We start from the raw sequence: 55,069 nt of genomic DNA on the forward strand, positions 1-55,069 counted from the left end.
TCCAGCGCTATGCGCTCGCGCGGCCGAATGCACGATCATCCCATCGCGTCCCGACACCGCAAGGCGGCGGGCTCGCGGTCATCATTGCGACTATTGCTGCCGTTGCATCCGCGATTCCGTTTTCTGGACTGACAACAAGCTCCAGTCTGCTCGCCGTCTTTGCCGCAACCATCCTTCTGGCCCTTGTCGGCGCCTACGATGACTTACGGACAATCCCCGTTCTTCCCCGGCTGCTGGTGCAAGCCGCCGCCGTCGGCATCGTCCTTGCAACCCTCCCCGCGGAGCTTCATCTCGTTTCCGCTTTGCCGCTATGGGCTGAACGGATTCTGCTGCTGATCGGCGGGCTCTGGTTCGTCAATCTGGTCAACTTCATGGACGGTCTGGACTGGATGACCGTCGCTGAGGTTGTCCCTGTCACTGCCGCGCTGGTGCTGTTTGGTGTTTTCGGCGAGATGCCCATGAGCGCAACCATTGTCGCCCTCGCGCTCCTGGGTGCGATGGTCGGCTTCGCGCCGTTCAACAGACCTGTTGCAAAGCTGTTTCTCGGCGATGTCGGCAGCCTGCCGATCGGCCTGCTGATGGGCTGGTGCCTGCTTCAACTCGCTGGCGCCGGGCACCTGATCGCGGCGCTGCTGCTCCCGCTCTACTATCTCGCCGACGCGACGCTCACGCTGTTTCGGCGTTTGATAAAGCACGAGGCCGTCTGGGTCGCGCACCGGTCGCATTTTTACCAGCAGGCGACCAACAACGGTTTCAGCGTGACGCAGGTCGTTAGCGAAGTCTTCATCCTCAATGTCGTTCTCGCGGCATTTGCTGCGGTGACGATCTGGCTGAAATCGCCCTACGTCCAGTGGATGACGCTGGCATTGGGCTTAAGCGCCGTGGCGCTGGTGCTCAGCCGGTTCTCCCGGCAACGAGAACCACTCGGATAGCTTACGCCGCCCCGCTTTTGAACTCCGGGATCGCGTCCTTCAAGACGCCCACAATGACGCTGCGCTGTTCACTGGCCACAGCCTTTTCCAACGTGGACAGCCACCGTTGCAGCGTGTCGAGCGGCGGCTCATTGGGGCGCGCCGCGACAATGCCGGCGATGCCGATATCCGCTGTAGGCTCTTCGTGGGCGAACAGAATTTCATTCAGACGCTCGCCGGGCCGCACGCCGGTAAACACGATGTCGATGTCATAGCCGGGCTGAAGTCCCGACAGGCGAATAATGCGTTCGGCAAGATCGACGATCTTCACCGGCTGGCCCATGTTCAGGACGTAGACCGACACATCCGGCCGAACCGGGCCAAGCGCGTGGGTCGCGGATGTCACCACAAGATCGCACGCTTCACGGATGGTCATGAAGTAACGCACCATATCCGGATGCGTCACCGTGACGGGTCCTCCCGCCTCGATTTGCGCCTTGAATTTCGGCACCACCGAACCGTTCGACGCCAGCACGTTGCCGAAGCGGACCGAGATCAGCCGCATCGGGGTTTTGCCGTTTGCCTTGTGCATCAGGTCGCGATCAAGGGCCTGGCAATACATTTCAGCGAAGCGCTTGGTCAGACCCAGCATCGACACAGGCTCGATCGCCTTGTCGGTCGAGATCATCACCATGGCTTCCGCGCCGGCGGCCACGGCCGCATCGGCCACATTGACAGTGCCGAAGATATTGGTCTTGACGCCCTCACCCCAGTCACGCTCGAGGATCGGAACATGCTTCAGCGCCGCGGCGTGAAACACAATGTCCGGCTTGAACTCTCCCATCAGATGCATGATGCGCGCACGATCACGGATATCCGCAATACGGCCTTCGACAACCGCCTCCGGAAACCTCACAGCGAGCGCTTCGACCACCGCATGCAAAGCCGGCTCCGCGTTCTCTACGATCAGCAAGCGAGACGCACCGAATGTCACGGCACGGTCGCAGATTTCCGATCCGATTGATCCGCCGCCACCGGTGACGACAACCGACTTCCCCTTCACGAAATTCTCGAGCCGCTGATAGTCGATCTTGACGCTCGGCCGCAGCAGCAAATCCTCGACCGCTACCGGCGCCAGACGCGGCGCTTCTCCGCTGCCTTCGAGCGAGGGCAGACGGCTGACCGTCAGCCCGAGTTTGCGCGCGCGCGTCAGAACCGATTCCGGCGATGCATCGGCCTCGAACGCCGATGGCAGCATCACAAGACGCTCGATCGGTCGTTCGCGGCGCGAGAAATCCTCGACGATATCGCCAAGATCGTCGATGGCGCCGAGGACAGGAATGCCACGGATCGACTGTCCGCGGTCCGCCATCGACGGCGACAGGATTCCGACCGGCCAGGTTCGCTTGACCGCGCCACTCTCGATCCCGCGCAACAACACTTCCGCATCGGCAGCACGGCCCACTAGGAGCGTCGGAGATGCGTCGAGACCGCGGGCCTGACTGAGTGTCCGGGTGTAACGGAAATAGCGATAGCCCACGCGAAGCGCGCCTAACGCAAAGTTCTGCAGAAACCAGTAGATGATGATCGTGGTCTTGCCGAAGAAGAACGTGCCGTAGACGTTCGGCGCGATGAAGATGTAATCCAGCACCAGCAGCATCAGCGCCAGCACAGTGGATGCTTTCGCGATGTTGATAAAGTCCGGCAGCGAGATGAAACGCCACTTTGTGGTTGTGAGCCTGAAAACGTAGCAAACGATCACGCTGAAAATCACAAAGTAAGGCAGGATGTTCAGCAGCAGCGGGAGGCGGTCCGTGAACGCACTTCCCTCAAAGCGAAGATAGAAACTCGCAACGACCGCAAGCGCGGTCGCCATCGCGTCGTGAATCGCGATCAGAAGATTGCGCCAGGTCAGACGCCGCAATCCGGACCAGAAGGAAGCAGCCATGGTCAAACCCGCCACGCTTGTCTCGCCGGCTGCGGGCCGGATTCAATTGTGCGCCGGCCACGAAGCACCATGCCCCCCGCCACGCCGACGGCCAGCACGTAAATCCAGCCCTCGTGGAAATCGAACAGATGCGAATTCAGCAGCGAGCTGACGAAATTCTCGACGACGGCAACCAGACCGATCCATGCAGCCATACCCGATCCGGTAAACAATCTCAGATGCGCAAACCACATGGCATACAGGACGAGGCAACCGATCAATCCCCACTGCACCGCGACATTCAGCGTCTGGTTGTGGGGATTGCCGATGATCTGAGCCGAAGCCCCGGTCTGTCCCACGGCATCCTGTTCAAACAGGGTCTTCGTCGATCCGGTTCCGTGCCCGATGAGAGGCGCTTCCGCGGCGAACTTGATCGACTTGCGCCAGAATTCCAATCGCTCTCCAACCGAGGTTACGGCATTGCTCTGATGATAGCGCTGATACTCGCTTCCGATCATGTCGACGCGCATACGCAAATAGGGTGAAGACATCCAGGCAACAGCGGTCACGGCGGCAACGCCTGCCATCAAGGCCAAAAAGCTACGCCCGCTGAAATATCTGGCCGCGAGAACAACGAACAGGACGGGGATACAAACGAAGACCGTTCGCGAACTTGCAACAAACGCCATGTTGGCAAGAAATCCGGCACCAAGACCGAGCAGGAGCACAGCCGTTCCGCGTCGCCCAGTCTTCGCCGCATAAATCGCGGCGCCAAACGCCGCGAACGCGCACAGCGCGAATTCCTGACTCTGCGCGATATAGTTCTTGACCGGCACACCGACTGAACGCGCTGGATCAAACGCCAGACGCGGATCGACGAACATCAGCCATGACGCCAACATCACCGCCGTGCATGACACCAGAAAGGCGAGGACGACCCACAGCCCCCGCCCCGACCGTTCAAAGTGATAGAACAAGACGGGGATGGCGAGCAGCTTCGCTGCCGGATTGATTCCATGAAAGCGGGCGGCCCATGGCACACCGGTCGCCCACAACGTCCCCAGAACGGCCAGCGCGAACAGCAGCAATGGCGTGAGCGAAGCCGGCCGCTTCATGGAGTCCAGAAATTCCTGCCACTGGATCGCCGGGGTCAGCAGCGCCAGCCACGCCACCGCGAAAATCGCGACCAGCGAAGTTGACCAGGGGAGCGAGATCGCGAGAAGGACCACCGCGATGTCAGCCGCCTTCATCCACGCAGCCGTGTTGCGCCGGATCGACGGCGGCGCACGAGCCGGAAGATCGGACGTATTCACCGTCATGCCTTGTTCTCTCGCGCGCGCTTGACGAGAGACGTGGTGCTGTGGCCCGGCAGAATATCGACAAGCACGATCTCTCCGCCGTTGGCCGCGACAATCTCGTGACCGACCACCTGCTCGCGGGTGTAGTCTCCACCCTTCACCAGCACGCTCGGCCTGATCTGCGTAATCAGCTCCAGCGGCGTGTCCTGCTCGAAGATCACCACAAGATCGACGGCTTCGAGCGCTGCCAGTACCTCTGCACGCGAGCGCTCGTCCTGCACCGGCCGCTCCGGGCCCTTGAGCCGCCGCACCGATGCGTCACTGTTGAGACCGAGAATGAGGCGGTCGCAAGCCGCGCGCGCCTGGGTGATGACGCGAACATGGCCGGGATGCAGAATGTCGAAACAGCCGTTGGTGAAGCCGACACGCAAGCCCTGCGAGCGCCATTCGGCGACGCGCGCATCGAGATCGGCTGCACTTGACGCGATCTTTTCCTCCGCCGCGAGCGAAGCATGCGGCAAGATCTTCCGCCGCAGTTCGGCCAACGACACCGTCGCGGTCCCCGGCTTGCTGACTGCAACCGCCGCGCCCGCGGCCGCGCAGCGCAGCGATGTATCCCAATCCGTTCCCGCCGCCATGGTCACCGCCAGCACGGCCGCGACGGTGTCGCCTGCTCCGGACACGTCGCGCACCTTGGCGGGCTGCGCGGGCACATGGATCAGCGCACCATCGCGATGCGCCAGCGTCATGCCGTCTTCGCTCTTGGTCACCAGCACGGCTTCAGCATCGGCGGTGCGCAGCGCCTCGATCGAGGCGTCGGCGATGTCAGCATCCGTCTGGATGCGGCGGCGAGTGGCTTCGGCGAATTCCTTGCGGTTCGGCGTCAGCAGCGTCGCGCCGCGATAGATCGCCAGATTGGCGCTCTTCGGATCGACGATCACCCGCTTGCCCAGCTTGCGCGCGGCATCAATCACGTTGCGGATGACACGCGCGGTCAGGACCCCCTTGGCGTAGTCCGACAGCAGCACGATGTCGGCGCGCGGCAGCGCCGCGACGACCGCGTCGATCAGCTTGCGCTCGGTCACTTCCGAGGCGGGCGCCGACAATTCCCAGTCTGCGCGCAGCATGTGCGTAGAAAAATGTTCGGAGACGAAGCGCACCTTGCGTGTGGTCGGGCGTGACGGATCCGTGACCAGCAGCGGCTCAATGAGCGGCTCCCTGGCCAGTTCCGCTTTCAGCGTTTCACCGGAAGCATCATTGCCGACAAGTCCAACGAAAATGCACTTCGCGCCCAGCGCCGCGATGTTGCGCGCGACATTGCCGGCACCACCGACATTGAGTTCGCTGCGGCGCGCCGCGATCACCGGCGCGGGCGCTTCCGGCGAAATACGCGAGACCTCGCCATAGACGAATTCGTCCAGCATCAGGTCGCCGACGCACAGCACGGTCTGGCGGACAATCGCTTGCGACAGCGCGTCAAAGTCGAACATTAGAGCGTTCCTGTTGCCTGATCAGCGATAGCGATCGGGCCGGTCGAGAAAATCCCGGACATAGCTGCCGACGCCGTCTTCCAGCGCCGTGAAGCCGCCATTGTAACCTGCGCCGCGCAGATGATCGACCTCTGCCTGCGTGAAGTACTGGTAACTGCCGCGAATTTGTTCCGGCATGTCGATATATTCGATGTTCGGCTTGGCGCCGAGGGCGCTGTAGGCCGCGAGGATCAGATCGCGGAAGCTGCGGGCATGTCCGGTGCCAACATTGAACAGACCACTCACCGAGCGTGTCGCCAGAAGCCACATGATGACCCGCACCACGTCATCGACATGGATGAAATCACGGCGCTGGTCACCGTCAGCGATGCCATCGCGATGCGACTTGAAGAGCTGCACGACGCGGCCTTCGCGAATATCGGCGAAACGCTTCGCCAGCACGCTCATCATCGTGCCCTTGTGGTATTCATTCGGGCCGAACACGTTGAAGAACTTCAGGCCGGCCCATTGCGGCGGCATCTTTTCGCCTTTGGCGATGCGCTCCATCAGCGCGAGATCGAACAGATGCTTGCTCCAGCCGTAAAGATTCATCGGGCGAAGCTGCTTCAGCGCGGCAAGCGACTCGTCGTCGCGAAAGCCCTGATCGCCGTCACCATACGTCGCCGCAGACGAGGCGTAGATGAACGGGACGGAATTGGCCGTGCACCAGTCGAGCAATCGCATCGACAGGCGGAAGTTGGTTTCGATCACGAGATCGCCGTCGGTCGCGGTGGTCTCGGAAATCGCACCCATATGGATCACGGCATCCAGCCTGCGCCCGTTCAGCCATGACATCAGTTCCGCGGGCGGAACGATGTCGGCGAGCTGGCGCTTGGCGAGATTGCGCCACTTGCCGTCGGAGCCGAGGAAATCGCACACGGCCACGTCCGCGCGGCCCGCGTCGTTGAGGGCGGCAACGATATTCGATCCGATAAAACCGGCTCCGCCGGTCACCAACAGCATGAAGGAATCCCGCCGTGTGAATGCGCGCCACCTTTGCCTCAACCCCGCCCCCCAAGCAACTCACGACCGTGGGCTTGGTGAAGGCGGGGGATGGACGGAAAGCCGGTGAAAACGCATCTGGACGCGATGCGACCGACGCGGTAACCGGCTGATCGGCCACAATTCTCCCGGGCTCGCACCGATCTGCTCGAAAACCTTCAATAAATGAATATCAATTCATTTCTAAGCGATATTGGGGTAAAGCCCGATCCTTCGGAAACCAGCCCGGTTCTGGTCGTTCCGTATATGTGGATTGGCGATTTCGTGCGTGGGCACACGGTGGTCCGGGTCCTCAAGGAGCGCTGGCCGAACCGGCCGGTGGACCTGCTGGTCACCAGCCTCTGCGCGCCGCTGGTGGATTACATGCCCGGCGTCCGCAGGGGCATCGTCTGGGACCTGCCGCGCGGTCAGCTCGCCCTGAAAAAGCAGTGGGCGCTGGCGGAGCAGTTGCGGGCCGCCGGCTACGGCACCGCGCTGGTCATGCCCCGGACCTGGAAATCGGCCATCGCGCCGACGCTGGCGGGTATTCCCCAGCGCACCGGCTGGGTCGGCGAGGTCCGCTTCGGCCTGATCAACGACTGGCGCTGGGGCGAGCGCAGCATGCCCCGCTTCATCGACAAGAACGCCGCCCTCGCCCTGCCTGCCGATGCGCCTTTGCCGAAAGAGTGGCCGGTGCCGGAGCTTGTGGTGCCGCCCGCTGAGGTCGCCGCCTGGCGGCAGGCCAACAATCTCGGCCAGACATCGGCTGTCGCGCTGGCGCCGGGATCTGTCGGCGCCTCCAAGCGCTGGACCTACTACAGGGAAGCCGCCCGGATGTTCGCCGAGCAGGGCCTCGACGTCTGGGTGGTCGGCGGCCCGGGCGAAAAGACCATCGCCACCGAGATCGCAAACTTCGGCGGGCCGCGGGTGCGCGACCTCACCGGCACCGACCTGCGCAACGGCATCATGGCCATGGCCGCCGCGAAGACCGTGATATCCAATGACTCCGGCCTGATGCACATCGCCGCCGCGATCGGCACCTCGGCCATCGGTATTTTCGGCCCCACCAGCCCCTACCACTGGGCGCCGCTGAACGGCCTTGCCGCCACTATCAAGCGTCCGACCGACCTGCCCTGCCAGCCGTGTCACAAGCCGGTCTGCACCCAGAACGATCATCACTGCATGCGCGACATCCCGGCCTCGCAGGTGGTGGAGACCGCGCAGCGCGTGATAGCCAACGCTCGTTAATCTCGACGGCTGGTCGCACTTGCACCCCACTTGCGCCGCTATCGCGCTGTGACTACCACTGACGCCTGATCAACGACGCGGTGACATGTGAGCCAGGACCGGATCGCGGCCCATTTCCAGAGTTCGCTCGACGGCCTGAGCAAGGCTGTTCAGAGCGATGAGGTGCGCGCGACCACGCAGGCCATCGCGCGCGCTGTGACCGATGCCTTGAAGGCCGGCAACAAGCTGCTGCTGATCGGCAATGGCGGCAGCGCCGCGGATGCCCAGCACATCGCCGCGGAGATCGTCGGCCGCTACAAGCAGGAGCGTCCCGGCTGGGCCGCCATCGCGCTGACCACTGACACCTCCGCACTCACCGCCATCGCCAACGACTATGGATTCGAGCAGGTCTTTGCACGTCAGCTGCAGGGATTGGCGAAGCGCGGCGATGTGCTGTTCGCGCTCTCAACGTCAGGCCGCTCGCCGAACATTCTGGCTGCGCTGAAGATGGCGCGCGACCTCGGCGTTGTCACCGTCGGCTTCACCGGCGAGAGGGGTGAAAGCATGCGCGCGTCTTGCGATCATCTGTTCATCGCGCCAACCGACGACACGCCGGTGATCCAGCAGGTTCACATGATGGCGATGCACGCGATTTGCGACGAAGTCGAACAGTCGCTGATCGCAGCGGCGAAGGCAAAATGAGCGCGGAGACAAAGCCTGCGGCGTTTCTCGACCGCGACGGTGTCATCAATCTCGACGATGCCTATGTCGGCACTCGTGACAGATTGCGCTGGATGCCGGGCATCGCTCCGGCGATCAGAGCGCTGAACGAAGCAGACTATTACGTCTTCGTTTTCACCAACCAGTCCGGCGTCGCACGCGGCTTTTTCTCCGAGGATGATGTGCGCACCCTGCACAACTGGATGCGCGATGAACTGGCGCGCGATGGCGCGCGGATCGACGATTTCCGTTATTGCCCGCACCATCCCGACGGCATCGTTCCCGCCTACACGCGCGAATGCGACTGGCGCAAACCGCAAGCCGGCATGGTGCTCGACCTCATGAAACACTGGCCGGTGGATCGCGCGCGTAGCTTTGTCATCGGCGACAAGCAACGCGATCTTGATGCGGGCAAAGCTGCCGGGATCGAGGGCTATCTGTTTTCGGGAACGGATATCGCGGGCTTTGTCGACGGGATTTTGAAAAAGCGATAGCGACATACTCACGTCATTGCGAGCGAAGCGAAGCAATCCACCTTTCAGGCTGGATTGCTTCGTCGCTACGCTCCTCGCAATGATGGTCCCGCCGCTTCGATCACCCGCTCGAACGACGGATAAACATCCTTCCCGCCGACCACAGTAATCGGTCCGTTGCCGACCGGTCCTGTCAGACCTGGATCGGTTGCGAGAAACACCGCGATCAGCGGCACTTCATAAGCTGCGGCCAGATGCAGCAACCCGGTATCGACGCCGACCACCAGCGCGGCATTGGCAATCACCTTCGCGGTTTGGTCGAGCGGAAGGCGGTCGAGAATACGGCTTCCCGGAATTGCATGCGAAAGCCGCTCACAGCGCAGGCGCTCGCGCTCGTTACCCCATGGCAGCACAACTTCAAGGCCCTGCGCATGCAGCCATTTGCCGGTGCCGATCCAGTCGACCTCGCGCCATTCCTTCGATGCGCGCGACGTGCCGTGAAACAGCACCGCATAATGCGCATCATCGGTGCGCGGCGGCTTGACCAGCCCGTAGTCGATGGCGGCATCCGGCGAATAGCCGAGGCTTAATGCGGTGAGCAGGCGATTGCGGGTCACCGCATGCTGATCGCGCGCAACGGCGTGTTTTACATCGTAGAACCACGACGCCACCGGCTCCTTTATGCTCGCTGCATCGTAGCCGTGACGCTCGCCGGATGCCGTTCGCGCGATCAGTGCCGAACGGATCAGGCCCTGCGTATCGACGACCTTCTCCGCCTTGATTGATTTCAGTTTCGCCTTGAACGCGGAGACCTCGCTCCAGATCTCTGAGCGAAGCAATTGAGACCGCCAGCGCCGCGTCGAAACCGGAATCACCTCATCGACAGCCGGATGAAGCCGCGCCAGCGGCGCGAACGTCTCCTCGACCACCCATGTCAGCCGCGCATCAGGATAACGCTGCCGTGCATCCGTGACCGCTGGCATGTGATGCACGACATCGCCGAGCGATGATGTCTTGATGAACAGGATACCGTGCATCGGCGTGATCAGTCCGGAAGTCGCAATAGCGCGTTACGTTTTGGAAACCATAAACCGCGTTCCTGCGGGAGAATCCAAGGGATTCACCGCGAAGTTCCGGTCTTATACCCCATTTCCATCGTTTCCCTGCAAGATTCCGGCAAGAAGTTCGCTCCACATTCCGCGCCTGTCACGAAAGATATGGCGCACGAGTTGGCGCGGAAGCAATGCAGATTGGAATGCCATGACGATCTTGGTCACCGGAGGCGCAGGTTATATCGGCAGCCATACGGTTCGCGCGCTGGTCGATGCGGGCGAAAGCGTTGTCGTGGTCGATAATCTCTCGACAGGATTTTCGCAATTCCTGCCGGAAGGCGTTCCGCTGTTCATCGGCGATGTGGCTGACGAAAATCTCGTCGAAGGCGTGATCGCCGCGCACAACGTCGACTCCATCATCCATTTCGCGGGTTCTGTGGTCGTACCGGATTCGATGCGCGATCCGCTCGGCTACTACCGCAACAACACCATGACCACGCGCAATCTTCTCAACGCCGCGGTCAAGTGCAACATCAGCCGCTTCATCTTCTCGTCGACCGCCGCGGTCTACGGCAATCCCGACCGGACGCCGGTTGCGGAAGAAGCACCGACACGCCCGCTTTCGCCTTACGGCTCATCCAAACTGATGACCGAGATCATGCTGCACGACGTCGCCTCCGCGCACGGCATGCACTACGTTGTCCTGCGCTATTTCAACGTCGCCGGCGCCGATCCGCAGGCGCGCATCGGTCTTGCCACCGTCGGCGCGACGCATCTTCTGAAGATTGCTGTTGAAGCGGCCACCGGCCAGCGTGCCAAGATCGACGTTTACGGCACCGACTATCCGACCGTCGATGGAAGCTGCGTCCGCGATTTCATTCACGTCACCGATCTGGCGGAGGCGCATCGCGCCGCGCTGAGATATCTCGAACAGGGCGGTCCGTCCGCCACGTTGAACTGCGGTTATGGCCGCGGCTACTCGGTGCTCGAAACCATCGAGGCCGTGCGCCGCGCCTCGGGCCGCAATTTCGCGGTTCAGTATGCCGAGCGCCGCCCGGGCGACATCATGACCATGATCGCGGACACCGCCCGCATCCGCGCCACGCTCGACTGGACGCCGCAATATGACGACCTCGACACCATCGCCCGCCATGCGCTGGCATGGGAAGAAAAGCTGCAGCTCGAGCGTCAGCAGGACCACCGCCACGCGGTTCCGGCCTAGCGTCAAATCGGGTAAAAATCCCTGATTTCACTTGAAAATCCGCCGCATTGCGGGCAAGGAGACGGACGTTTCGCATAAACCCTGACGGGGCGCTTCAGCGCGCCTGACCGTCAATGGAACGCGGATGACCGAGCTTCCACGAAAGATCACCGACGACCCCTATGGGGCGGCTGCCCTTATTCGCCGCCTGATCACCGAGCAGGGCCTCCAGCACTGGCGGCGCTATGCGGTCGCGTTTGCCCTGATGGCTGTCTCCGCCGGGGCCACGGCGGCATCCGCCTGGCTGCTCGGCGCGGTTATCAACGAGACCTATGTCAATCGCAGCATTCACGGCATCGTTATGCTGTCGCTGGTGATTATCGCCCTGTTCGCGGCCAAGGGCGCGGCGACCTACGGTCACTCGGTCATCCTGGCCAAGATCAGCAACGCCATTCTGGCGTCGAACCAGCGCCGGTTGTTCGCCAAGCTGATGCGCGAAAATGTCGGCTTCTACGCCGAGCGGCATTCCTCCGAATTTCTCGCGCGGCTGACCGCAGGCGCGCAGTCCGTCACGCAGGTTCTCAACCTGCTGATCACCGCCGTCGGCCGCGATTTCCTGTCGCTGGTCGGCCTCGCCGCTGTGATGGTCATTCAGGACCCGTGGATGTCTATCTCCGGGCTTCTGATCGCGCCGCCTGCGCTGTTCTTCATCCGCAAGCTGGTGCGCCGGATCAAGAATCTCGCGCACGACCAGTTCAGCGGAAACGCCGACATTCTCGAGACCATGCTGGAATCCCTGCAGGGCATCCGCACGGTGAAGGCGTTCACGCTCGAAGACACGATGCAGGCGCGTATCGACAAGAGCATTGGCATTGTCGAGACCAACGCCAACAAGATGGCGCGCGTTCAAAGCCGTTCCAGCCCGCTGATGGAAATGCTCGGCGGCTTCGCGATCGCCGGCGTGCTGATGTATGGCGGCTATCGCATCATCGCCACCGGCGCGACGCCCGGCCAGTTCTTCTCGTTCATCACCGCGTTCCTGCTGGCCTACGAGCCGGCCAAGCGTCTTGCGCGGCTGAACATCGAACTGAACAGCTACCTGATCGGCGCGCGCAAGCTGCTGGAGATCGTCGACAGCCCGGCGAGCGAACCGGACGACAGCAACAAGCCGGCCCTGCAACTGTCGGAAGCGAAGGTCGAGTTCCGCGATGTCACCTTTGCCTATCGCGGCAACGAGATCGTGCTGAACCGCATGAGCTTTGTTTCGGAGCCCGGCAAGGTCACCGCGCTGGTCGGCCCCTCCGGCGGCGGAAAGTCCACCGTGCTGGCGCTGTTGCTGCGTTTCTATGAAGCGAAGTTCGGCGCCATCGTGATCGACGGACAGATCATCTCCGATTGCTCACGCCGCTCGCTCCGCCAGCAAACCGCTTATGTCGGGCAGGATGTCTATCTGTTCCGTGACACCATCCGCGAGAACATCGCCTTTGGCCGCCCCGGCGCATCGCAAGAAGAAATCGTTGCCGCGGCGAAAGCCGCCTGCGCGCACGATTTCATCATGAACTTCCCGCTGGGCTATGACACGCCGGTCGGCGAGCACGGCACGCAACTCTCCGGCGGCCAGCGCCAGCGCATCGCCATTGCCCGCGCGCTGGTGAAGAACGCCCCGATCATCCTGCTCGATGAGGCGACCGCAGCGCTGGACTCGGAGTCCGAAAAACAGGTGCAGGAAGCCATCGAACATCTGTGCCAGAATCGCACCACCATCGTGATCGCGCATCGTCTGCACACCATCATGCACGCCGACCAGATTCTAGTGGTCGAGAATGGCACCATCGTCGAAACCGGCGGCCATGATGACTTGCTGCGGCGCGGTGGACGCTATGCTTCGTTCTTCCGATTGCAACATCGTGACACCAACCCGCTGGCTCCCGTCGCCGCCAGCGCCTAGTATCCCGCTTCCCGCCTCCTTGTCCTTCCAGCAACCGGATTTGCCATGACCGCCAGCTACGTCATTCCCGCACTCGCGCAACCGTCCATCCCAGTCGCCGGCGAATCGAAGTCCTTTCCGGTCCGACGCATCTGGTGCGTGGGCCGCAATTATCTCGAACACATCCGCGAGATGGGCAATGACGAACGCCAGCCGCCGTTCTTCTTCGCCAAGCACGCGGACATGGTGACCGGCGACGGCGCGACGATCCCCTATCCGTCACTGACCAAGGATTTCCAGCACGAGGTCGAGCTTGTGGTTGCGCTCAAGAGCGGCGGTGCGAACATTGACCCCGCCAAGGCGCTCGATCACGTCTACGGATATGGTGTCGGCATCGACATGACCCGCCGCGACCTGCAGATGGCTTCGCGCAAGAAGGAGCAGCCCTGGGAGATCGGCAAGTCGTTCGATTTCTCGGCGCCCTGCGGCGCGCTGCGCCCCGCCACGGAAATCGGTCATCCAGTGAAGGGCAAGATCTGGCTTTCGGTCAACGGCACCGAGAAACAGAAGGGCGACCTCTCGGAGATGATCTGGAATGTTGCCGAGATCATCGGCAAGCTGTCGCTTCAGGTGTCGCTCGGTGCGGGCGACATCATCCTGACCGGCACACCGGCCGGCGTCGCGGCGCTTCAGCCCGGCGACAAGATCGAATGCGGCATCGACGGCATCGGCACGCTGAAGGTCGCGATCGGGTGATCGTGGCCACCTGGCCGGATTACGCTCCCAACCGGCTCTCGACCGCAGCAGCCATCGCCAGCAGACGGCGATCGTCGCCGTGGCGGCCGACCAGCATCAATCCGACCGGAAGGGCATTGCCAAACCGGATCGGCAGCGAGATCGCGCAGACGTCGAAGAAATTCCAGATCGAGGTGTTCATCAGTGCCTGGACGTTGCGCTTGTTGAAACTCTCCGGCGTGGAAATCTCATCCATCGTCGGCGCGACGATCTGCACCGTCGGCATCACCAGCACATCGACCTGATCGAACACCGCATCCATCTGCGCGATGCCGCGCTCGCGGTCGCGCAATGCGAGGATGTAATCGGCGGCGCTGATTTTCTCCGAACGCAGCAGGCGCGCCCGCACATTGGGATCGACGCCCTCCCCCGCTTCCGCGAGCAGGGTGCGGTGGATTGCATAGGCTTCCGGCGGCGCGACCCCGCCGCGCTCGTTGGCCGTGTGCATGATGTCGAGCGCTTTCAGGGTGACGTCCGCGCCGGATTTCCAGTGCGGCGCGAGCTTCGCCAGCGCCTGCGGATAGGCCTTGCCGACAATGTCATCAAGACCGTCGATGGGATAGCCCTGCACGAAACCGGCGCGCACATCTTTCAAAGATGGCGACGCAAGCGGCGATGGCGTTTCACCCGCCAGCACCGCATCGGCATCGGCGCAATCGGCGACGCTGCGTGCAATCGGCCCGATGGAATCCAGCGTGAAGGACAGCGGAAACGCGCCCGCCCTCGGCACGCGCTTTACCGTGGGCTTGAAGCCGGTGACGCCGCAAAACGCCGCCGGGATGCGGGTCGAACCGCCAGTGTCGGTGCCGATGGCGATCTCGCAGAACGCATCGGCGGCGGCCACCGCCGCGCCGGAGGACGAACCACCGGGGACGCGCCTGCGATCCGCCGGATTGCCCGGTGTGCCGAAATGGGGATTGGCCCCGAGGCCCGAATAAGCGAACTCGGTCATGTTGGTCTTCGCGGCGATCACCGCGCCCGCCTCGCGCAGACGCTGCACGATGACGGCATCCGCTTCCGCGGGCTTGCCGCGTGACGCCAGCACCCTCGATCCGGCGCGGGTCACCTCGCCCTTCACGTCGAACAGGTCCTTGATGGTGAGGATCGCGCCATCGAGCGGCCCGCGGGAACTGCCGGATCTGATCCGCGCATCGGCGGCGTCGGCGGCCTTGCGGGCCTCGTCCGCATAGACGGTGAGGCAGGCGCGCGCGCCTTCGCCGGCGGGATCGGCAATCCTGCCGAGAGCTTGTTCGACACGGTCGCGGGATGAAGCTGTCATGTTTTTCTTCTGGCCGGGAAAGAGGCCGGGAGAATGGATTTTTCAGCAACGGATGGCAATCCTTCTAAATTTTCGCATTCTCCCGCCGCTTGGTGCGACACCTCGCGCGGATGGCCGCCCGTTGCACCACCGCTGTTCCGCACTAAAGTGGCGGACAAACAGGAACCCGCTGCCATGCCCTCCGCCGAGATCGACGCGATCCGCGCCCTGTTGACGGCGAAAGCCCGGCCTGTCGGCTGGGCACAGCGGCGCGAACGCCTCGACGAGATCGGCTCGGTCTGGCCTGTGGCCGACGATATTGCGCTGACCAGCGTAGATGTGAACGGCGTGTCCGGGGAATGGTCGCTGGCGCCCGGCAGCGATACCTTGCGCGTGCTGCTGTTCTTCCACGGCGGCGGCTACTGCTCCGGCTCCATCAGGAGCCATCGCCGAATGGTGACCGAGGCCGGACGCGCGGCAAAAATCCGCACGCTGGCGCTCGGCTATCGCCTTGCACCGGAGCATCCGTTTCCGGCGGCGCTCGACGACGCCATGACCGCGTGGCGCTTTCTGCGTGCGGAAGGTTATGCGCCCTCGCACATCGCCATCGGGGGTGACAGCGCGGGCGGCAACCTCACCGCCGTGCTGATCAACGCTCTGCGCGCGGAAGGCGAACAACCGGCCTGCGCGTGGCTGGCGTCGCCCTGGACCGATCTCACCATGTCGGGCCAATCGCTTATCACGAAGGATGCGGTCGACCCGATCATCCACAAAGGCTATCTCGAAGAACTCGCCGATGCTTTCGTGCCTCCCGGTCTCGCGCGAAACGACCCACGCATCTCGCCGCCGTTTGCCGGTCTAGATGGTTTTCCGCCGACGCTGGTTCAAGTCGGTTCGCACGAAACGCTGCTCGATGACGCGACACGTTTTGCGGCGGCGCTCGGCGCGGCGGATGTGGACGTGACGCTGGAAGTGTGGCCGCAGATGATCCACGCCTGGCCGCTGTGGAATGCGCATCTCGAACCCGGCCGCCGCGCGCTGGAACATGCCGGCGCATTCATCCGCCGCCATATCTAGGCAGCGTTACTTCTGCAACACGGTGTTGACCGCGCCCTTCTCCACCATGTCGATCACCAGCAGCTTCACGGGCTGGCTGCCCTTGTTGGCGCCGAAGTGCCATTGATCGACCGCCTCCACAATAAAATCGCCGGTCCTGAAGATTTCGGTCTTGCCGATATCGAGATTGGTGACCTCGATGGTTCCCGCCTGAACGTAACCATAACGCGGAAACGGATGCTTGTGCTTTGGCAACACCACGCCCGGCGGAATCTCGTAGGTCGAGACGATGACCTGCGCGTCCTTTTGCGGCAGCACGATGGGCTGGCCGCTCGATGTCCTGGTCGCCGACATCACCGGCAGGACCACCACCTTGTTTGTCACGCGCTGCGTGTCCGCATGGAGCGGCGATGCGATGAGCACCAGCCCGAGTGCAAGAAATTTCGCGGTGTTCTTCATGCCACGCTCACTCGTACACCATCACGCCGTCATCGACCTTGCCGAGGCGGAGCGAGACGATGTCCAGCGCGTAGTTCTGATAGAGCTTCCACGGCCGCTTCGAGCCCTGCTTGGGCATCTTCGCCACCGAGCGCTGCACATAGCCCGAGGTGAAATCGAGCCAGTTCTCCTGCTGCACTTCGGGATCGGTGTTCCGCGGGGTGCACTGCCTGTAGCCGTGCCTGTCCATGTAATTGATAAGGCGGCAGACATATTCGCAGGTGAGATCGCACTTCAGCGTCCACGACGCATTGGTGTAGCCGAAGGACGAAGCCATGTTCGGCACATCCGAATACATCATACCCTTGTAGTTCAGCGTCTGCGCGAAATCGACTGCGCGGCCGTCGACGCTGACCTGCATGCCCCCTAACACCTGCAAATTCAGCCCCGTCGCTGTGACGATCAGATCGGCCTCGAGTTCGCTGCCGTCCGACAGACGAATGCCGCTCGGCGTGAAGGTGTCGATGGTGCTGGTCACCACCGAGGCGCGGCCCTCCTTGATCGACTTGAACAGGTCGCCGTCCGGCACCAGACACAGCCGCTGCTGCCAGGGATTGTAGCGCGGGGTGAAATGCGTGCCGATGTCGTAATCCGGGCCGAGCGCGTGACGCACGCCGCCCAAAATCAACTGCTTGGCGCGCTCCGGCTTGCGGCGGCAGAGCTGGAAGAAATACATGCCGAACAGCACATTGCGCCAGCGGATCGCATGATAGGCGAGCTTGGCCGGCAGCTTCTCGCGCAGCTTGTTGGCGAGCGCATCTTCCGCGGGCCGCGCCACCACATAGGTCGGCGAACGCTGCAGCATGGTAACGTGGGTAGCGGTCTTGGCCATTTCCGGCACCAGCGTCACGGCGGTGGCGCCGGAGCCAATCACCACCACGCGCTTGCCGGCATAGTCGATATCGCTGGTCCACTTCTGCGGATGGGCGATGCGGCCCTTGAATGTATCTGCGCCGGGAAACTCCGGTGCATAGCCGCCCTCATAGGAGTAATAGCCGCTGCACATGAACAGGAAGCCGCAGGTAAACTGCACGCGCTCTTTGTCCGGACCCCGCTCTGCTTCCACCGTCCAGCGCGAATCCTTCGACGACCACGACGCGCTTTTGACCTGATGGCTGAAACGAATCTTGCTGTCTATGCCGTTCTCGCGCGCCGTCTCGCGCACGTAGTTCAGAATACGCGGCCCGTCGGCAATCGCCTTGGCCTCGGTCCACGGCTTGAACGAATAGCCGAGCGTGTACATGTCGCTGTCGGAGCGGATGCCGGGATAGCGGAACAGATCCCAGGTGCCGCCGATGGCCTCGCGCCCTTCGAGGATCGCGTAGCTCTTGCCCGGGCAATTCTTCTGCAGGTGATAACCCGCGCCGATGCCGGACAGGCCCGCGCCGACGATCAGCACATCCACATGCGTCGCGCCGGTGTTTGAAACAGTTTTGGACATTTTTGCTTCGGCCTGCATTGTTTTCTCCCTTAAGCCGACTCTGCGCGCAGGCGCGCTGCGATGCAACCTGATTGGCGTATCCGGTCGCGAGATTCTTCTCCGCGTCGTCTCCGCGCAGGCGGGGACCCATAATCCCTGCGCTACCAGCATTGCCGCGATGTCCCGAATTCGTCATGGCCGGGCCTGACCCGGCCATCCATCTTTCTCGAGTGATGGATACGCGGGTCAAGCCCGCGTATGACGATTGTGGGCGAGGCAGCATCGTGCGCGCGCTCCACGCATCCGGATTCGATTTTCAAACAACTCGCATTACAGATGTGCGTGATCATCCCTGTTCTTTACGGCGCGGGCGCGCCGGAGGCACTTTTGCACGAACGGGCAACAGCCCGCGCGTGAATTGCATCCCTGCCCTCACAAGAGGGCGCGCGGAACGCCGGATGCTCAAGCGCATCCGCAGCCTCATGCGCAATGAAAACAAGCGCACGAGTTAGTCACCACGAAGCGCCGGACACATCCGGCGTTCCGCACGCAATGGTTTACGGCTTGCTTCGTGCTCTCCCCGGTGAACGATGCTATGTCACCGCATCCCTGCTGAGGGTTTCCGCCTCCGGTTGGAAGCGGCTCTCTGCCGGACTGGCGCCAGCTTCGGGCGTCAGGACCACACGACTTGGGCCGTCCGCGACAGCGTGGTCGTCAGCCTTCGCGCACGCCGCTCACACGCCTCCGGACGTTGCGCACGCCCTTGCGGGTGCGTGCGCGCGATCCGGGCTTGCGCCCTGCGACCTCGCTCCGGCCTGACGCTGCCGCGTCCACCGCATCCCGCCCCGCGTATCGTGACGATCGCGAGCCGCCCCTCTGTGGGACGGGATAGATAGGAATATATACCTTGTGACAAGTTAGTCAAGGGCAGTCCTCGCTCGGCTGCACGACGGCGGTTTTCATTATCCTCGGAATTCTGGCTTTGACCCGAAATTTCAACCATTTGTTAACAGATTCATACACAATCTGGCTCTTGCAATCGTTTGATTCTATTATTGAAATTCTGACATTTGCATAAGTTCTTGTTTTGTTCTATGGAACAAAGATGTAAGGCCACGATCTTTCCCTAGGCGACGAATGAACAACTAGGTTCTGGCGATGAGCGCATTGCCACTCTTCAACGATGAATTTCGACCAATCTCGCCTTGGCGGGAAATGGGGGCGTATGAAGCGCTTTGGAATTCTGAAAGCTCTTCATTCAAATCCATTGCCGAAACATTTGCACGCACCAAAAATTTGCTTCCTTCCGATCTTATCGAGCCTACCTTTTCGGCTGAGCTAGCTGCAAAAGCTGACTCGGCTATCAAGGCTTTCTGCAAGCAGTCGTACGGCATTCGCGTTCACGGCGAAGTAGAGTACCCAGAGCGGTTAAGGGAAGCCAAGCATCCTGTAGAGTTACTTTATTTTCAGGGACTTTGGGCGCTTACGGAAACACCGAGCGTTGCCATTGTCGGCACACGCAGTCCCTCAGAAGACAGCATAAAACGGACACGCCAAATTACAAAAGCCTTAGTCGAGAAAGGTTTCACGATCGTTTCTGGGCTCGCGAAGGGAATAGATCGCGCGGCCCACACAAGCGCTATCGAATTTGGCGGTTGGACTATAGCGGTTATTGGGACGCCGCTTTCTATGGCGTATCCAAAGGAACACAGCGACCTTCAATTTGAAATTGCAAAAAATCATCTGCTAATTTCGCAGGTACCCGTGGTCTCGTATCCAAAAATGAAATTCACCAAAAAGAGATTGTTCTTTCCGGAGCGAAACGTAACGATGAGCGCGCTGACGCAAGCGACCATTATTATCGAAGCAGGGAATACTTCTGGAACGCTAACTCAAGCGCGCGCCGCTATTGAGCAGGGCCGAAAACTCTTTATCTTAAACAGTTCATTTGAGAAGGCAGATCTAACCTGGCCTGAGAAATTTGCCGCCAAAGGTGCCATTCGTGTCAGATCTATTAATGACATCTTGGATAATTTAGATGCGCCTGACTCGAATCGACAACACCCAGCGACATGACCATCGATTCTTAGAGGACAATGATGATTGCGCATTCCTCGGCGAATTTACTGCTCGCCAAGGCTTTGACTTTAGCGAAACGAATAAGCAGATTCACAATCTAAAAATACCGCCGTCCAAAGCGCGCGAACAACCATTCAAACAAACCTACAAAAATCGAGCAATAAATTTCTGGGCTAATAAACTCCGTTTAGCCGTTCCATTGGGATCGTTGCCTAACGCTACATGGATTCCGGTGCCTTGCAGCAAACTGGCAGATCATCCCGATCACGACGACAGACTAGCAACTGTTCTACGAACGTATGACTCGCAGAGAATTCTTGACGTTCGAAAACTCGTTAAATGTAATGCCAATCGCGAAGCCGCCCATAACTTAGACGGCGGCCGCCCGACACCCGAATCTCTCAAAGAAGCATTCGAAATTGACACAACCCTACAATTGGACGGCATCAACGAAGTCGTTATTTTCGATGACGTAATAACGCGCGGCGCATCTTTTAAAGCTATGACTTCGATACTGCGTGAAGCACTCCCTAAAACTAACTTCCGAGGAATTTTTCTCGCTCGAACAGTTCATCTGCAAGAGCAAGACCCTTTCGCTGGTTTTGAAGAAGTCGATCTTAACAATTGAGTTAGCCCGCTAGACAGCTTGTCGATCGAGAACGCGTTCGCCCTCACACCACCGCATTGCTCGGCGTCGGGCGATCGTGAATCTGCTGGCCGAACAGGCTACCGACAAGTTCGACCACCGTGCGTGCGGAGAGGCCGCGATTATCCAGAAACGGATTGAGCTCGACCAGATCGAGCGAGCGCACCAGCCCTGAATCCTGCAGCATCTCCATGACCAGATGCGCCTCGCGATAGGTCGCCCCGCCCGAAACAGTGGTGCCGACGCCGGGCGCAGACACCGGATCGAGAAAATCCACATCGAGCGAGACATGCAGCACGCCGTTTCGCGCGCTCACCCGCTCGATGAATTCGCGGATCAGGACGCCGACGCCGAACTCGTCGATCCGCCGCATGTCCGCGATCCAGACATCGCGCTGGCCGAGCAATTCCTTTTCTAATCTGTCCACCGAGCGCAGGCCGAGCAGGCCCAACTGGCGCGGCGCAATCGGCGAGCGCAGCGCGCGCGGCAGCAGATCGTCCAGCCCCGGCTCGCCGCACAGGAACGCGCCGGACATGCCGTGCATGTTGCCGGTGATCGTGGTCGCGGGCGTGTTGTAATCGGCATGGGCGTCCAGCCAGAGCACGAACAGCTCCCGCCCCTGCGCATGCCAGTGCCTTGCCACGCCGGAGACCGACCCCATCGACAGCGAATGATCGCCGCCGAGAAACACCGGGATCGCGCCGGACTTTGCCATCGCGTAGGCGCGCTGCGCGGTCTCGCCGGTCCAGGCCTTGATCTCGCGGTAATGCTTCGCGTTCGGCGGCGGCGCTTCATCGGTGAATGTCAGTTCGCGGCGCAGGATATCGCCGTGATCCGTGACGCTGAAATCGAGGCTTTCCAGCAGCGGCACGATGCCCGCCGTGCGCAGCGCCGCCGGCCCCATCAGCGCGCCCTTCTGCGAGGCACCCACTTCAATCGGCACGCCGAGCAGCGCGATGTCTTTGGGATAGGAATCTGTCACGGCGGCCTCGCTGAGACTGAGAGCGGCGGAACCCTGCCGTCAGTCTATCGGGATTCGTTCACGGCGCTATGTCACCCCAACGCAAAAAGCCCCGGAGCGATCCGGGGCTTGGTGACAATCCGTTTCAGTACATCCGTGAAACAGGTCGTGAAGTTCTCTTCCCTGAAGGAAGCGGTCAGCCGTTCCGGTACATCCGCGAAACGGCCGTCCTGAACTTCTGCGTGACGCATCGCCCTCTCCGGGCGGCGCGTCATCGGATCTCAGAGGAGCGACAGATTTTCAGCGCTGGTCTTGCCGCGCATCTTGTCGGTCTTGGCCTCAAAGGAAACCTTCTGTCCTTCGGCAAGGCCGGTCAGGCCAGCACGCTCGACAGCGCTGATGTGAACGAACACATCGGTGCCGCCATCGCTCGGCTGAATGAAACCAAAGCCCTTTTGGCCGTTGAACCACTTAACAGTACCAGTCGTCATAACAAACAATCCTTAACGCGCGTACATGCGCAACTCCGCACGACGTCGCGCGAAGCAAATCCAATCTAGCGATGTCTTTGGATAAGGAGCCGAGGGGACTGAAAGTCCAAAAGGGCGCTTTAACAAAAGCTGTGCCGCAAATCGAATACCATGCGTTTAACAGGTATCGGCGCAAGTGCAAGGACTGAATTGTGTTCGTTTGAAGATGAGGCCTCGTTTGGCGTCGAATCGTGCCTATATATGTGAACGATATCAATGTTCTCAGAAAGGCGACCGATGACAAAACAGCCGAGCGCCACTCAGATTGCCCGCGCCGAACGGATGCGCATTGCCGCCAAGGAAGGCGCCGAGGCCCGCGCCGTTTTCGCCGCACGCGATGTCGCGATCCGCAAGAACATGGACCGGCTGAAGGCCTTGCGCCTCGCCAAGGAAGCGGAAGACGCCGCGCTCGCTCCGGCTGAACCGGCGCCGAAGAAGAAACGTGTTGCCAAGAAGAAGGTGCTGGCCGAGACCTGACGGGTCATGCTGCATCATGCGCGCGACATGAGACGCGCAGTAAAAAGCCCCGGAGCGATCCGGGGCTTTTGTGTTTCTGTCTGTTGTCATGGCCGGGTCTGTTCAGACATTGACAGCCATCTCGTCATTGCGAGCGAAGCGAAGCAATCCATTCAGGAAAGCTGGATTGCTTCGTCGCTGACGCTCCTCGCAATGACGAACAGCGATCAATACCGGTAGTGATCGCTCTTGTACGGGCCTTCCTGCTTCACGCCGATATAGTCGGCCTGATCCTTCTTCAGCTCGGTGAGCTTGACGCCGATCTTGGACAGGTGAAGCCGCGCGACCTTCTCGTCAAGCGACTTCGGCAGCACATAGACTTCCTTCTTGTACTTGCCGTCCTTGTTGTTGGCGAAGAGCTCGATCTGCGCCAGCGTCTGGTTGGTGAACGATGCCGACATCACGAAGGATGGATGGCCCATCGCGTTGCCGAGGTTCACGAGGCGGCCTTCCGACAGCAGGATGATGCGGTGGCCGTCCGCGAAGGTGATCTCGTCCACCTGCGGCTTGATGTTGTCCCACTTCAGGTTCTTCAGGGTCGAAACCTGAATCTCGTTGTCGAAGTGGCCGATGTTGCAGACGATGGCGCGATCCTTCATCGCGCGCATGTGCTCGATGGTGATGATGTCCTTGTTGCCGGTGGCGGTAACGAAGATGTCGGCGCGCGGCGCGGCGTCTTCCATGGTCACGACCTCGTAGCCTTCCATCGCCGCCTGCAGCGCGCAGATCGGATCGATTTCGGACACCATCACGCGGCAACCGGCCTGGCGCAGCGACGCAGCCGAGCCCTTGCCGACGTCGCCGAAGCCCGCGACCATCGCGGTCTTGCCGCTCATCATCACGTCGGTGCCGCGGCGGATGCCGTCCACCAGCGATTCACGGCAGCCATAGAGATTGTCGAACTTCGACTTGGTGACCGAGTCGTTGACGTTGATGGCTGGCCACAGCAGCGTGCCGGCCTTCTGCATGTCGTAGAGGCGATGCACGCCCGTGGTGGTTTCTTCCGACACGCCCTTGATGCTGTCGGCGATCGCCTTGAAGTAACCCTTCGGCTTTTCCTTGAGCTGCTTCTTGAGCAGCGCGAAGAACACTTCTTCTTCCTCGGAGCCCGGCTTGTCGAGAAACGCGGTGTCGCCCTGCTCGGCGCGCAGGCCAAGATGGACGTACATGGTGGCGTCGCCGCCGTCATCGAGGATCATGTTCGGGTGACCGCCGCCGTGCCAGTCGAACAGCTTGGCGGTGTAGTCCCAGTAATCCTTCAGCGTCTCGCCCTTCACCGCGAATACCGGAATGCCGGCAGCGGCAATCGCGGCAGCGGCGTGATCCTGCGTCGAGTAGATGTTGCACGAGACCCATCGGATGTCGGCGCCGAGCGCTTTCAGGGTTTCGATCAGCACGCCGGTCTGAATGGTCATGTGCAGCGAGCCTGCGATGCGCGCGCCCTTCAAAGGTTGTTTGGGGCCGTATTCTTCGCGCGTGGCCATGAGGCCCGGCATTTCGGTTTCGGCGAGCGAGAGTTCCTTGCGGCCGAAGTCGGCAAGGCCGATGTCTGCGACGATGTAATCGGTGAAGCCTGCGGGGGCTTTTGCTGTGGCGGTGGTCATGTGGTTTTTCCTAGTTTGTTTCGGTGCAGAGCGCTGTCGTTGCGCCCTCTCCCCTTGTGGGAGAGGGCAGCGCTGACGAGAGCGGCAAACTCAAATGGGTGAGGGGTTGGTCTCGTTAATAAGACCCCTCACCCGCCCTCACTTCATTCGGGCACCCTCTCCCACAAGGGGAGAGGGAAACAGTTACACCGCGCGCTTCAGCGCGTCGGCGAGATCGGTCTTTTCCCACGAGAAGCCGCCGTCGGCGTCCGGTGTGCGGCCGAAGTGGCCGTAAGCCGAGGTGCGCGCGTAGATCGGCTTGTTGAGGTCGAGATGCTTGCGGATGCCGCGCGGCGTCAGGTCCATCGAGTCGGCCACCGCCTTCTCGATCTTGTCGTCGGAGACCTTACCGGTGCCGTGGGTGTCGATGTAGATCGACAGCGGACGCGCCACGCCGATGGCGTAGGCAAGCTGCAGCGTGCACTTGTCGGCAAGACCGGCTGCGACGACGTTCTTCGCAACGTAGCGCGCCGCGTAAGCCGCCGAGCGGTCGACCTTGGTGGAGTCCTTGCCGGAGAATGCGCCGCCGCCATGCGGAGCCGCGCCGCCGTAGGTGTCGACGATGATCTTGCGGCCGGTGAGGCCCGCGTCGCCATCGGGCCCGCCGATGAAGAACTTGCCGGTCGGGTTGATGTGCCAGATCGTCTTGTCGGTGATCCAGCCCTGCGGCAGCGCCTTTCGCACGTAAGGCTCGACGCGCTCGCGCACCTGGTTCGAGGTCATGTCCTCGACGAGATGCTGATGCGAGACGACGATCTCGCGCACGCCGACCGGCTTGCCGTTTTCATACTGCACGGTGACCTGGCTCTTGGAGTCCGGGCCCAGCACCTTCTCGACGCCCGAGTGACGGGCTTCCGAGATCAGGCGCAGGATCTTGTGCGCGTAGAAGATCGGCGCCGGCATCAGTTCCGGGGTTTCGTTGGTGGCGTAGCCGAACATGATGCCCTGGTCGCCCGCGCCCTCTTCCGCATTGGTCGGCTGCTTGGCATCGACGCCTTGCGCGATGTCGGCCGACTGCGGATGCAGCAGGATTTCGATGTCGCAGGTCTTCCAGTGGAAGCCATCCTGCTCGTAGCCGATGTCCTTGATCGCGTTGCGAACGACGGCCTCGATGTGATCGTTGGTCACGGTCTTGGGACCGCGCGTTTCACCCGCGATCACCACCTTGTTGGTGGTGGCCAGCGTTTCGCATGCGGCGCGGATGTCCCAGGGGTCGATGCCGGCCTTCGGCCCTTCGCGGAAGAACAGATCGACGATCTCGTCCGAAATCCGGTCGCAGACCTTGTCCGGATGGCCTTCGGACACCGATTCAGAGGTGAACAGATAAGACGCGCGCATCAACAGTCCCTTTCAGATGGGCCGCGATCGGCCCGTTTGGATCTTCAAGCTCCGGTCGCTGACCAAAGCCCATCTTGGTGTGACGTGCTTTCATAGACCGAACCGGTATCCGCTTCGTTTGAAAACACCTTGGAATTCCTATCAATCGCGACGCCGGGAGATGACATAGGATTCATCGTAAAACCAGAGCCCGTTATGCTTGCGCAAAACCTCCCTGGTGGCGTCGAGATAACGTCCGCTTTGCGTGACTTCGTCCAGGCGGTCGTCTTCGACCTGAGCGACATACACCGCCGCGTTCCATGCTGCAAAGGCCGTCGAGGTCCCGATCGGACCCGTCACCTCGTTGGGCAACGCTTCCATATCGTACCGGAAGATCGAGCGGTTATCCGCATAGGCATTAAAGTTAAGATCTCGCCCGGCGGCGCCGAGTTCGTATTTCACCGCGCGCAGCAATTCATGGCGGCTGACCGCAAAAGGATTTTCTCCCGGCCACACCGACTGCACGATCTCCATGCCGGGATCGTGGCCGTAGGAGTGAATCCCGATCAGGCGGCCGCCCGCGCGCAGCGAACGCGCCAGCGGTGCGATGATCTTCTTGGCGCGGAAATTCAGCGACGATCTGGCGCGGTAAGGCTGCGAGGCGATCACCAGATCGAAATTGGCTTCGACACGCCCGGCGCGCGGAATCATCGCATCGAGCAGGAAGCGGTGATCCTCGCGGTAAATGACGAGAGCAATGGGCCGCTCATAGACCGGCATGCCCGAGCGCGCCGACACGCTGGCGCGCCAGTTCTCTTCCAGGAATGGCTGCAGCTCGGTGATCTGGGATTCAAAATCACCGGAGGCATTGCCGCGCAACGCAACCTCGCGCCAGATCATACCGGCAGCAGCGGTCGGCGATTTCGGCGCCAGCCACGGCGCCTCGGCGTAATTCATGTTGGTCAGGACAAAGACCGTCGCCGGATGCTCGAACAGCCGGTCCGGCACCTTCTGCAAAGTCAGCCGCACGTCCTCGAGGCTGATCTCCTTGCCCGCCATATAGAACGGCATGTTCGGAAAGCGGCTGTGCATCGAACGCATCACCCGCGCCAACACGGTGCCGTCGCCAACGCCGGCGTCGAACACCCGCAGGGCCGGCGGGCGCGGATGAAGGCTGCCCAGTTCCAGCGCGACGCGATCCGCGATCACCCGCTTTTCCGAACAGGTGTGCACGAACAGCAGATACTTCTGCCGGTTCTCAAAGAAGCGGAAATTGCCGGTGGGGTCGCGCTTCTCGATCGGCGGCTCCGGCACGGTGATGACCGGCACGCCGTCGCCGAGGAAGGCCTGAATCCGCTCCAGCGTATCCACCGTGATGCGCTTGCCCTCGCGCAGCCGGTGCACCAGCTTGCCGTCGTTCACCGCGCGGCGGCCGAACGTCGATTCCGCCATGCCTGCCTGACGGCAGTATTCGGAAATCTGGGCCAGGAGCTGGTCGTTTTTCATCAGACCGGTGGGCAGGGTTCGGGTGGGCTGGAAATTGTGGGCAGAACCGTTTTGCGTGCGGTTTCCTACCACCATCTGCCCACAAATGAAATGCCCGTGCCTGAGTTATTTTCTCCGGACTCACAGCTTGTTTAACGAAGAAACCGGGCTGTTTTCGCCCAAAATCAGCCATTGGAGGCTGTGCCTGGCTGCGCGTCCTTTGGGACGAGGCAGGCACGCAGATCGGCAACGCATCGGGCCAGTGCAGGCCATACGGTGACAAGACCCAGCGGCCACAGCGGCGCGATCATCAGGCCCCAGTAGGAATTGTTGTCGCGGCCAACGAAGATGAAGGCTGCGACATAGCCAAACACGACCAGCATCACCCGCTGACCGAAGGCGTCCCGCCTCCCCGTCAATCCGGCCAGCGCCAGCGGCACGACGATGACGCCGACCCAGCGCGGCGCGGCTTCAAGCAGCAGATTCCATTGCGTGGTCTGCAGCACGAACGGCCAGCCGCCGATGCGCAGCCAGCTTGGCGAGGCAGGATCGGCCGCCGTCACCAGCGCATTGACGTGATGCGCGTGCACCGCGAGCGTCGCGGCAAAGATCAGAAGTCCGAGGGCCCAGGCCGCCGCTTCTTTCCGGCAGCCATCCCTGAAGGCCATCACCATCATCGCCAGCAGATAGGCCGTAGCCAGTTCGCGGATGATCGCAGCGGCGACGCCGAGGATGACGGCGACGATCCACGCATTCGGCCTGCGCACCGCGAGCGACAGCGCGATCAGCAATCCGGCCCAGACTTCGTGCAGCGGCCAGGCCTGCGGCACGATGGCCGGAGCGATGCCGGTGGCGATGATCATCAAGGAAAATGCATATAGGACCGGCGAAGTTACAATGGCGCGCAGCCGCCACGCCCAGGCCAGAAATGTGATGCCGGCCAGTGCGGCCAGTAATGCACGCCGCGTCATTTCCTCGGAGATCACCGCGAGCGCAACGGCCAGAACCGGCGGACGCACCACGACGAACGGACGCAGCGGATAATTGTTGTCGCGCAGTTCGCGGATCGCAACGGTGTAATAGGATTCACCGCCCTCCACATGCGCAACGATGCGCTTGTAGAGCGCAATGTCGCCCGCATTCGGCACGTTGGCGGCATCGCCCGGCAATGTGGCGCGATTGGCAAAGCCGATGCCGATCAGGATCACAAGCAGCGCAAGCGTGACGGCAGCAGCGCACGCGCGCCATGCGCGGCGGTGACTAAATGCAAATTGCCCTGCCTGAATCCCGGTCATCTCACGAGGCATAGGCCCGCGGCTTTAAGATTCAGTATGTGCTGAGGCACATCGCCCATCACGCCATGCCGGCGGCCTGCGCCCGTTCGACCCGCCCATTGACCGGCATCGCCGTCCTGTCATGTGATGGGACGGAAACCGGCGCGGTGATCGCGTTTCCACCTCAATCGTTGTCCATGGGTGACGCCGTGACCAACCCAAAGCCAATCGGCATGACCAGACCATCACGCATCCACATTCTCACATGCCTTTTCACATCTCTCGCGCTTCTGCTCGCGAGCGCCGCTTATGCCGCGCCGGGGACGCCATCCGGCAAATGGCTGGCGGAAGACATCGACGGCGGCGGGGTGATCGACCGGCTCCAGACCACGCTGGAAATTCACGACGACGGCATCGTCACCGGCATGGGCGGCTGCAACCGCTATGCGGGCTCGGCGAATTTCGACAGCGCCGCGATCAAATTCCTGCCGATGGCGTCGACACGGATGGCCTGCTCCGCCGCCGCGATGAGGCAGGAAGGCAAATTCCACACGACGCTGGAGAAGATCCGTGCCTGGCGGATCGACGAGGCGCGGCGCAAGCTGATCCTGCTCGACGGCCAGGGTTTCGAGATGATGCGCTTCAGCCGGATGGACTGACGCAACGCTCACCACAGCAGCGCGCGCGCCTTCGCAAGACCAGCCCACAGGTTGGCGAAGCCGCGGTCGCCATCGGCCCTTGCCGCCGGAGCCGGCCATACCGCCTGCCAGCGCCGCGCGAACCGCATCGTCTGACGGAACGGAAACCCGATCGCCTGCACCAGAACAGAGACTATCTGGATGCGTGCCTCACGCCGAAGCCGGGCGGCATCCTTCTTGTGGAAATCGTAATCGATCATTTCGTCCGGAGTTTCGCGAAACTGCGACATCGTGGCTTCTCCTGCTGGCTGCTATGGTCCTAGAGTGAAGCGGTTCGCAGAACGGCGCTTTGAGACGGCCTTGATTTTTCCTTGAGATTGCAGCCCGTGCGCGGGCATGGACGGCGGCGATGAAATTCAGGTTCGGGGAATGCTCACTCGATCCGGCGCGGCGGGAGCTGCGCCTCGGCGGCGCGTCAGTCACCGTCGAGCCGCAGGTCTTCGACCTGATCGAGTTTCTGATCCGGCAGCGTGATCATGTCGTCTCGCGCGACGCGCTGATCGAAAACGTATGGCACGGACGTATCGTTTCGGAATCGACGCTGGCGACACGCATCAATGCGGCACGCAAGGCGATCGGCGACGACGGCGCGAAGCAGGAGCTGATCAAGACCATTGCCCGCAAGGGGATCCGTTTCGTCGGTGAAGTCAGCGAGCAACACGCCGAATCGCAGCCCGGCCCATCCGCGCAGCCGGTCACGAAAGCCGCAGATCCGCCGCCGCAAAACATCCGTTTCTACAAGACGCCCGATGGCGTGACCCTGCCCGTCGCCGCCACCGGCCGCGGCCCGACGCTGCTCAAGACGGCGAGCTGGATCAATCACATCGAATACGACTGGATCAGCCCGGTGTTTTCGCCGCTGTTCACGCGCCTTGCGGAAAATTTCCAGCTTGTGCGCTATGACGGACGCGGCAACGGCCTCGCGGATCGCGAGGTGCCGGACGTTTCATTCGATGCGTTCGTGTCGGATCTGGAAACGGTGGCCGCGACCATCGACAGTCCGCGGTTCGCCCTGCTGGGCCTCTCGCAAGGCTGCGCAAGCGCCGTCGCCTATGCCGTCGCACATCCCGAACGGCTATCGCATCTCGTGCTGTACGGCGGCTATGCGGTGGGCCGCAACCGGCGGGACGATCCCGGCGATGACAAGAAGGCCCAGGCCTTTCTCGCCATGATGCGGCAGGGCTGGGGCGACGACGGTTCGGCTTTCATGCGCGCCTTCAGCTCAATCTATCTTCCGAACGGCACGCCGGAACAGATCAAGTGGTTTGCAGATATGCAGCGGATGTCTTCTTCCGGAGACATGGCCGTGCGGCTGCGGCAGTCCTGCGACGATCTCGACGTGAGCGCACTTCTGCCCAGGATCACCGTGCCAACGCTGGTGATCCATGCCACCCGCGACAATGTGGTGCCGTTCTCGCAAGGGCGGCTGCTGGCATCTTCCATTCCCGGCGCGCGGCTGGTGACGCTCGATTCCGAAAACCATGTTCCGCTCCATGGCGAGCCGTCCTGGGAGGTGTTCGTTTCGGCAATCGAGGAGTTCGTTTCGCCCCGCGCCTAGCTGAAACGCACGTTGCTGATGTCGATGGACACCATCAGCGGATCGAGCATGGGGCGATGGTCCGGGCCGCGTGTGTAAGCCAGCCGCTTCGACGGCAGCTTGATGCCGTCGGCTAAAATGACGTATTTCCCTCCAATCAGGCCGTTCGCTACCCCGCTGCCGTGATGAAGCAGGAAGCCAAGTTCCACACAACGCTGGAAAAGGTCCGGGCGTGGCGGATCGACGAGGCGCAGCGCAAGCTGATCCTGCTCGACCGTCAGGGCGTTGAGATGATGCGCCTCAGCCGGATGGACCAGGTTTTGTCCGTGTGATGACCGAAAGGCCGCCGCTTCGGTCAAAGCGCGGCAAGGCCCGTGACCGGTGCACCGAACGAGGCGAGAATTCGCTCGGCGCGGCCAGCGGCAGGCCCGTCGGGCAGCGGGACTTCGCGGATCTTTCCGTCGAGCGCGGAGACCCAGGCCAGACCAAGCTCCTCGTTGACACACAGGCCAATCGCCTCACAGAAACCCGAGGCCAAAATCTCAGGCCTGGCGCCGCGCTCACCCGGGCCGGGAATCGGCGCCCGGTTCAGCGTATTGCCCGCCGGCGGCGCGCCGCGATCCGTCCAGTAGAGCCGGTCGCCCTCGATATGCAGGTCGATCGGCTCCGGCAGATCGGCCCACAGAACTTCTATGTCGCTGCGTGTTTCCGCAGTCTCGCCCTTTGGCAGATCTAACTTCGCTCGCAGGATACGGCCCTGACCGCCCTTCGATGGACCCTTCTGGCTCCAGTAAACGTAACCACGCTTCGCATCCACGGCCACACCGACGCATTCCTCCGTTCCGTCATCGTCGGGGCGATTGATGACAATGTCTTCAAGTCCCGATCCATCGACCTTGACCCGTGACACCTTGCAGCCTTCGCGATCGCCCCAATACAAAGTGCCGGAGCCGTCGCTCGCGAGTTGCTTGCCGGTCGTCACGCCGCCGGTCGGAACAATGTCAAACCTTGGCGAACCGTCCAGCCTGAGACCGTGCACGCCACCGTTTTGCCGCGAGTAGTCGCGCCCTTTCTCTCCGGGAATGTCGGGATCGACAATCGGCATCCCCATTGTGGTCCAGTAGACCGTCTCGCCCTCGACAACGATGCCGTCCGGAGCAACGCCGGTGTCATCGGTCAGATAACGCACCGAACCGTCAGCCAGATCAATTCGTGCAATCCGGCGATCCCGGATCAAGAGTGCGAGCAGAGCTTTCATGACATCCCCTGGCTTTCCCTGACTTTGCCGTTGCCGGCACTCATTCCGTGCCCGCCAAAGACAATACATTCTCGCCGCGTCCGCGCCGGGCACAAGGTGCATTTGCCCGGCTTGCAGGTGAATTCAGACAGCCTTCCTGCCTGATCGCGGGAACGGCTCGCTGCACGGCATCAAAAAAACTTTCAGGCCATGTCACATCCGCCCCCTGCTCCCTCGTCTTGATCGCGAAGGTGCAGAAACAGGCGGACACAGGCAGCGGAAAATCCGCCGAAAGCCAAAGCCTTTCATGCACTTCCGCCATCATCCGCCGCGCCTGCGCGGCCAAACAGGAGGTCATCATGAAGATCGTCGTTATCGGAGGGTCCGGCCTGATCGGATCGCGTGTCGTCGCCCGGCTGCGCCAGCGCGGCCATGAGGTCATCGCAGCCTCGCCATCCACCGGCGTCAACACCGTCACCGGCGAAGGACTGAAGGAGGCGTTCACCGGCGCGGATGTTGTCGTGGACGTGGCGAATTCACCATCGTTCGAGACAGAAGCCGCGATGAGCTTCTTTGAAGCGGCGGGCCGCAACATCTTCGCGGCGGAAAAGGCCGCCGGTGTGAAGCTGCATGTCGCGCTGTCGGTGGTGGGCACCGAGCGCCTGACCGCGTTCGGATACTTCGGCGCCAAGCTGGCGCAGGAACGCGCCATCGAGAATTCCGGCATGCCTTATACGATCGTGCGCGCCACGCAGTTCTTTGAATTCGTCGGCGGCATCGCGCAGTCGGCCACGGAGGGGCAGACCGTCCGCGTTTCGCCGGCGCGCATCCAGCCGATGGCCGCCGACGATGTCGCCGCCGCGGTGGTGGACGCGGCGCTCTCGCCTGCGAAGGGCATGGTGGAAGTCGCGGGTCCGGAATCGTTTCAAATGGATCAACTGATCCGGACCTACCTTGCCGCGAAGAACGACCGCAAGGAGGTGATCACCGATCCGGCCGCGGGCTACTTCGGAATTGCCGTGGATGACCGTTCGCTGACGCCGGATGCCGGCGCGCGGCTCGGCACCGTCACATTCGCCGAATGGCTGCGCCAGGATCAGTCCAACGCCGCCGCTTGACGGAGTTGATCGCCCCGCAACATTCGCTGCACAATGACACCAACCGAACTGAACGGAGAATGAAATGACCCCGAGAATTGCAGCCCCTTTCAAGGCGGCCCCCGAAGCCTACAAGGCGATGGCGGCGCTCGAAGCCGCGATCAAGGCCAGCGGCCTCGAGCACAGCCTGATCGAACTGGTGAAGATGCGCGCCTCGCAGATCAACGGCTGCGCCTATTGCATTCACATGCACTCGACCGACGCCCGCAAGGCGGGCGAGACCGAAATGCGGCTCTACATGCTCAATGCCTGGCGCGAGTCCACGCTCTATACGCCCCGCGAGCGCGCCGCACTGGCCTGGACCGAAAGCCTGACGCTGGTCGCCGCCACCGGTGCGCCGGACAGCGACTATGATCTCGTGAAGGCCGAGTTCAGCGAGGCCGAACAGGTCAACCTCACCATGCTGATCGGCGCGATCAATGCATGGAACAGGCTCGCCATCGGCTTCCGCATGGCGCATCCGAAGGAAGGCGGCCGTGTCGCGGCCTGAGACCGGCACGACACTGTTCGAGGCGCACCGGCCGCGGCTGGTGCGTCTCGCCTATCGCATGCTCGGTTCGATGGCCGAGGCCGAAGACATTGTGCAGGATGCGTGGCTGCGGTGGCAGCAGGTGGACCTCGCCACCGTGGATGCGCCGCCCGCCTTTCTCTCCCGCATTGTCACGCGGCTTTGTCTGGACGTCATGAAGTCGGCGCGCGCGCGGCGCGAGACCTATGTCGGCTCGGGGCTGCCGGAGCCGATAATCGAGGAGCCGGACACCGTGGATGAAGACGATCTCACCTTGACCCTCATGCTCGCGCTTGAACGCCTGTCGCCGCTGGAGCGCGCGGCGTTCCTGCTGCACGATGTTTTCGGCGTTCCGCTCGATGAAGTCGCTGAAACCGTCGAGCGCGAGCCTGCCGCTGTGCGCCAGCTCGCCGCGCGTGCCCGCAAGCATGTGCAGGAGGCCCGCCCGCGGTACACGGTGGCGCAGGACGAGGGCAGCCGCATCGCGGCGGCGTTCTTCGCGGCATCCCGCAGCGGGGACACCAATGCGTTGCGCGCCATTCTCGCGCAGAATGTGGTGATCCGCTCCGACGGCGGCGGCAAGGTCAACGCCTTCATCAATCCGATCCTCGGGCTTGAGCGCGTGCTGCGCGCCTACGAAGGCCTTGCGCGCAAGCTCGCCACCCGTCCTTCGCGCGATCTGTTCCGCCCGATGCGCGTCAACGGCCTGCCGGGGTATGTCAGCTATGAGCGTGACGACATTTTCCAGACCACGGCCTTCGCGATCGAGGATGGCAAGATCACGGAGATCTACATCACCCGTAATCCCGACAAGCTGCGTCATGTCGTTGAGGCGCTGAACATTCCCGGCGAAGCCACCACGCGCCACTGAATGTCCGGCCTTTGCCAGACGGCAAGACCGCAGCAAACAACGACGCTGGCGGGACAGTCTTGAAGAACCTGCGGGTCACGCGCACCGTGCCGAGCTACCGCTTCGCGGATCATCTTTGTCCTTGCCAAGTTCCATCCCTGTGCAAGGATGGAACCCGGTCGGATTGCGTATGATCAATTGTGTGGAGGCTAGCCTTGAGCGACTCCCTTCATCCTGCTGCGCCGCATCACCTGCCCTCCTTCATCACAGCGCCGGGCGACACCGATATCCTGATGGTCGTGGTCGGCTTCATCCTGCTGGCCGCTATTCTGTTCGTCGGGAACATCTATCTGCAGATCCATTCGCTGCCGGAACGGATGGCGCACAAGTCGCAGAAGCTGCAGTTCGAGATCGTGGCGGTGCTGTGCCTGCTCGCGCTGTTCACGCACAATCACCTGTTCTGGGTGATTGCGCTGCTTCTGGCGATGGTCGATCTGCCGGATTTCAGCACGCCGCTGCGCAGCATCGCGGGCTCGGTTCAGAAATTGGCCGGGATCAAGCCGGACCCCGATCCGTCCGAGCCGCCGGACGACCTGTCGCCACCGGCCAAGAGCGAGGGGCAGCACCATGCTTGAGCTGATCCTGTGCTCGCTGCTGACGGTCTTCCCTGATTATCTGTATCGCCGCTATGCGCAGGGAAAACGCATCGGCAAGGAGATCACGCTGTTCTCTGTCTGGTATGAACTGCGCTGGGGCATCACGTCCTGCGTTGTGCTGACGGTCGCGTTAATCACCGTGATTTTCTACTACCATCCCTCCACCACCAGCGCGACGCTGTTCTACCGGACGGTGCCGCTGGTGCCGGAGACCACCGGGCGCGTGGCTGAAGTCCACGCCGATTTCAGCGCTCCGGTGAAGAAAGGCGATATCATCTTCAGGCTGGACAGCACCAAACAGGAAGCTGCGCTGAACACGGCCAAAAGCAAGATCGCCGAGATCGACGCCGCGATCGTTTCGGCGCAGACGGATGTGCAAAAGGCCGACGCCCAGATTCAGGAAGCGAAGAGTTCGCTGCAACAGGCCTCCGACGAACTCGACGTGAAACGCGAGTTGCAGAAGCGCAGTCCGGGCATCGTTCCGCAGCGGGACATCGAAAAGCTGGAAGTGATCCTCGCCGGGCGGCAAGGCACGCTTGACGCGGCCACCGCGGCGAAACAATCAGCCGTGATCCGCATGACTTCGTTGCTTCCCGCGCAGAAAGCCAGCGCGGAAGCGGCACTCGCCGAAGCACAGGTGGACCTCGACAAGACCAGCATTCGCGCGGGCGTGAACGGCCGCGTCGAGCAGTTCTTCCTGCGGCCGGGCGACATCGTCAATCCGATGATCCGCTCCGCCGGCGTCCTGATCCCCGAAGGCGCGGGGCAGCGTGCGCTCTCCGCAGGCTTCGGCCAGATCGAGGCGCAGGTCATGAGGGTCGGCATGGTGGCCGAGGCCACCTGCATCTCGAAGCCCTGGACCGTGATCCCGATGGTGGTCACCAGCGTACAGAATTACATCGCCGCGGGACAATTCCGCGGCGGCGAGCAACTGGTGGACACGCAACAGGTCCGGCAGCCCGGCACGATCCTCGTTTTCATGGAGCCGATCTACAAGGGCGGCCTTGAGGGCGTGACGCCGGGCAGCAGTTGCATCGCCAACGCCTATACCAGCAACCATGATGTGATCGCAGCGAAGGACACCGGCACGGGCAAGCGCATCTGGCTGCATGCGGTGGACGCCACCGGCATCGTCCATGCCATGCTGCTGCGGATTCAGGCGCTGCTGTTGCCGGTCAAGACACTGGTGCTCAGCGGGCACTAGGGCGCGAACGGTTATGACTGCAGTCAGTCCTTCGGGACAAAGCGCAGCGTGCCCGCCTGGCGCGTCGGCTTGCCGGTGTCGTTGGTATGATTGATGCCGTCCATCACCGGCACCTCCGGAAAATCGAATGGACTTACGCCCTCGAGGCACGCCACATTGACCGCATACAGGTTCTGGTTCGATCGCCTTTGATGATGCGTGTAGATTCCGCACCGGGAGCAGAAGAAATGCCGGGCGGACCCGGTGTGAAAGCGGTAGGTCGTCAGCACGTCCTCGCCCTGCACGAGCCTGATGCCGCCCATTTCCGCCATGACCATGACGGCGCCTTTCATGCGGCAGTAGGAGCAGGTGCAGCGCCGGATCGAATTGAAGCCGTCGCTGATCGTCGCCTCAAAACGCACAGCACCGCAATGACACTGACCGGCGATAACATTGGTGTCACTCAACATGCTGGCATGTCTCCTGTCGGATGATGTTTACGTTCGATCCTGTTTCGTCTCAATGCAGTTGCGCGAACTACCTGCCCCACACCTCGCCCGCGACATCGGCGACGAAACGCAGCTTGGCCCATTGCTGATCCTCGGTGAGGATGTTGCCTTCCTCGGTCGAGGCGAAGCCGCATTGCGGCGACAGCGCGAGTTGATCGAGCGCCACAAGCCGCGCCGCTTCATCAATGCGCCGTTTGATGTCGTCCTTTGTCTCCAGCGCACCGTCTTTCGAGGTCACAAGACCCAGCACGACGATCTTGTTTCCGGCTGTCAGGAAGCGCAGCGGCTCAAAACCGCCGGCGCGGTCGGAATCGTATTCGAGAAAATAGCCGTCATAGTTCACGCCCGCGAGAAGAAGCTCGGCGACCGGCTCATAGCCGCCGGACGCAATCCAGTTGGAGCGGAAGTTGCCGCGGCAAACGTGGGTGGTGATGGTCATGTCGGGGGGACGTTCGGCGATCGCGTAATTGATGACGCGGGCATAGACGCCGGGCAGCGTCTCCGGGTCCTCCCCGCGCGCGCGCAGCTTGGCGCGCTGGTCTTCCGAGCAGAAATAGCCCCATGACGTATCGTCGAATTGCAGGTAGCGGCAACCTGCATCGTAAAACGCCTTCACGGCCTTGCGGTAGGTCATCGCCAGATCGACAAAGAAGGCGTCGATATCGGGATAGGCCTCGCGCGAGACGGCATCCCGGCCGCCGCGATAATGCAGCATCGACGGCGACGGAATCGTCATCTTCGGCGTCACGCCGGCCAGATCGCAGCGATCCTTGAGCAGCTTGAAATGCTCCAGCATCGGATGATCGGCGGGAAAATCCAGCTTGCCGGTGACGCGGATGCTCTCACCGCTGGTGACACGGCCCCCGACAACCGCGCCTTCGGCCTTGTGAATCTCGCATCCGCCGAGGAATTTCAGAAAATCGAAATGCCACCAGGCGCGGCGAAACTCACCGTCGGTGGCAAGGCGCAGGCCATTCTGTTTCTGGCGCTGGACCGCCGTGCTGATTTCGAGCGACTCGATGCGCTGCAATTCGGCTGCGGCAATTTCACCGCCCGCGAAACGGGCGCGGGCCTCCCTGAGCCGCGGCGGCCGCAACAGGCTGCCGACATGGTCGGCGCGAAACGGCGGCCTCGTTCGCTGCATCATGGTCTCCGGATCAGGCATTCTGCGATCTTGCCGCGCTGGTAGCACATCGCAGCCCGCAACGCCGAGCGCCTTTTCCGCGTTGCACGCAGGCTATGGCCGCGTTTTGCTGTCAGGGTTTCCAGCCGTTTAACCCGCCGGGGGAACGAAAACCGTGCTTCCGCTATTGGTATATTCCCTGCCGGAGTCATCAGATGGCCGCAAAACCTGACATGATCCGCATTCCCCACAACACGTATGTCCTGGTCGGCGACGGACGCAAGGCGCTGTTCCTGCGCAATGAAGGCAACGGAGCCGCGCTGGACCTGAAAACGGAACGGATTTTGACCAACGACAATCCGCCCACGCGCGAGCAAGGCTCCGGCCGGCCGGGGCGCAGCTTTCAGAGCGTCGGCAGCGGCCGCAGCGCCGTCGAACAGACCGACTGGCACGAGATCGGCGAGCAGCGGTTTGCCAAAACCATCGCGGATGCGCTCGAGGCGCTGGCGCGCGACCGGGAGATTCCCGGCTTTGTCATCGTGGCCCCGCCCCGCACCCTGGCGGACCTGCGCCATTCCCTTGGCGCCGACACCAAAAGCCGCGTCATCGCCGAGATCGACAAGGACCTGACCGGCCACCCGATCAAGGATATCGAGCGGCATTTGACGGCGTAAGATCAGTCCGTGAAGACCACAGTCTTGCGGCCGTTGAGGATTACGCGATCTTCAAGATGATAGCGGATGGCGCGGGCGAGCACGCGGCGCTCGATATCCGCGCCCTTGCGCACGAGGTCTTCCGGCGAGTCGCGGTGGCTGATGCGCTCGATGTCCTGCTCGATGATCGGGCCTTCGTCGAGATCGCTGGTGACATAATGCGCCGTCGCGCCGATCAGCTTGACCCCGCGCTCATGCGCCTGATGGTAGGGCTTGGCGCCCTTGAAGCCCGGCAGGAACGAGTGATGGATGTTGATGCAGCGGCCTGACAGCTTGCCTGCCAGATCCTCCGACAGCACCTGCATGTAGCGCGCCAGCACCACAAGATCAGTCTTCGTGTCCTGGATGATCTGCCAGACCTTGGCTTCCTGCTCGTCCTTGGTGGCGCGGGTCACCGGCAGATGGTGAAACGGAATCCCTGCGAAATCGAGTCCGGCATAGGTTTCCAGCGGATGATTGGAGATGATCGCGGTCGGCGTCATCGGCAGTTCGCCACGACGCCAGCGATAGAGAATGTCGGCAAGACAATGATCGAACTTCGACACCATCAGCGCCACGCGCGGCTGCACGGCGCGGTCGCGAAGCTGCCAGACCATGTCGAACGGCTTGGCCATCACGCCGAAACCGGACTGCAGCGTGGCGAGATCCGCCTGCGCGCCGGGGGAATCGAAGCTCACCCGCATGAAGAACCGGCCCGTCTCGGTGTCGCTGTATTGCTGGGCGTCGAGAATGTTCTGCCCGTTGGCAAACAGGAAGGTGGAGACCGCCGACACGATGCCGGGGCGATCAGGGCAGGACAGGGTCAGAACGAATTGCTGTGCGGACATGGGATTTCAGATTGAACCACTGAGGCGGATGGAACCGTCCTGTAGCACCGTCGTGGCCATTCGCCAATCGCAACTCTCGCGGGTCGTCCCCGCGCAGGCAGGGACCCATAACCCCTACACTATCGTTTAGGGATCAATCGCCGACAAAACGGTGACACAGGCTTCGCAGGAGTCAGCCAGACTCAGGGAGTATGGGTCCCTGCCTGCGCGGGGACGACAATTGTTATATCGCTCTGAAAACGACTGGCATGCGATGCATGACAGCAATAGGCTGCGCCCATCGTATTCGCCACACACAGGTTCCTATGCCCGGCAGGCTTGAAGGTTATCGCATCCTGATTCTGGAAACGCGCGAGGAAGCGCAATTTTCGCGCCTGTTGCAGGAACAGGGCGCCCATGTGCTGCAATGCCCGATGTTCACCATCCGCGATGCGCCGGACCCTGCCCCCATCGAGGCCTGGATCGGGCTGTTCATCGCAAAACCGTTCGACGATCTGGTGCTGATGACCGGCGAAGGGCTGCGGCGGATCATGAAAGTGGCCCAGCGGATCGGTGCAGATCAGGATTTGATCGCGGCGATCGGCAAGGCGAAACGATATGCGCGCGGGCCGAAGCCGGTGCGAGCGCTGCGCGAGATCGGCCTTGAGGCCGATGTGCAGACCGAGACGCCGACCTCCGAGGGCGTCGCCGCGATGCTGGCGCAGCAGGACCTGACAGGTCATCGCGTCGGACTGCAGCTTTATCCCGACAAGGACCACGCAAAGCTGATCGGCGCGATCACGTCATTGGGCGCGCAGGTCGAAACCGTGCTGCCCTATATCTACGACGGCGAGGCTGCCGACACCAACATCGTTGCCGCGATTGACGAGATGGCCCAGCGCCGTGTCGATGCCATTGCATTGACGAGTTCGGGGCAGGTGCGGCGGCTGGTGGATGTGGCGCGCGCGCATGGCTGCGAAGACAGACTGCGCGCCGGACTCGCACAGACGCCCGTTGCATCGGTCGGTCCTGTTGTCTCGGATGAACTGAAGGCCTACGGCCTGCACACGGATATCTATCCGGCGAACGATTCCTTTTTCATGAAGCCGCTGATCAGCGCCATGGCGCTTGAACTGAACAAGACGCCGCCGCGGATGGCCCGACAAGTCTAGTTGTCATCACCGGGCTTGACCCGGTGATCCATCCTCTTCAAAAAAAATGCGTCTCTAAGAAGATGGATGGCCGGGTCAAGCCCGGCCATGACGACTGCATTTTTTGCAGCACCTTCCGCCTTCGCCGGGACGCCCCGGTAATGATTGCGTGATCGAAACAGATCAGGCACCCTGCGTCCACAAAGCAAATAAAAAGCAGAGGCCAAATGCCCAATCTTCCCCTCTCCTCCCTGCGTGTCGTTGAACTCGGATCGGGCGATACGCTCGGCTATTGCGGCAAGCTGTTTGCGGATTTCGGCGCGGAGGTCATCAAGATCGAACCGCAGAGCGGCGATCCCGGACGCCGCATTCCGCCGCTGGCCGATGTCGGCGGCGGGCAGCGCGAAAGCCTCACCTTCGCCTGGCTCAACACCAACAAAAAAAGCATCATCGCAGATCCTGAAACGGCGGACGGCGCGAGCCGCATTCTCGAATTGCTCGCCACTGCCGATCTCTTGCTCGATGCGCGGCACCCCGACGGGATCAAGGCCTCGCAGATTTCGCACGATCGCCTGCGCAAGGCCGATCCCGGCCTCGCCATCACCGCAATCTCGTGGTTCGGCGAGCATGGCCCCTACCGCAACTATCTCGCCACCGATTCCGTGTGCCGCAGCCTCGCGGGCCTCGTGAAACTTGTCGGCCCGGTTGAGGGCCCGCCGGTGCTGCCGCGCGACGGCCAGATCGGCGTGGTCGGCGGGCTGACGGCGTTCATTCCAAGCCTTGCCGGGCTCTATGGATACGAGCACGGCGCGCGCCGCTTCGCCGTCAACAATCTAGAGGCGATGCTGCACATCAGCGAGTTCGACACCGGACTTGCACTGGAATCCGGCTTCACCCGTCCCCGCCCCGGCATCAACCGCTTCGGGCGCGGCTATCCGAGCGGAAATTTCCAGACCAAGCACGGCTGGCTCGGCGTCACTGTGGTGACGCCCGCGCAATGGGCGGCGTTCTGCACCATGCTGGACATGCCAGAACTCGGCGCCGATCCGAAGTATTCGGCGACCATCGGCCGCTTCAATCATGCAGACGAACTGAAAGCGATCATCACCCCGGCGCTGTTGAAGAAGACGGCGCTGGAATGGTTCGAGATGGGCATCGACCTGCGGCTGCCGCTCGCGGTGGTGCCTGATATGAAAGAACTGCTGGAGCAGGACGTGCATCGCGTGCGCGGCGCATTCGGCACCGTCGAGATCGGCAATGCATTGTTCGAGGGCCCGGTCCTGCCGCAGTATCTGACCCGCTCACGCCCGAAGCCGAACGGGCGCGCGCCGCTCGCAGGCAGCGACGACAAGGCCGCCCTTCCCTCACACAAGCGCAAGGCGACGCGCGCGGCGACGCCGCAGGACGCGCCGCCGCTGAAGGGCCTGCGCATCGTCGATCTCACCATGGGCTGGGCGGGACCGACCGCGACACGCCAGATGGGTGATCTCGGCGCGGACATCATTAAGGTGGAGTCGTGCCAGTATCCCGACTGGTTCCGCGGCACCGATACCCGCCCGCCCTATCATGAAGAGCGGACCTACGAGAAGACCTACTGGTTCCAGATGAACAACCGCAACAAGCGCGGCATCACGCTGGACCTCACCACCGAAGCCGGCCTCTCGCTGCTCAAGCGGCTGATGAAGGATGCCGATGCGGTGATCGACAATTACGCTGCCGACGTGATGCCGCGCCTCGGCCTCGGCGTCGACGACATTCTGAAGATCAATCCGCGCCTGATCGTGGTGACCATGCCGGCGTTCGGCATGACCGGGAAATGGAGCGGCGTGCGCGCCTATGGCTCGACGCTCGAACAGGCTTCGGGACTGCCATCGGTCACCGGCGGGCCGGACGATCCGCCGGTGATGTTGCATGCGGCGATCGGCGATCCGATCGGCGGCCTCAATGCCGCGGCAGCTTTGCTGCTCGGCTTTATGCAACAGCGCAACACCGGCGAAGGCCAGCACATCGACCTCAGCCAGGTCGAATGCATGCTGCCGATGGTGGCGCCGTCGATTCTCGAACAATCCGCCAAGGGCGCGACCAGCCCGCGCATCGGCAACCGCCATCCGCAACATGTGCCGAACGGATGTTTCCCGACGCTCGGCATCGACCAGTGGCTGACGCTGTCGGTGCGCAGCAACGATGAGTGGAAGGCGCTGTGCGGCGCGATGCGCAGGCCCGACCTTGCGAACGATCCTGCGCTCGCCACTGCCGAGGGGCGGCGCGAACATGAGGATTCCATCGAGGTCGCGATCCGTCACTGGCTTGCGGACGTGCGCCCGGACATTGCAATGGTGACCTTGCAGAAGACAGGTGTTCCCGCAGGCATCGCGAAACTGCCGCAGGACCTCGCATCCGATCCGCATCTGCTCAAGACCGGACACTGGCAGCCGAGCGACCGGCCCTTCATGGGGCCGCATCTGTTGCCATCCGTGGCCTATCGCGAAGGCGACAGCGAACTGCCTTACGCGATCACCCATCTCGCTCCGACCCTCGGGCAGCACAATCACGAGGTGCTGCGCGAGGTACTTGGACTCAGTGACGCGGAGATCGCCCAGCTTGAGCGCAATGAGGTGATCGGAACATCGGCGACCTTGCCGAAGCCGAAGGCAAAAAAGAGCGGCGGCAAAACTGCAAGCGCGGCGAGTTGACCTTACCTCTCCCCGTTTACGGGGAGAGGTCGACATGCGTCAGCATGGCGGGTGAGGGGCAATCTGCTTTTCGAGAAGCCCCCTCTCCCCGTAAACGGGGCGAGGAAGCGCATCGCAAAGTGACGCTGATATTCAACTCCCCATAAACTGCATCACGATCTCGCGGCTGTGCGGCCGCGTGCGGTGCTCGATCAGATAGATCGCCTGCCAGGTGCCGAGCGCGAGCGCGCCGCCGATCACAGGAACCTGCAGGCTGACCGATGTCAGCATGGTCTTGATATGCGCCGGCATGTCATCCGGTCCCTCGACGGTGTGACGCCAGCCGCCTTCGGCAGGCGCGAGCCGGCGCAGCGAGGTGAGCAGATCCGCGAGCACGTCGGGATCGGCATTTTCCTGAACGGTCAACGATGCCGAGGTGTGCCGGATAAACAGACTGACGCTGCCGTTGCTGCCGCCCGCCTCGTGCAGGAAGCGCGCGACCTCGCGCGTGATGTCGGTGAAGCCCTCGCCCTTCGTCGGCACGGTCAGAACCGAGGTTGCGATGGTTTCAACATCGGTGAAGGTGACGGGGGTCTGTTTCATATCCATTCTCTTGCGCTCATAGCCGCGCCAGCGTCGCCGCATCGAACGCGCCGCCGTAGTATTTGTCCAGTGCGGCGAGAAAATCCGCATTGTCGGGCGTCACGTTTGCAAACAAGGTCATCGACGATCTGAACTTCATGTCGTCCGGACTGCCGAGAATGGCATGAATGTCCCCGCCGGTGATCGCGTTTACTAACTCCGTGCATTCGCGAAGGCGTGGTCCAAGAACCTGATGGCCGAGATAAGCCACGGCCTCCGCGCGCGAGGCGATGGCGTAGCGCTGCGCCATGGTGCTGAAGCCAAGCCCTTCGATCTGCGGAAAGATGAACCACATCCAGTGGCTCTGCTTGCGGCCCGCCCGCAACTCCGCGACAACGCGCGGATAGACGCCGTCCTGCGCATTCACGAATCGCTGAAGATCGAACGGATCGCCCATTAGATGCTGCTCAAGCAAAGGGCGCGCAGACGTATCCGCGCGCCCGATCAGCTTTAGCATACGCCGCAGATTACATCACGACGCCGTAATAGTCGCTGAGGCCCTTGGTGCGGGTGGCGCTGCCCCAGTCCCAATCGCTGTCATTGGCGTAGTGCGGCGCGTCTTTCAGCTTCTCGACCGGCACCATGGTTTGATAGCCGCCGAGCTCGGTATTGTATTTCAGCGACGCCCACGGCAGCGGATAGTGATCGTCGCCGATCCCGAGGAAGCCGCCGAAGCTGAGAACGGCATAAGACACCTTGCCGGTGGTCTTCTGGATCATCACGCGCTCGATCGAGCCGATCTTTTCACCATCCGCGCCGTACACCGCGGTTCCCTCCACCTTGTCGCTGCCGATGAGGGACGATGTTTCGTTCGATTGCTGGGTCATTGCAGTTCTCCATGTTTCCAAGATGGAGACACAACGGCGCAATACGAACCGTGTTCCTATGGCCTGATCAAGGTTCCGGCGCCTGTGCGGAACGCATCAGGCGGGCGAGCGCTCTGTCAGGTAGGCCTGATAGGCGCGCTTCATGCCGTCCTCAAGAGAGGTCGTTGCCCGCCAGCCGAACGCCGCCAGCTTGCCGACATCCAGCAGCTTGCGCGGCGTGCCGTCCGGCCTGGAAGTGTCGAACACGATCTCGCCGGTGTAGCCCACGGTCTTTGCGACCACGCGGGCGAAATCCGCGATGGAAATATCCTCGCCGGTGCCGACATTGATCAGCCCGCCCTCGGAATAGGTCTTCATCAGGTGAACCGACGCATCGGCCATGTCGTCGACATAAAGAAACTCACGCCGCGGCGTGCCGGTTCCCCACACCACGACCTCCCGCGCGCCGGTTTCCTTCGCCTCGTGGAAGCGGCGGATCAGCGCCGCGACCACATGGCTGTATTCGGGATGGTAGTTGTCGCCGGGGCCGTAGAGATTGGTCGGCATGATGCTGATGAAGTCGCTGCCATACTGGTCGCGATAGGCTTCCGCCATCTTGACGCCGGCGATCTTTGCGATCGCGTAAGGCTCGTTGGTCGGCTCCAGCGTATCGGTCAGCAGCGAATCCTCGCGCAACGGCTGCGGCGCGAGTTTCGGATAGATGCAGGAGGAGCCGAGAAACAGCAGCTTCTCCACCCCATGCTCATGCGCGGCATGAATCACGTTGGTCGCGATCAGCAGATTCTCGTAAATGAACTCGGCGCGCAGCGTGTTGTTGGCGACGATGCCGCCGACCTTGGCGGCCGCGTGAAACACAACCTGCGGGCGATTGGCGGCGAACCACCGGTTGACGGCGGCCTGATCGAGCAGATCGAGTTCGCTTCTCGGCGCGGTAAGGATGTCAACATTCTCCCGCGCGAGCCGGCGCGCAATGGCGCTGCCTACCATGCCGCGATGGCCCGCGACGAACACGCGCTTGCCTTTCAGTTCAAACGGTAGCGAAGCCATTTACGATCACATGCGCCCGATCAGGAAAGATTTGCCCCAGCAGGCGGTCCATTCGCACCCGCCAGACCGGCCGTTCGCACCCCCGTGCGACAGATCGGCATAGGCCGGTATGGCATGCCACGCAAGCAAAAGCGAACATGCCGTTTCCGCCCTGTGATTAAGCATTTCCCTCAAGGTTTCAACAGCGGGCTTGCAGCCCGCGAAGCGTTGGACCACAATCCGGCCCATGAAACGGCCCGTCCGGTACAGGATCAATATCCTGACCATTGATGACAACAACCGGCCGATCACAAAAACGATCTTAAGGGAGATCACTATGCGTAAATTGATGATGGCTGCGGCATTCGCGCTTCCCATGCTGGGCGGAGCGGCGATGGCGCAGGATACCGTGAAAATCGGTTACATCGATCCGTTGTCCGGCGGCGGCGCCAGCATCGGCGAAGTCGGCTTCAAGACCTATCAGTTCCTGGCCGACGAACTGAACGCCAAGGGCGGCATTCTCGGCAAGAAGGTCGAGATCGTTCCTTACGACAACAAGACCAATCCGCAGGAATCGCTAATCCAGGCACAGAAGGCGATCGACGCCGGCGTGCGCTATCTCACACAGGGTAACGGCTCGGCCGTTGCGATCGCGCTGGCCGAGTTCGTCAACAAGTACAACGAACGCAATCCGGGCAAGGAAGTTCTGTTCTTCAACTACGCTGCGGTCGATCCGGTGCTGACCAACGAAAAATGCAGCTTCTCGCACTTCCGCTGGGACGCGAACTCCGACATCAAGATGGCGGCCCTCACCAACTACATGAAGACCGTCCCGACGATCAAAAAGATTTACCTGATCAATCAGGACTATTCCTTCGGTGAATCCGTTCGCACCGCGGCCCGCGCGATGCTCAAGGAAAAGCGTCCCGACATCGAGATCGTCGGCGACGAAAAGCATCCGCTGCTGAAGATCACGGATTTCGCGCCCTACATTGCAAAAATCAAGGCGTCGGGCGCCGACAGCGTCATCACCGGCAACTGGGGCCAGGACATCGCGCTGCTGCTGAAGGCGGCCGCCGATGCCGGCCTCAAGGTCAACTGGTACACCTACTATGCAGGCGGCACCGGTGGCCCGACGGCAATCAAGCAGGCCGGCCTGAACCATCAGGTCTTCCAGATCGCCGAAGGCGTGGCGAACATCAAGCACGAGTCGTCGGAGAAGTTTGAAAAGGCCTTGCGCGCCAAGTACGACTTCAGCCTGTTCTACCCCCGCGCCGTAAACGAGATGCGGATGTTCGCCGCAGCGGCGGAAAAGGCCAAGTCGCTCGAGCCCGTCAAGGTTGCGGCTGCGCTCGAAGGCATGGAGTTTGAAGTCTTCAACGGCGGCAAGGGCTTCATGCGCAAGGACGACCACCAGTTCTTCCAGCCGATGTACATCGCTTCGCTGGGCGAACGTAAGCCGGACGAACAGTTCGACGAAGAAAAGACCGGCTGGGGCTGGCACGTCGTCGCCAAGATCGACACCGACAAGACTGTCCTGCCGACCACCTGCAAGATGACCCGTCCATAAGCGGTCACTGCAGACTCTTTTCACCTGTCAATGACGTTCACCCCGGCGCGGCCGGGGTGAACGGGACCTTCACGTATCCGGGGGGAGTGCTGGGGTCGTGCTTGAGCTTATCGTCATATCCACGTTGAACGGTGTCCTGTTCGGGATGCTGTTGTTCCTGATGGCCAGCGGCCTGACGGTCATCTTCAGCATGCTCGGCGTGCTGAACTTCGCCCATGCCAGTTTCTACATGCTGGGCGCTTTCTTCGGTTATCAGATCGCCCACTGGTTCGGGTTCTGGCCCGCGCTGGTTGTCGCGCCGATCCTGGCCGGCATCATCGGCGCCGGAGTCGAACGCTACGGCTTGCGGCGCGTTCACAAGAACGGCCACGTCGCCGAACTGCTGTTCACCTTCGGCCTTGCCTTTGCGATCGAGGAAATCGTCCAGATCATCTGGGGCAAAAGCCCGCTGGACTTCCGTGTCCCGGCTTCGCTCGACTTTCCCGCCTTCACGATCTTCTCGACCAACTATCCGGCCTACAAGATGTTCATGCTGGCCGTATCCATCGTGATCTTCGTCGGCCTTCTGGTGGTGCTCAAGCGCACCCGCATCGGGCTGATCGTCCAGGCCGCGCTGACCCATCCGCACATGGTGGGTCACCTCGGCCATAATGTCGGGCGCATCTTCATGCTGGTGTTCGGCGTCGGCACCGCGCTGGCGGCTGTCGCCGGCGTCATCGCCGGCCCTGCCCTCGTCACCCAGTCCAACATGGCGGCGCTGCTCGGCCCGATCCTGTTCGTCGTGGTGGTCGTCGGCGGTCTCGGCTCGCTGCCGGGCGCCTTCATCGCGTCCCTGCTGATCGGGCTGCTGCAGACATTCGCGGTTTCGATGAACGGATCGCTGTCTGAAATCTTCGGACCCCTGAGCCCGGCCTGGGCTGCGACATGGGTGTCCGACATCTGGAACGTCACGATCGCGCAGATTGCACCGATCATGCCCTACGTTCTGCTGGTGCTGATCCTGATCTTCCGGCCGATGGGCCTCTTGGGGACGCGCGAAACATGAGTGATACTATCTTGCGCGCCGCGCCTCCTCCGCCGTCCGCCAGCGACAAGGCCAAATTCTATGGCCTCTGGGTTGCCACGGCCGTCCTGCTGATCGTGCTGCCGAAAATCTTTTCGTCCGGCGGATCACTCACGACCTTTTGCCTGATCGGCATCTCGATCATCTTCGCGCTGTCCTACAACATCCTGCTCGGCCAGACCGGCATGCTGTCATTCGGCCACGCAGTCTATTACGGCCTCGGCGGATTTCTCGCCATCCATGCCATCAACATCATCGGCGGCAACAAGTGGCCGATCCCGCTCCCGCTGATCCCGCTGATCGGCGGCCTCACCGGACTCGTCTTCGCCATTCTGCTGGGATGGGTGTCGACACAACGGAGCGGCACGGCCTTTGCGATGATCTCTCTCGGCGTCGCCGAACTTGTCGCTTCCTCCGCGCTGATTTTGCGCACCTTCTTCGGCGGCGAAGGCGGCGTCTCGGCCAACCGCACCAAGCTGTTCCGGCTGTTCGACTGGAGTTTCGGCCCGCAGATCCAGATCTATTATCTGGTCGCGGCATGGACGCTCCTCTGCATGATCGCAATGTATGCGCTGACCCGCACGCCCTGGGGCCGCATGTGCAACGCGGTCCGCGACAATCCGGAGCGCGTGCAGTTCGTCGGCTACGATCCGCATGTGGTGCGCTACATCGCGTTCTGTTTCGCCGGCTTCTTTGCCGGAATCGCGGGCGCGCTGGCGGCGATCAACTTCGAGATCGCCAACTCGGCCTATCTCGGCGCCGTCCAGTCCGGCACGGTGCTGTTCTCGACCTATATCGGCGGCGTCGGCTTCTTCATCGGTCCGGTCGTCGGCGCGATCTTCGTCACCTTCCTCTCGCTGGGTCTCAGCGATCTTACCAGCGTGTGGCAGCTCTATTTCGGCCTGTTCTTCATTCTGGTGGTGGCCTTCGCGCCCGGCGGCATCACGGGCCTGCTGATGATGCACCGGCCGCTGATCCGCGGCGGCACGCTCGGCAAGGTGATCCCGTCATACCTGGTCGCGATCGTCCCCACGCTGGCGCTGCTGATCGGCCTGGTGCTGGCGATCGAGTCCATCGTCCACCACACCATGCACTCCACCGAAGACCCGAACATCAAGGCGTTCGGCATTCCATTCAATGCATCGAGCCCGATCACATGGGCGACGTCGCTGATCCTGATTGTCGGCGGCTTCTTCGTCGCGCGCATGACATGGAAACGGGTTGCGGCAGCCTGGGATGAAGCGCTGACTGTCGCGCGCGCGAAGGAGATGGCCGTATGACAAAGCCCAACGCCATCGAAATCCGCGACGTGCAGAAGAGCTTCGGCATCACCAAGGTGATCCGCGATCTCAACCTGCAGGTCGCGCAGGGCGAACGCCACGCCCTGATCGGACCGAACGGCGCCGGAAAGTCCACGACGTTCAATCTGATCAGCGGCTACATGGCGCCGACCAGCGGGGAGGTCCTGATGCGCGGCGAGCGCATCGACGGCCTGCCGCCCTACAAGATCAACCGGCGCGGCCTGTCGCGCAGTTTCCAGGTCACCAACGTGTTCGCCAACATGACGGTGTGGGAAAACCTGCGTTGCGCCGTGCTGTGGGCGACCGGGCACAAATATGCGTTCTGGAAAAGCGTCGAAAATCTGCCGGAGGTGCGCGAGCGCACCGCGCAGATTCTCGAGGACATCAGCCTCACCTCGCGCCGCGACATTCCCGCAGGCCTTCTGACCTATGCCGAACAGCGCGCGCTGGAAATCGGCATCACCACGGCTGGCGGCGCGGATGTCATCCTGCTGGACGAACCGACCGCGGGCATGAGCCACGCGGAAACCGAGCGCGCCGTGGAACTGATCCGGCGCCTCACCGTCGGCAAGACGCTGCTGATCGTCGAGCATGACATGAGCGTCGTGTTCGGCCTTGCCGACCGCATCTCGGTGCTGGTCTATGGCCATGTCATCGCCTCCGGCGCGCCGGAGGAAATTCGCAATAGTGCGAAGGTCAAGGAAGCCTATCTGGGCGAGGAAGCGGCCTGATGTTGGAAGTTCGCGATCTGCACGCCTATTACGGCAAAAGCCACATCCTCCAAGGCGTCGACATGAACATCGCCGCCGGCGAGGTGGTCAGCCTGCTCGGCCGCAACGGCGTCGGCCGTTCGACCACCGTGAAGGCGATCATGGGCGAGGTGCCGCCCCACGGCACCATCAACTTCAAGGGCCAGAACATCGCCGGCCTGCCGAGCTACAAGATCGCCCACCTCGGCCTCGGCTACGTGCCCGAGCACCGTGACATCTTCCCCGGCCTCACCGTGCGGCAGAACCTGCTGCTCGGCATCAAGGACACGAAACATCCGGGCAAATGGAAGCCCGACGACATGCTCGAAATGTTCCCGAACCTGAAGGCGCGCGCCGACACCGCGGCGGGCGTCATGTCGGGCGGCGAGAAGCAGATGCTCACCATCTGCCGGACGCTGATGGGCGACCCCGAACTCATCATGATCGACGAGCCGACCGAAGGTCTCGCGCCGCTGATCGTGCAACAGGTCGGCGACCTGATCGCGGAAATCGCCAAGCGCGGCGTTGCGATCCTGCTGGTCGAGCAGAAACTGTCGATCGCCATGCGCATTTCGCACCGGCTCTACGTGATGGGCCACGGCCGCATCGTGTTCGAGGGCACGCCCGCCGATCTGAGGGCCAACGAGTCCGTCCGCAAGGAATGGCTCGAGGTTTAAGGACAGTGTGCACCTCGTCCCGGCCTTCGCCGGGACGACTCGTTGAAAGATCGCGCCAATAGCGACACGCCGTTACACTTCAAAATATGCCTTCTGATCGATGTCCGTCAGCAGATCGGGATGCGTCGGCCGCCAGTTCAGGAGGTTGCGCGTCCATTCGCTTGATGCGGGGATATCCATTCCCGCGAACCGGGTGAACCATCCGAAATGATCGGCGGCCTCTTCCGGCGACTTGGAGACCACCGGCACACTCAGCCACCAGCCGATCACACGGGCAATCTCCTTGAACGGAACGCCTTCGTCCGCGACCGCATGATATGGGCCATCGGTCGCGCCGCGCTCAAGCGCAAGCCGGTAAAGCCGCGCAGCATCGAAGCGGTGCACGCCCGGCCACCTGTTCATTCCGTCGCCGATGTAGGCCGAAACACCTGTCTCGCGCGCGAGTTTGATCAGGTTCGGAACGAAACCGTGATCGCCAGCGCCATGCGTCGACGGCGCCAAGCGCACCGATGCCGCCCGCACGCCCCGGGCTGCGAGTGCTTGCGCTGCGGCCTCCGACATGCGCGGAAAACCCGGTGAAGGACCGTCCGCCTCGGTCGCAAGGCGGCCGGGTGCGACCAGCGCCAGACCTGATGTAACCAGCAGCGGCCGCTCCGATCCTTCCAGCACAGAGCCGAGGGTCTCAATGGCGCGCCGGTCCATCTCGCAATTGTCCGCGAATTTCGAGAAATCGTGATTGAAGGCGAGATGGATCACGCCGTCAGCCGCCGCGGCGCCGCTGCGCAAACTCTCCAGGTCCTCCATATCGCCGCGATGAACTTGCGCACCCGCCGCTGTCAGCTTTTTGGCGCCCTCGTCGGAGCGCGCAAGGCCGAGCACCGTGTGCCCTGCTCCGATTAATTCCTGAACCACGGCCTCGCCGACAAATCCGGTCGCGCCGGTGACAAACACACGCATCAGACATTCTCCTTCATCGAACGGGACAAATGTCGGGCTTTCCGTTATGCTGTTAAAGTAGTGACGTTATACTGGTATAAAAACTAACAGGCACCGCGATGCCCAGCCCCGACGACAACCTGCTCGGCACCTATCTGAAGGACCGCCGCGCCAAGCTCGATCCGGCCTCCTTCGGCCTGCCGCTCAAGCGGCGGCGCACGCCCGGCCTGCGGCGCGAGGAAGTCGCACAGCGCGCCAATGTCAGCGCCACCTGGTACACATGGCTGGAACAGGGACGCGGCGGCGCGCCCTCCGCCGACGTGCTCGACCGCATCGCGCGCGCGATGATGCTGACCGACATCGAGCGCGAGCACATTTTTCTGCTCGGTCTCGGCCGTCCGCCGGAAGTGCGCTACGCGGCCGCGCAGAGCATCACGCCGCGCCTGCAGCGAATTCTCGACGCGCTCGACATCAGTCCGGCCTTCATCAAGACGCCGACATGGGATGTGGTGGCGTGGAACAAGGCCGCTGCTGCCGTTCTGACCGACTATGCCCAGCTTGCACCCGAGCAGCGCAACATCCTGCGCCTGATCTTTCGCGACTCACATGTGCGTTCGCGGCAGGACAACTGGGGCAACGTGGCCCGCTTTGTGGTGGCAGCCTTCCGCGCCGATGCCGCGCGCGCGGGAGCGACCCATGCGGTTCAGGGACTGGTCGACGAACTCAGCCGCGAAAGCCCGGAATTCGCGGCAATGTGGCGCGACAACGACGTGCGCACCCATGGCGACGGCACCAAGACGTTGCACCATCCTTCGGTCGGGCCGCTGCAGATGGAATACTCGGCCTTCGCCGTCGACGGCCGGCCCGATCTCGGCATGGTGGTCTACAATCCGCTGACGAAAGGCGACGCCGATAAGGTTCGCGCGCTGATGAAAGCGAAGCAGAAGACATCGCGTTGACGACTGGCGCGCGCCGTCTACTCCCCGTAACCCCGCAGCCGGTCCAGATCCACCACGGTGACGCCGCCGTATTCCAGCCGCAGCAGGCCTTCCTTCTCCAGCGTCTTGAGGCACTGGTTGGCGTTCTGCCGCGAGATGCCGGAAATCGCGCCAAGCTCCTCCTGCGTGATTTCAAGATGGCGCGTGTGGTCCGGATAGAGGATCGGATTGAAGAGCGAGGCAATGGAGCGCGCGAGCCGCGCCTTGGCGTCCAGCATCCGCCCGTATTCGACCAATCCCATGAACTGGCCGAGTCGCTCGTTCAAAAGGCCGACCAGGAAACGGTTGAACGCGACACTGTTTTCGAACAGCCACATGAAGGTGGCGCGGTCCATCAAGGCGAGGCGCGTGTCGCGCAGCGCCACCGCGTCATAACGTCTCGCCTCGTTCTTGAGGACAGTGCCCTCGCCGAACCACGCACCGTTGGTCATGCCGGTGAAACTCACCGCCTTGCCATCGCGCGAGCCGGTGCCGATCCGCACCAGCCCGCTCACCACGCCCATCCAGTATTCAAAGTGATCGCCGCGCATGCAGATGAATTCATTCGCGCTGAATGATTTCTCGACAACGCCTGCGCGCGCGACCTCGGTTTCCTTGTCGGTCAGGCCGCGGGACCAGACCGCGATGCGCTTGAGCTGTTCTGCAGTAATCATGTGGCCCGGCAAATCACCTGATGTTGCGGCGCGGTAGGAACGTCGTTGGTATACCGCGCACGCACCGAAATTGCCCAACCAATTGTCAGGCACAAGACATTTATCTGTCGCGAATTCCCGTAAGGACGGCAACCGGCAAATGCGCCCCTGCAGCGCAAAGCATCAATAGTAGAATGGCTTGCCGGGGCCCGCCGGTATAGGATCGGGCTGTGGTGACGAACCATAGATAAAGAGCGCGCCAAGCGCCGTATCTGGGAGGATTTGAGTGGCTTACGCATTGGAGGTGCGGGGGGTCTCACTGCGGTTCGGCGGCGTGCGCGCGCTGACTGACGTGAGCTTCGGCGTCAAGGAAGGCGAACTGTTCTCGATCATCGGCCCCAACGGCGCCGGCAAGACCTCGATCGTGAACTGCGTTTCCGGCCGTTACACCCCGACCGAGGGACAGCTCTTCTATCAGGATCGCGACATCACCGGCCTCAAGCCGAATGCGCGCGCCGCGCTCGGCATCGGCCGCACGTTCCAGAATCTCGCGCTGTTCCACCACATGACGGTGCTCGACAACATCATGGTCGGGCGGCACCACCTGCTGAAGAACAATTTCCTCACCGGCTCGCTGTACTGGTTGACCGGCGCGCGGCGCGAGGAACTCGAACACCGCCGCAAGGTGGAAGAGATCATCGACTTCCTCGACCTGCAGTCCGTGCGCAAGGCGACCGCTGGCACCCTCTCCTACGGCCTGCGCAAGCGCGTCGAACTCGCCCGCGCCATGGCGCTGGAGCCGAAACTCATTCTTCTCGACGAGCCGATGGCCGGCATGAACTTCGAGGAGAAAGAAGACATGGCGCGCTACATCGTCGATCTCAACGAAGAATACGGGATGACGGTGATGATGATCGAGCACGACATGGGCGTGGTGATGGACATCTCCCACCGCGTCACCGTGCTGGATTTCGGCCGCAAGATCGCCGAAGGCCTGCCCACCGACGTGCTGGACGATCCGCATGTGAAGAAAGCCTATCTCGGCGAGGAAGACGAAGTGCTCGACGTCCTCGACGACACCATTCCGGTCGCGGAGGCCTCGGCATGATGGATTATGCAGGCCG

58 protein-coding genes (2 of these 58 only partly in view) are annotated in these 55,069 nt (G+C 62.1%); 29 read left to right on the top strand and 29 right to left on the bottom strand.

Translation table 11 applies throughout. From position 1 onward, the window contains the following. On the top strand, positions 1-932 hold the 3' portion of the coding sequence (locus HMPREF9696_RS09210; protein ID WP_002712716.1) for an MraY family glycosyltransferase. 82 nt of this gene lie to the left of the window's left edge; 932 of the gene's 1,014 nt are visible here — the last part of the coding sequence; its start codon lies off the left edge, out of view; its stop codon occupies positions 930-932. A 1-nt stretch (position 933) separates the two neighbouring features. Here HMPREF9696_RS09210 and HMPREF9696_RS09215 read toward each other — a convergent pair whose 3' ends face one another. Genes HMPREF9696_RS09215 through rfaD form a run of 4 tightly spaced genes read right to left on the bottom strand, consistent with a single transcriptional unit; the run spans position 934 to position 6,628 of the window. Next, positions 934-2,859, bottom strand: coding sequence for an SDR family NAD(P)-dependent oxidoreductase (locus tag HMPREF9696_RS09215; protein WP_002712717.1), 1,926 nt, complete (start codon positions 2,857-2,859; stop codon positions 934-936). 2 nt (positions 2,860-2,861) lie between these two features. Continuing rightward, positions 2,862-4,157, bottom strand: coding sequence for an O-antigen ligase family protein (locus HMPREF9696_RS09220; RefSeq protein WP_002712718.1), 1,296 nt, complete (start codon positions 4,155-4,157; stop codon positions 2,862-2,864). Next, positions 4,154-5,626, bottom strand: a complete 1,473-nt coding sequence (rfaE1, locus tag HMPREF9696_RS09225) for a D-glycero-beta-D-manno-heptose-7-phosphate kinase (RefSeq protein ID WP_002712719.1) — start codon at positions 5,624-5,626, stop codon at positions 4,154-4,156. The genes HMPREF9696_RS09220 and rfaE1 overlap by 4 nt, the downstream gene beginning before the upstream one ends. A 21-nt stretch (positions 5,627-5,647) precedes the next feature. Beyond that, the gene (gene rfaD / locus HMPREF9696_RS09230) at positions 5,648-6,628 is read right to left on the bottom strand and encodes an ADP-glyceromanno-heptose 6-epimerase (RefSeq protein ID WP_002712720.1); all 981 of its coding nucleotides are present in this window, start codon (positions 6,626-6,628) and stop codon (positions 5,648-5,650) included. Positions 6,629-6,832: 204 nt separating this feature from the next. Between rfaD and waaF the strand changes: the two genes are divergently transcribed. The 3 genes from waaF (at position 6,833) to HMPREF9696_RS09245 (ending at position 9,087) form a co-directional block, all read left to right on the top strand. Next, positions 6,833-7,894 (top strand): lipopolysaccharide heptosyltransferase II, encoded by a 1,062-nt coding sequence (gene waaF, locus HMPREF9696_RS09235; RefSeq protein ID WP_002712721.1) that lies wholly within the window; start codon positions 6,833-6,835, stop codon positions 7,892-7,894. Between the two features lie 87 nt (positions 7,895-7,981). Beyond that, positions 7,982-8,575 carry a D-sedoheptulose 7-phosphate isomerase gene (locus tag HMPREF9696_RS09240; RefSeq protein WP_002712722.1) on the top strand — a complete coding sequence of 198 codons (594 nt, stop codon included), beginning with the start codon at positions 7,982-7,984 and terminating at the stop codon, positions 8,573-8,575. After that, positions 8,572-9,087 carry a D-glycero-alpha-D-manno-heptose-1,7-bisphosphate 7-phosphatase gene (locus HMPREF9696_RS09245; RefSeq protein ID WP_002712723.1) on the top strand — a complete coding sequence of 172 codons (516 nt, stop codon included), beginning with the start codon at positions 8,572-8,574 and terminating at the stop codon, positions 9,085-9,087. The genes HMPREF9696_RS09240 and HMPREF9696_RS09245 overlap by 4 nt, the downstream gene beginning before the upstream one ends. A gap of 65 nt (positions 9,088-9,152) precedes the next feature. On the opposite strand, the gene waaC is transcribed toward HMPREF9696_RS09245, so the two are convergent. Then, positions 9,153-10,103 carry a lipopolysaccharide heptosyltransferase I gene (gene waaC / locus HMPREF9696_RS09250; protein WP_002712724.1) on the bottom strand — a complete coding sequence of 317 codons (951 nt, stop codon included), beginning with the start codon at positions 10,101-10,103 and terminating at the stop codon, positions 9,153-9,155. A 223-nt stretch (positions 10,104-10,326) separates the two neighbouring features. On the opposite strand from waaC, the gene galE reads away from it, so the two are divergent. From galE to HMPREF9696_RS09265, 3 genes are all read left to right on the top strand, one after another. Continuing rightward, positions 10,327-11,340, top strand: a complete 1,014-nt coding sequence (gene galE / locus HMPREF9696_RS09255; RefSeq protein ID WP_002712725.1) for a UDP-glucose 4-epimerase GalE — start codon at positions 10,327-10,329, stop codon at positions 11,338-11,340. Between the two features lie 124 nt (positions 11,341-11,464). Next, the gene (locus HMPREF9696_RS09260) at positions 11,465-13,267 is read left to right on the top strand and encodes an ABC transporter ATP-binding protein (RefSeq protein WP_002712726.1); all 1,803 of its coding nucleotides are present in this window, start codon (positions 11,465-11,467) and stop codon (positions 13,265-13,267) included. A gap of 45 nt (positions 13,268-13,312) precedes the next feature. Continuing rightward, positions 13,313-14,002: a fumarylacetoacetate hydrolase family protein gene (locus HMPREF9696_RS09265; RefSeq protein WP_002712727.1), complete on the top strand. Its 690-nt coding sequence runs from the start codon at positions 13,313-13,315 to the stop codon at positions 14,000-14,002. A gap of 19 nt (positions 14,003-14,021) precedes the next feature. On the opposite strand, the gene HMPREF9696_RS09270 is transcribed toward HMPREF9696_RS09265, so the two are convergent. Continuing rightward, entirely contained in the window at positions 14,022-15,320 is a 1,299-nt protein-coding gene (locus HMPREF9696_RS09270) for an amidase (protein WP_002712728.1), read from the bottom strand. A gap of 174 nt (positions 15,321-15,494) precedes the next feature. On the opposite strand from HMPREF9696_RS09270, the gene HMPREF9696_RS09275 reads away from it, so the two are divergent. Then, complete coding sequence (locus HMPREF9696_RS09275) at positions 15,495-16,376, top strand: alpha/beta hydrolase (RefSeq protein WP_002712729.1); 882 nt, start codon at positions 15,495-15,497, stop codon at positions 16,374-16,376. A 6-nt stretch (positions 16,377-16,382) separates the two neighbouring features. On the opposite strand, the gene HMPREF9696_RS09280 is transcribed toward HMPREF9696_RS09275, so the two are convergent. Together HMPREF9696_RS09280 and HMPREF9696_RS09285 are read right to left on the bottom strand one after the other, a co-directional pair. After that, positions 16,383-16,814 carry a cupin domain-containing protein gene (locus tag HMPREF9696_RS09280; protein ID WP_002712730.1) on the bottom strand — a complete coding sequence of 144 codons (432 nt, stop codon included), beginning with the start codon at positions 16,812-16,814 and terminating at the stop codon, positions 16,383-16,385. Between the two features lie 7 nt (positions 16,815-16,821). After that, on the bottom strand, positions 16,822-18,312 hold the full coding sequence (locus HMPREF9696_RS09285; RefSeq protein WP_002712731.1) for a flavin-containing monooxygenase: 1,491 nt from the start codon (positions 18,310-18,312) through the stop codon (positions 16,822-16,824). Positions 18,313-19,431: 1,119 nt separating this feature from the next. Between HMPREF9696_RS09285 and HMPREF9696_RS09290 the strand changes: the two genes are divergently transcribed. Together HMPREF9696_RS09290 and HMPREF9696_RS21660 are read left to right on the top strand one after the other, a co-directional pair. Next, positions 19,432-20,349 carry a DNA-processing protein DprA gene (locus HMPREF9696_RS09290; protein WP_002712732.1) on the top strand — a complete coding sequence of 306 codons (918 nt, stop codon included), beginning with the start codon at positions 19,432-19,434 and terminating at the stop codon, positions 20,347-20,349. Continuing rightward, positions 20,312-20,980, top strand: coding sequence for a phosphoribosyltransferase (locus HMPREF9696_RS21660; protein WP_002712733.1), 669 nt, complete (start codon positions 20,312-20,314; stop codon positions 20,978-20,980). Before HMPREF9696_RS09290 ends, HMPREF9696_RS21660 begins: the two co-directional genes overlap by 38 nt. 43 nt (positions 20,981-21,023) lie before the next feature. On the opposite strand, the gene rocF is transcribed toward HMPREF9696_RS21660, so the two are convergent. From rocF to HMPREF9696_RS09305, 3 genes are all read right to left on the bottom strand, one after another. Further along, positions 21,024-21,980, bottom strand: coding sequence for an arginase (gene rocF, locus HMPREF9696_RS09295; RefSeq protein ID WP_002712734.1), 957 nt, complete (start codon positions 21,978-21,980; stop codon positions 21,024-21,026). A 71-nt stretch (positions 21,981-22,051) separates the two neighbouring features. Continuing rightward, on the bottom strand, positions 22,052-22,210 hold the full coding sequence (locus tag HMPREF9696_RS09300; RefSeq protein WP_002712735.1) for a hypothetical protein: 159 nt from the start codon (positions 22,208-22,210) through the stop codon (positions 22,052-22,054). Between the two features lie 30 nt (positions 22,211-22,240). Continuing rightward, complete coding sequence (locus HMPREF9696_RS09305; RefSeq protein ID WP_002712736.1) at positions 22,241-22,450, bottom strand: cold-shock protein; 210 nt, start codon at positions 22,448-22,450, stop codon at positions 22,241-22,243. Between the two features lie 276 nt (positions 22,451-22,726). On the opposite strand from HMPREF9696_RS09305, the gene HMPREF9696_RS09310 reads away from it, so the two are divergent. Next, positions 22,727-22,966 (top strand): hypothetical protein, encoded by a 240-nt coding sequence (locus HMPREF9696_RS09310; protein ID WP_002712737.1) that lies wholly within the window; start codon positions 22,727-22,729, stop codon positions 22,964-22,966. Positions 22,967-23,172: 206 nt separating this feature from the next. On the opposite strand, the gene ahcY is transcribed toward HMPREF9696_RS09310, so the two are convergent. The 4 genes from ahcY to HMPREF9696_RS09330 form a co-directional block, all read right to left on the bottom strand. Next, positions 23,173-24,609 carry an adenosylhomocysteinase gene (ahcY, locus tag HMPREF9696_RS09315; RefSeq protein WP_002712738.1) on the bottom strand — a complete coding sequence of 479 codons (1,437 nt, stop codon included), beginning with the start codon at positions 24,607-24,609 and terminating at the stop codon, positions 23,173-23,175. A 183-nt stretch (positions 24,610-24,792) separates the two neighbouring features. Then, positions 24,793-25,986: a methionine adenosyltransferase gene (gene metK / locus HMPREF9696_RS09320; protein ID WP_002712739.1), complete on the bottom strand. Its 1,194-nt coding sequence runs from the start codon at positions 25,984-25,986 to the stop codon at positions 24,793-24,795. A gap of 141 nt (positions 25,987-26,127) precedes the next feature. Next, positions 26,128-27,471: a hypothetical protein gene (locus HMPREF9696_RS09325; protein WP_009737063.1), complete on the bottom strand. Its 1,344-nt coding sequence runs from the start codon at positions 27,469-27,471 to the stop codon at positions 26,128-26,130. Between the two features lie 164 nt (positions 27,472-27,635). Then, positions 27,636-28,745 carry a hypothetical protein gene (locus HMPREF9696_RS09330; RefSeq protein ID WP_002712741.1) on the bottom strand — a complete coding sequence of 370 codons (1,110 nt, stop codon included), beginning with the start codon at positions 28,743-28,745 and terminating at the stop codon, positions 27,636-27,638. Between the two features lie 212 nt (positions 28,746-28,957). On the opposite strand from HMPREF9696_RS09330, the gene HMPREF9696_RS09335 reads away from it, so the two are divergent. Beyond that, positions 28,958-29,383, top strand: coding sequence for an META domain-containing protein (locus tag HMPREF9696_RS09335; protein ID WP_245259218.1), 426 nt, complete (start codon positions 28,958-28,960; stop codon positions 29,381-29,383). An 8-nt stretch (positions 29,384-29,391) separates the two neighbouring features. Here HMPREF9696_RS09335 and HMPREF9696_RS09340 read toward each other — a convergent pair whose 3' ends face one another. Next, the gene (locus HMPREF9696_RS09340; RefSeq protein WP_002712743.1) at positions 29,392-29,652 is read right to left on the bottom strand and encodes a hypothetical protein; all 261 of its coding nucleotides are present in this window, start codon (positions 29,650-29,652) and stop codon (positions 29,392-29,394) included. 119 nt (positions 29,653-29,771) lie between these two features. Here HMPREF9696_RS09340 and HMPREF9696_RS09345 point away from each other — a divergent pair, with 119 nt between their 5' ends. Next, positions 29,772-30,980 (top strand): alpha/beta hydrolase, encoded by a 1,209-nt coding sequence (locus HMPREF9696_RS09345; protein WP_002712744.1) that lies wholly within the window; start codon positions 29,772-29,774, stop codon positions 30,978-30,980. Here HMPREF9696_RS09345 and HMPREF9696_RS22025 read toward each other — a convergent pair. The 3 genes from HMPREF9696_RS22025 to HMPREF9696_RS21665 are packed head-to-tail and all read right to left on the bottom strand — an operon-like array spanning position 30,977 to position 32,557. Next, positions 30,977-31,318: a hypothetical protein gene (locus tag HMPREF9696_RS22025; RefSeq protein ID WP_002712745.1), complete on the bottom strand. Its 342-nt coding sequence runs from the start codon at positions 31,316-31,318 to the stop codon at positions 30,977-30,979. The genes HMPREF9696_RS09345 and HMPREF9696_RS22025 overlap by 4 nt on opposite strands. Next, positions 31,315-32,217, bottom strand: coding sequence for an SMP-30/gluconolactonase/LRE family protein (locus HMPREF9696_RS09355; RefSeq protein ID WP_002712746.1), 903 nt, complete (start codon positions 32,215-32,217; stop codon positions 31,315-31,317). The genes HMPREF9696_RS22025 and HMPREF9696_RS09355 overlap by 4 nt, the downstream gene beginning before the upstream one ends. Positions 32,218-32,257: 40 nt before the next feature. Beyond that, positions 32,258-32,557: a hypothetical protein gene (locus HMPREF9696_RS21665; protein WP_157170018.1), complete on the bottom strand. Its 300-nt coding sequence runs from the start codon at positions 32,555-32,557 to the stop codon at positions 32,258-32,260. On the opposite strand from HMPREF9696_RS21665, the gene HMPREF9696_RS09360 reads away from it, so the two are divergent. The 5 genes from HMPREF9696_RS09360 to HMPREF9696_RS09380 all read left to right on the top strand — a co-directional run bounded on the left by HMPREF9696_RS09360 (position 32,556) and on the right by HMPREF9696_RS09380 (position 36,571). Continuing rightward, the gene (locus HMPREF9696_RS09360; protein ID WP_002712747.1) at positions 32,556-33,314 is read left to right on the top strand and encodes an SDR family oxidoreductase; all 759 of its coding nucleotides are present in this window, start codon (positions 32,556-32,558) and stop codon (positions 33,312-33,314) included. The genes HMPREF9696_RS21665 and HMPREF9696_RS09360 overlap by 2 nt on opposite strands. Positions 33,315-33,378: 64 nt before the next feature. Further along, a complete protein-coding gene (locus HMPREF9696_RS09365; protein ID WP_002712748.1) occupies positions 33,379-33,843 on the top strand; it encodes a carboxymuconolactone decarboxylase family protein in 465 nt (154 codons plus the stop codon). Continuing rightward, positions 33,830-34,732: a sigma-70 family RNA polymerase sigma factor gene (locus tag HMPREF9696_RS09370; protein WP_002712749.1), complete on the top strand. Its 903-nt coding sequence runs from the start codon at positions 33,830-33,832 to the stop codon at positions 34,730-34,732. The genes HMPREF9696_RS09365 and HMPREF9696_RS09370 overlap by 14 nt, the downstream gene beginning before the upstream one ends. A 194-nt stretch (positions 34,733-34,926) precedes the next feature. Further along, positions 34,927-35,346 (top strand): hypothetical protein, encoded by a 420-nt coding sequence (locus HMPREF9696_RS09375; protein ID WP_002712750.1) that lies wholly within the window; start codon positions 34,927-34,929, stop codon positions 35,344-35,346. Continuing rightward, positions 35,339-36,571 carry an HlyD family secretion protein gene (locus HMPREF9696_RS09380; RefSeq protein ID WP_002712751.1) on the top strand — a complete coding sequence of 411 codons (1,233 nt, stop codon included), beginning with the start codon at positions 35,339-35,341 and terminating at the stop codon, positions 36,569-36,571. The genes HMPREF9696_RS09375 and HMPREF9696_RS09380 overlap by 8 nt, the downstream gene beginning before the upstream one ends. A 23-nt stretch (positions 36,572-36,594) precedes the next feature. Here the strand turns inward: HMPREF9696_RS09380 and HMPREF9696_RS09385 are convergent, their stop codons facing one another. Beyond that, positions 36,595-37,020, bottom strand: coding sequence for a GFA family protein (locus HMPREF9696_RS09385; RefSeq protein WP_002712752.1), 426 nt, complete (start codon positions 37,018-37,020; stop codon positions 36,595-36,597). A gap of 67 nt (positions 37,021-37,087) precedes the next feature. After that, positions 37,088-38,203 (bottom strand): 5-methyltetrahydropteroyltriglutamate--homocysteine S-methyltransferase, encoded by a 1,116-nt coding sequence (locus HMPREF9696_RS09390; protein WP_002712753.1) that lies wholly within the window; start codon positions 38,201-38,203, stop codon positions 37,088-37,090. Positions 38,204-38,397: 194 nt separating this feature from the next. Here HMPREF9696_RS09390 and HMPREF9696_RS09395 point away from each other — a divergent pair, with 194 nt between their 5' ends. Continuing rightward, positions 38,398-38,856: a baeRF12 domain-containing protein gene (locus HMPREF9696_RS09395; protein ID WP_002712754.1), complete on the top strand. Its 459-nt coding sequence runs from the start codon at positions 38,398-38,400 to the stop codon at positions 38,854-38,856. A gap of 2 nt (positions 38,857-38,858) precedes the next feature. On the opposite strand, the gene purU is transcribed toward HMPREF9696_RS09395, so the two are convergent. Next, on the bottom strand, positions 38,859-39,722 hold the full coding sequence (purU, locus tag HMPREF9696_RS09400) for a formyltetrahydrofolate deformylase (protein ID WP_002712755.1): 864 nt from the start codon (positions 39,720-39,722) through the stop codon (positions 38,859-38,861). A 305-nt stretch (positions 39,723-40,027) separates the two neighbouring features. Between purU and HMPREF9696_RS09405 the strand changes: the two genes are divergently transcribed. Continuing rightward, positions 40,028-40,873, top strand: coding sequence for a uroporphyrinogen-III synthase (locus HMPREF9696_RS09405; protein WP_002712756.1), 846 nt, complete (start codon positions 40,028-40,030; stop codon positions 40,871-40,873). Positions 40,874-41,079: 206 nt separating this feature from the next. Continuing rightward, entirely contained in the window at positions 41,080-43,545 is a 2,466-nt protein-coding gene (locus tag HMPREF9696_RS09410) for a CaiB/BaiF CoA-transferase family protein (protein WP_002712757.1), read from the top strand. A gap of 132 nt (positions 43,546-43,677) precedes the next feature. Here the strand turns inward: HMPREF9696_RS09410 and HMPREF9696_RS09415 are convergent, their stop codons facing one another. The 5 genes from HMPREF9696_RS09415 to HMPREF9696_RS21940 all read right to left on the bottom strand — a co-directional run bounded on the left by HMPREF9696_RS09415 (position 43,678) and on the right by HMPREF9696_RS21940 (position 46,355). Beyond that, on the bottom strand, positions 43,678-44,133 hold the full coding sequence (locus HMPREF9696_RS09415) for a secondary thiamine-phosphate synthase enzyme YjbQ (RefSeq protein ID WP_040301938.1): 456 nt from the start codon (positions 44,131-44,133) through the stop codon (positions 43,678-43,680). 10 nt (positions 44,134-44,143) lie between these two features. Continuing rightward, positions 44,144-44,563, bottom strand: a complete 420-nt coding sequence (locus tag HMPREF9696_RS09420) for a DUF1810 domain-containing protein (RefSeq protein WP_002712759.1) — start codon at positions 44,561-44,563, stop codon at positions 44,144-44,146. Between the two features lie 70 nt (positions 44,564-44,633). Next, positions 44,634-44,993, bottom strand: a complete 360-nt coding sequence (locus tag HMPREF9696_RS09425; RefSeq protein ID WP_002712760.1) for a PRC-barrel domain-containing protein — start codon at positions 44,991-44,993, stop codon at positions 44,634-44,636. 96 nt (positions 44,994-45,089) lie between these two features. After that, complete coding sequence (gene fcl / locus HMPREF9696_RS09430) at positions 45,090-46,040, bottom strand: GDP-L-fucose synthase (RefSeq protein WP_002712761.1); 951 nt, start codon at positions 46,038-46,040, stop codon at positions 45,090-45,092. Positions 46,041-46,046: 6 nt separating this feature from the next. Then, on the bottom strand, positions 46,047-46,355 hold the full coding sequence (locus tag HMPREF9696_RS21940; RefSeq protein WP_040301340.1) for a hypothetical protein: 309 nt from the start codon (positions 46,353-46,355) through the stop codon (positions 46,047-46,049). A 1-nt stretch (position 46,356) separates the two neighbouring features. On the opposite strand from HMPREF9696_RS21940, the gene HMPREF9696_RS09440 reads away from it, so the two are divergent. The 5 genes from HMPREF9696_RS09440 (at position 46,357) to HMPREF9696_RS09460 (ending at position 51,379) form a co-directional block, all read left to right on the top strand. Next, positions 46,357-47,589 carry a branched-chain amino acid ABC transporter substrate-binding protein gene (locus tag HMPREF9696_RS09440; protein ID WP_002712762.1) on the top strand — a complete coding sequence of 411 codons (1,233 nt, stop codon included), beginning with the start codon at positions 46,357-46,359 and terminating at the stop codon, positions 47,587-47,589. A 97-nt stretch (positions 47,590-47,686) separates the two neighbouring features. Next, positions 47,687-48,634 (top strand): branched-chain amino acid ABC transporter permease, encoded by a 948-nt coding sequence (locus HMPREF9696_RS09445; RefSeq protein ID WP_002712763.1) that lies wholly within the window; start codon positions 47,687-47,689, stop codon positions 48,632-48,634. Further along, entirely contained in the window at positions 48,631-49,932 is a 1,302-nt protein-coding gene (locus HMPREF9696_RS09450; RefSeq protein WP_002712764.1) for a branched-chain amino acid ABC transporter permease, read from the top strand. The genes HMPREF9696_RS09445 and HMPREF9696_RS09450 overlap by 4 nt, the downstream gene beginning before the upstream one ends. After that, the gene (locus tag HMPREF9696_RS09455) at positions 49,929-50,684 is read left to right on the top strand and encodes an ABC transporter ATP-binding protein (protein ID WP_002712765.1); all 756 of its coding nucleotides are present in this window, start codon (positions 49,929-49,931) and stop codon (positions 50,682-50,684) included. Before HMPREF9696_RS09450 ends, HMPREF9696_RS09455 begins: the two co-directional genes overlap by 4 nt. After that, complete coding sequence (locus HMPREF9696_RS09460) at positions 50,684-51,379, top strand: ABC transporter ATP-binding protein (RefSeq protein WP_002712766.1); 696 nt, start codon at positions 50,684-50,686, stop codon at positions 51,377-51,379. The genes HMPREF9696_RS09455 and HMPREF9696_RS09460 overlap by 1 nt, the downstream gene beginning before the upstream one ends. Positions 51,380-51,451: 72 nt before the next feature. On the opposite strand, the gene HMPREF9696_RS09465 is transcribed toward HMPREF9696_RS09460, so the two are convergent. Further along, complete coding sequence (locus HMPREF9696_RS09465) at positions 51,452-52,336, bottom strand: SDR family oxidoreductase (RefSeq protein WP_002712767.1); 885 nt, start codon at positions 52,334-52,336, stop codon at positions 51,452-51,454. Positions 52,337-52,434: 98 nt separating this feature from the next. Here HMPREF9696_RS09465 and HMPREF9696_RS09470 point away from each other — a divergent pair, with 98 nt between their 5' ends. Beyond that, positions 52,435-53,274, top strand: coding sequence for a helix-turn-helix transcriptional regulator (locus HMPREF9696_RS09470; RefSeq protein WP_002712768.1), 840 nt, complete (start codon positions 52,435-52,437; stop codon positions 53,272-53,274). A 17-nt stretch (positions 53,275-53,291) separates the two neighbouring features. Here the strand turns inward: HMPREF9696_RS09470 and HMPREF9696_RS09475 are convergent, their stop codons facing one another. Continuing rightward, positions 53,292-53,966 (bottom strand): Crp/Fnr family transcriptional regulator, encoded by a 675-nt coding sequence (locus HMPREF9696_RS09475; RefSeq protein WP_002712769.1) that lies wholly within the window; start codon positions 53,964-53,966, stop codon positions 53,292-53,294. Positions 53,967-54,231: 265 nt separating this feature from the next. Here HMPREF9696_RS09475 and HMPREF9696_RS09480 point away from each other — a divergent pair, with 265 nt between their 5' ends. Together HMPREF9696_RS09480 and HMPREF9696_RS09485 are read left to right on the top strand one after the other, a co-directional pair. Next, positions 54,232-55,053, top strand: a complete 822-nt coding sequence (locus tag HMPREF9696_RS09480; protein ID WP_002712770.1) for an ABC transporter ATP-binding protein — start codon at positions 54,232-54,234, stop codon at positions 55,051-55,053. Beyond that, positions 55,050-55,069, top strand: partial view of a long-chain fatty acid--CoA ligase gene (locus HMPREF9696_RS09485; RefSeq protein ID WP_002712771.1) — the 5' portion only. Its footprint extends 1,912 nt past the window's final position; the window shows 20 of its 1,932 coding nt (coding positions 1-20); it begins with the start codon at positions 55,050-55,052; the stop codon falls past the right edge of the window. Before HMPREF9696_RS09480 ends, HMPREF9696_RS09485 begins: the two co-directional genes overlap by 4 nt.

Source organism: Afipia clevelandensis ATCC 49720 (genome assembly GCF_000336555.1).
Lineage (GTDB): Bacteria > Pseudomonadota > Alphaproteobacteria > Rhizobiales > Xanthobacteraceae > Afipia > Afipia clevelandensis.

Coding starts and splice junctions, on each gene's coding strand:
- HMPREF9696_RS09215 (WP_002712717.1), bottom strand. CDS start 2,859: ATGGCTGCTTCCTTCTGGTCCGGATTGCGGCGTCTGACCTGGCGCAAT.
- HMPREF9696_RS09220 (WP_002712718.1), bottom strand. CDS start 4,157: ATGACGGTGAATACGTCCGATCTTCCGGCTCGTGCGCCGCCGTCGATC.
- rfaE1 (WP_002712719.1), bottom strand. CDS start 5,626: ATGTTCGACTTTGACGCGCTGTCGCAAGCGATTGTCCGCCAGACCGTG.
- rfaD (WP_002712720.1), bottom strand. CDS start 6,628: ATGCTGTTGGTGACCGGCGGAGCCGGTTTTATCGGATCGAATATCGTT.
- waaF (WP_002712721.1), top strand. CDS start 6,833: ATGAATATCAATTCATTTCTAAGCGATATTGGGGTAAAGCCCGATCCT.
- HMPREF9696_RS09245 (WP_002712723.1), top strand. CDS start 8,572: ATGAGCGCGGAGACAAAGCCTGCGGCGTTTCTCGACCGCGACGGTGTC.
- waaC (WP_002712724.1), bottom strand. CDS start 10,103: ATGCACGGTATCCTGTTCATCAAGACATCATCGCTCGGCGATGTCGTG.
- galE (WP_002712725.1), top strand. CDS start 10,327: ATGACGATCTTGGTCACCGGAGGCGCAGGTTATATCGGCAGCCATACG.
- HMPREF9696_RS09260 (WP_002712726.1), top strand. CDS start 11,465: ATGACCGAGCTTCCACGAAAGATCACCGACGACCCCTATGGGGCGGCT.
- HMPREF9696_RS09265 (WP_002712727.1), top strand. CDS start 13,313: ATGACCGCCAGCTACGTCATTCCCGCACTCGCGCAACCGTCCATCCCA.
- HMPREF9696_RS09270 (WP_002712728.1), bottom strand. CDS start 15,320: ATGACAGCTTCATCCCGCGACCGTGTCGAACAAGCTCTCGGCAGGATT.
- HMPREF9696_RS09275 (WP_002712729.1), top strand. CDS start 15,495: ATGCCCTCCGCCGAGATCGACGCGATCCGCGCCCTGTTGACGGCGAAA.
- HMPREF9696_RS09280 (WP_002712730.1), bottom strand. CDS start 16,814: ATGAAGAACACCGCGAAATTTCTTGCACTCGGGCTGGTGCTCATCGCA.
- HMPREF9696_RS09285 (WP_002712731.1), bottom strand. CDS start 18,312: ATGCAGGCCGAAGCAAAAATGTCCAAAACTGTTTCAAACACCGGCGCG.
- HMPREF9696_RS09290 (WP_002712732.1), top strand. CDS start 19,432: ATGAGCGCATTGCCACTCTTCAACGATGAATTTCGACCAATCTCGCCT.
- HMPREF9696_RS21660 (WP_002712733.1), top strand. CDS start 20,312: ATGCGCCTGACTCGAATCGACAACACCCAGCGACATGACCATCGATTC.
- HMPREF9696_RS09300 (WP_002712735.1), bottom strand. CDS start 22,210: ATGCGTCACGCAGAAGTTCAGGACGGCCGTTTCGCGGATGTACCGGAA.
- HMPREF9696_RS09305 (WP_002712736.1), bottom strand. CDS start 22,450: ATGACGACTGGTACTGTTAAGTGGTTCAACGGCCAAAAGGGCTTTGGT.
- HMPREF9696_RS09310 (WP_002712737.1), top strand. CDS start 22,727: ATGACAAAACAGCCGAGCGCCACTCAGATTGCCCGCGCCGAACGGATG.
- ahcY (WP_002712738.1), bottom strand. CDS start 24,609: ATGACCACCGCCACAGCAAAAGCCCCCGCAGGCTTCACCGATTACATC.
- metK (WP_002712739.1), bottom strand. CDS start 25,986: ATGCGCGCGTCTTATCTGTTCACCTCTGAATCGGTGTCCGAAGGCCAT.
- HMPREF9696_RS09325 (WP_009737063.1), bottom strand. CDS start 27,471: ATGAAAAACGACCAGCTCCTGGCCCAGATTTCCGAATACTGCCGTCAG.
- HMPREF9696_RS09330 (WP_002712741.1), bottom strand. CDS start 28,745: ATGACCGGGATTCAGGCAGGGCAATTTGCATTTAGTCACCGCCGCGCA.
- HMPREF9696_RS09335 (WP_245259218.1), top strand. CDS start 28,958: ATGACCAGACCATCACGCATCCACATTCTCACATGCCTTTTCACATCT.
- HMPREF9696_RS09340 (WP_002712743.1), bottom strand. CDS start 29,652: ATGTCGCAGTTTCGCGAAACTCCGGACGAAATGATCGATTACGATTTC.
- HMPREF9696_RS09345 (WP_002712744.1), top strand. CDS start 29,772: ATGAAATTCAGGTTCGGGGAATGCTCACTCGATCCGGCGCGGCGGGAG.
- HMPREF9696_RS09355 (WP_002712746.1), bottom strand. CDS start 32,217: ATGAAAGCTCTGCTCGCACTCTTGATCCGGGATCGCCGGATTGCACGA.
- HMPREF9696_RS09360 (WP_002712747.1), top strand. CDS start 32,556: ATGAAGATCGTCGTTATCGGAGGGTCCGGCCTGATCGGATCGCGTGTC.
- HMPREF9696_RS21665 (WP_157170018.1), bottom strand. CDS start 32,557: ATGATGACCTCCTGTTTGGCCGCGCAGGCGCGGCGGATGATGGCGGAA.
- HMPREF9696_RS09365 (WP_002712748.1), top strand. CDS start 33,379: ATGACCCCGAGAATTGCAGCCCCTTTCAAGGCGGCCCCCGAAGCCTAC.
- HMPREF9696_RS09380 (WP_002712751.1), top strand. CDS start 35,339: ATGCTTGAGCTGATCCTGTGCTCGCTGCTGACGGTCTTCCCTGATTAT.
- HMPREF9696_RS09385 (WP_002712752.1), bottom strand. CDS start 37,020: ATGTTGAGTGACACCAATGTTATCGCCGGTCAGTGTCATTGCGGTGCT.
- HMPREF9696_RS09390 (WP_002712753.1), bottom strand. CDS start 38,203: ATGCAGCGAACGAGGCCGCCGTTTCGCGCCGACCATGTCGGCAGCCTG.
- HMPREF9696_RS09395 (WP_002712754.1), top strand. CDS start 38,398: ATGGCCGCAAAACCTGACATGATCCGCATTCCCCACAACACGTATGTC.
- purU (WP_002712755.1), bottom strand. CDS start 39,722: ATGTCCGCACAGCAATTCGTTCTGACCCTGTCCTGCCCTGATCGCCCC.
- HMPREF9696_RS09405 (WP_002712756.1), top strand. CDS start 40,028: ATGCCCGGCAGGCTTGAAGGTTATCGCATCCTGATTCTGGAAACGCGC.
- HMPREF9696_RS09410 (WP_002712757.1), top strand. CDS start 41,080: ATGCCCAATCTTCCCCTCTCCTCCCTGCGTGTCGTTGAACTCGGATCG.
- HMPREF9696_RS09415 (WP_040301938.1), bottom strand. CDS start 44,133: ATGGATATGAAACAGACCCCCGTCACCTTCACCGATGTTGAAACCATC.
- HMPREF9696_RS09420 (WP_002712759.1), bottom strand. CDS start 44,563: ATGGGCGATCCGTTCGATCTTCAGCGATTCGTGAATGCGCAGGACGGC.
- HMPREF9696_RS09425 (WP_002712760.1), bottom strand. CDS start 44,993: ATGACCCAGCAATCGAACGAAACATCGTCCCTCATCGGCAGCGACAAG.
- fcl (WP_002712761.1), bottom strand. CDS start 46,040: ATGGCTTCGCTACCGTTTGAACTGAAAGGCAAGCGCGTGTTCGTCGCG.
- HMPREF9696_RS09440 (WP_002712762.1), top strand. CDS start 46,357: ATGCGTAAATTGATGATGGCTGCGGCATTCGCGCTTCCCATGCTGGGC.
- HMPREF9696_RS09450 (WP_002712764.1), top strand. CDS start 48,631: ATGAGTGATACTATCTTGCGCGCCGCGCCTCCTCCGCCGTCCGCCAGC.
- HMPREF9696_RS09455 (WP_002712765.1), top strand. CDS start 49,929: ATGACAAAGCCCAACGCCATCGAAATCCGCGACGTGCAGAAGAGCTTC.
- HMPREF9696_RS09460 (WP_002712766.1), top strand. CDS start 50,684: ATGTTGGAAGTTCGCGATCTGCACGCCTATTACGGCAAAAGCCACATC.
- HMPREF9696_RS09465 (WP_002712767.1), bottom strand. CDS start 52,336: ATGCGTGTGTTTGTCACCGGCGCGACCGGATTTGTCGGCGAGGCCGTG.
- HMPREF9696_RS09470 (WP_002712768.1), top strand. CDS start 52,435: ATGCCCAGCCCCGACGACAACCTGCTCGGCACCTATCTGAAGGACCGC.
- HMPREF9696_RS09475 (WP_002712769.1), bottom strand. CDS start 53,966: ATGATTACTGCAGAACAGCTCAAGCGCATCGCGGTCTGGTCCCGCGGC.